We start from the raw sequence: 56494 nt of genomic DNA, 5'->3' as shown, positions 1-56494 counted from the left end.
ATTGATCGTCCAGCATACAGGCAAGAGCTTCGGCAGTGGCCTGGTGTCTCTCCTTGACCGCATTTGCCCCGCTAAAGTCGTGGCTGCCGAGGATAACATGACGCTGCAAACGGGCCGTGTCTACATTGCGGCCGGGCAACCGCGTCACATGGGGATCACCCCACGCAAACCGCATCGGATCAGGATGAAGGAGGGGCCGAATATTTCTGGCCACACACCGTCTGTTGACGCACTTTTTTCGTCCGCAGTGCCCTGTGCCAAAGATGTTGTTGCCGCAATTTTAACCGGTATGGGGCAGGATGGTGCCAAGGGCATGCTGGAGTTGCGCAAAGCAGGTGCAACAACCGTTGCTCAGGATGAAAAGACCGCGGTGGTCTACGGTATGCCCAGGGTCGCTTGGGAAATCGGCGCCGCCCAAAAACAAGTGCCTTTGGCCCGAATGGCCGGAGCAATTCTGCAAGCCTGCAAGACCTAAGATCTGGAAGGAAGCCGCTTTGTCGACTGTTTTTCAAAATACGAACACTGTCACCGTCTTACAAGGTGACTACAAGGTCACAACGGATTCTAAGGTCGTGTTCTCGACCGTTCTGGGCTCCTGTATTGCGGCGTGTATCTATGACGATCAGAACGGGGTCGGTGGCATGAATCACTTCTTGCTGGCGTCCTCCTCCGGTGCCGGCGGGGTCAGTGCCCGCTATGGTGTGCATGCGATGGAACTTCTGATTAACGGGGTTATGAAGAAGGGCGCCTTGCGCAGCAACCTGAAAGCAAAGGTTTTTGGCGGAGCGAAGATGTCGGCGAACCTGTCCGACATCGGGGCGAACAATGCCGATTTTGTACAGCGTTTCCTGCGTGATGAAGGCATTCCCGTGGTGTCCTCCTCGGTTGGCGGTACCTCCGCCCGGCGCGTCCGCTTTCACGCATGTTCAGGGGCGGCACAGCAAACCCATGTCGCGGATGACCGTCGCTTGGGTGAAGAAGAACAGGCAGCGGTTGCTCGGACCCGCGTTCCGGCGCGCAAACCGGCAGCTGTCGACAACGTCACGCTGTTCTGATCCCGATCTGGCGAGGGCGCAAAGGCGGTTCGCGGCCAGCAGATCCCGGACCGTTTGGCCGGGGATTGGTCGACGACAGGTGCTCTCCAATGCCTTCGAACAGAATCTCCTTCCGCGTCAGCACTGGGACGATCTCTGCCTTTCGGCCGTGAAACCTCGGCTCGGGTCAATAGGTCCGGATCAGAACGGTTTGCAGTATCGGACAGATCTCGAGGGTCTGAATCTGTCCCGTTTCGAAAAACCTCCACACTGAGCCTTGTATCCGAGCGGAGCCTGACCCTAGTTTGATCGGGCAGCACCAATGGCGCCCGGAATCAATGTACAACACGTTTGGAAACGCACTTCGGAGGTTGGCGGTCAGGCTGGTAGTGGTCTGCGCCCTGCTGGTTCCCTCCTATCTGCACGCTGAACCCCTGCGTATCTTTGCGGCCGCCAGCCTCAAGTCCGCCTTGGATCAGGTTGTCGCTCTCTATGCAGAGGACACGGGCCAGGCCGTAACGGTTTCCTACGGAGGCTCCTCGGTCATCGCGCGACAGATTCAGCAGGGCGCGCCGGCAGATATATTCTTCTCGGCCAATTTGGCCTGGATGGATTTGCTGTCGAAAAAAGGCCTGATTGCCCCTGACACACAGGCAAATCTGCTGGGGAACACATTGGTGGTGATTGCGGCCCCGGGAGAGTCGGAACTGGAGCGTTTGCAGGATTTGCCGCGTGAACTGCGGGGGCGGCGGCTGTCCATGGCTCAGATTGATGCTGTGCCAGCAGGGATCTATGGGGCAAATGCGCTCCGGTCGGCGGGGATATGGGAAGAGGTTTCGACGCGCGTGGCCCAATCCGCCAATGTCCGCGCCGCGCTTGCCCTGGTTGCGGCCGGGGCGGTGCCGTTTGGAATTGTTTACCGCACGGATGCCTTCGCTGAACCGCGTGTCACGGTGGCTTACTCCATCCCGCCAGAGCTTCATGCGCCGATCATCTACCCGGTGGCGGCAGTGCGGCAGTCTGAGGCGTCGAGCGCCTTTCTGGATCATCTCACGTCCAAATCGGCGATCGCCTTGTTTGCCAAACAGGGGTTTGTTCCTCTGATTGGTGAGTGATGGCTAATATGCTGACATCATTTGGGCCGGAAGAATGGAGCGCGGTGCGCCTGTCCGTCAAAGTGGCACTCTGGGCAACGCTGGTGAGTTTGCCGTTCGGCGTGGCAACGGCTTATGTGCTGGCGCGCTTCCGGTTTCCGGGAAAGCAATTGCTGAACGGCCTGGTGCACTTGCCGTTGATCATGCCGCCTGTGGTAACTGGCTACCTGCTGTTGCTGGGGTTTGGTCCGACGGGGCCATTCGGACGTGTGTTGGAGTCGCTTGGCATGGGGGTTGCCTTTCGCTGGACTGGCGCTTCCTTGGCTGCCGGCATCATGGGCTTTCCGCTTATGGTCAGATCCTTGCGCCTCTCCTTCGAGTTGGTAGATCCCGGGCTGGAGCGCGCAGCCGCCACCTTGGGGGCATCCGCGCCCTGGATCTTTCTCACCGTGACCCTGCCACTGGCGTTCCCCGGTCTGATTGCCGGCGCAATCCTGGCCTTTGCCAAGGCAATGGGTGAGTTTGGTGCGACCATCACGTTCGTGGCCAATATTCCGGGTGAAACCCAGACATTGCCCTCCGCCATCTATGCTTTCTTGCAAGTGCCGGGCGGGGAGGGCGCCGCCATACGATTGGTCGTGATCTCGATACTGATTTCATTTCTCGCGCTGCTGCTCTCAGAGCTCCTTGGGCGCAGGCTCCGTAAGACGGGCACACCCTCATGAGTTTTGAAATTGACATTACGCTACGCCAAGGGGCGTTTCAGCTGGAGGCAGCGTTTTCCGCGCCGCAGGGCCTGACTGCATTGTTTGGGCGCTCCGGCTCTGGCAAGACGACGATCGTGAATGCCGTTGCCGGTCTGATCCGTCCGGAGCGTGGCCATATTCGTGTCGGTGATCGCGTATTGTATGATGCTTCCCGGGGGGTCGCGCTTGCCACCCGGCGGCGGCGGATCGGCTACATCTTTCAGGATGCGCGGCTGTTTCCGCACCTGTCGGTGCGCCGAAACCTCTATTACGGATACCGTCTTCTTCCCCTTCGTCGGCGCCCCTCGGAGCCGGCCCATATCGTCGACATTCTCGGGCTTGAGGCGTTGCTCGACCGATTTCCAGCGCAGCTCTCCGGAGGAGAGAAGCAGCGGGTGGCAATCGGACGGGCCTTGCTCGCGGCGCCCGAGCTGTTATTGGCAGACGAGCCGCTGACCGGCCTCGACACACCGCGGAAGCTGGAAATTCTGCCCTATTTCGAGCGCATTCGGGATGAGCTGAAGATCCCGGTTTTATACGTCAGCCATTCCTCGGCCGAAGTCGCGCGACTGGCCACAACGGTTGTCGTACTGGACGGCGGGCGGGTCGTTCAGATCGGGCCACCAAGAGATGTTCTGTCCGATCCAAGCGTAGTGCCAACTGGTGTTCGCAATGTCGGTTCAATTCTGCATGCGCGTTTGGTGCGCCACCATGCCGACGGGCTGAGTGAATTGGATGCCGCCGGGATTCCAATCCTGGTGCCCCGTGTTACCGCCGCCTCCGGGGCGTCATTGCGGTTAAGGATCTCTGCCCATGAGGTCATTCTGGCAGACCGCTATCCCGAAGGGATGTCGGCGCTGAACATTCTGCCCGGAACTGTGGTGGCTATCCGGTCAGGGGAGGGGCCTGGCGCATTGGTGACCCTTGACACTCAGGCCGGCCCCTTGCTGGCACGCGTCACGCAACGGTCGGTGGCGGCGTTGCAGCTGGCGCCGGGAGTGCAGGCATTTGCAATCGTGAAATCCGTAGCCATTGCCCCGGAGGACATCGGGTCAGGCTAGAGTTAGCCGCAATTTTGATATTATAGATAATATATTCTTTTCATTCTTCGGCAGATCCGTTATGGGCTGAACGGCAGCGGAGACGCCAACGGCCAAGAGACGATCAGGGCGCGCAAGAATGATTGAAGTTCAAAATGTCAGTCTGACACTTGATAACAGCCCCGTTCTGAGGGACGTCAGCCTGACCCTGTCAGAGCGCCGGATTGCCATTCTGGGCAGCAATGGAAGCGGCAAAAGCACCTTTGCCCGGCTCTTGAACGGATTGCGTCTGCCGACAGAGGGGCGGGTTTTGGTCGATGGTCTCGATACAGCAAAACACGGCCGTGACATTCGTAAGAAGGTCGGGTTTGTATTTCAAAACCCTGATAACCAGATCGTTTTTCCGATTGTCGAGGAGGACGTTGCTTTTGGTCTGAAGAACCTCGGACTGCCCGCGCAAGACCGGGCGCGATTGGCCGAAGAGGTCCTTGGCAGATACGGGCTGCTATCCCGCCGGGGGCAGTCCTCGCATGTCCTGAGCGGGGGGCAAAAGCAGCTTCTGGCAATTGCCGGCGTCCTGGTGATGAACCCGGAGTATGTGGTTTTGGACGAGCCCACCACATTGCTGGACCTTCGCAACAAGTTAAAAATCGCCAATGCGATCGAGGCTTTGGAGCAGACGGCGATTGTCGTCACTCACGATCTGGATCTGGTGTCCAAATTCGACCGGGCGATCGTCTTTGAGGAGGGGCGGGTATTGGTGGATGACCAGCCTGACCGGGCAACCGTTCGATATATAAAGGCAATGCAGGATGCTTGATCTGTATGTTGAACGCGACTCTCCGCTTCACGCGTTTGCGCCGGGCTGGAAAATTCTCGCGCTTGCGATTGCCGGGTCTGTACTGTTCGCCATCGATCATATCGCGCTCTCGTTGGGCGCCCTTTGCGGTACGCTTGTCCTCTACCGTGTCGCGCGGTTGTCGGTTGCCATGGCCTGGCAGCAGGTCCGCCCGGCGTGGTGGATCTTTGGGCTGATCTTTGTCGCCCAGCTGGTTTTCAACAGCTGGCTCTTTGGCCTCTTTGTGATCCTGCGCTTTGCGGTGTTGTTGATGCTGGCTGGGCTGCTGACGCTGACAACGAAATCCAGCGATATGATCGACGGGATCGAGGCCGGACTGACACCGCTGCGTCGCTTTGGATTTCGTACCGAGGGTATCAGCCTGGCGATCTCGCTGACCCTGCGTTTCATTCCCGTGCTGACGCAGGTGGTGCAAGAGGTACGCGAAGCTCAGAAAACCCGGGGGTTGGAGCGCAATCCCTTCGCCGTCGCCATTCCCTCGATCGTGCGGACCATCAAGATTTCTGAAGAAATCTCGGATGCTATCGACGCCCGCGGGTTTTGAACGCCACCCTATCTAACGACCACACAAGGACTCCTCCCCATGAATACGAAGGATATCGTTCTCGTCGCGCTGTTTGCTGCCCTGATGGCGGCGCTTGGCGTGATCCCACAGATTACGCTGCCGCTTGGCGTGCCGATCACCGCTCAGTCCATGGGCGTGATGCTGGCAGGCGCGTTGCTGGGGGCCAAACGTGGCGGTCTGGCCATTGCGCTGTTTCTCGGGCTTGTCGCGCTTGGGCTGCCGCTGTTGGCCGGCGGGCGTGGCGGCGCGGGGGTGTTCTTCGGTGCCTCTGGCGGCTTCCTGATCGGGTTCGTCGTGGGGGCATTTGTGATCGGCTTGCTCTTTGATCGCCACAAGACCCAACCCGCGTTCCTGCTTTCTCTCATTTACATCCTGATCGGTGGCATCGGAGTTGTGTACCTGTTTGGCGTGCCATGGCTGGCTCAAATCGCCGAACTGTCGCTGGGGCAGGCGCTTGTTGGATCTGCAGCCTTCCTGCCTGGTGACTGCGTCAAAGCTGTCCTGACTGCGTTGATTGCGCGAGAGGTCCGCAAGGCCATTCCGACACTTTGATCCGCCGCAGGTTCAACTCTCGGTATATCACCGGTATAATATAACATAATCAACATTACGGGGGTGTTTGAGGCACCCCCGTTTTTCGTTGTTCCGTCGGAGCACGGTCCTTGGTGGACCGCGCTTGGTGGCAGTGCGCGCTTGACGCGCGAAGTCAGGTCAACCCGCGCACGGTTTCAAGCATGGCCGCATTGACGTCCACTCCCCGCTCTGCGGCGCGCTGTCGATGGGACTTGCGGCTGTCGCCGGGAAGCCGTGCGCCCTCCTGCGCGTGGATGGAGTCGACAAGACTGCGCATTTTGTCGGCAAAAGCGCCGCCGGAGCTTGCCTGCGGATCAATGGCGATGAACATCTGTCCAGTGCGCGGCGGGCCGCCTGCGGTGCCAGAGAACGGGCTGGCTTGGGTGCCGAGGTTGGCTCCGGTCATTGCGGCCGCCATCAGTTCCACGGTCAGGGCGATTCCGACGCCCTTGTAACCGCCCGAAGGCACCATCGACCCCTTGAGCCCGGCCTCCGGATCGGTGGTCGGCTGGCCGTCGGCGTCCAGCACCCAGCCCTCGGGCACCGGGCGGCCTTCGCGGGCGTGTTTCATGACTTCGCTCTTGGCGATGGTGCTGGCGGATTGGTCGATCAGCACCGCGACGGAGCCATCTGCATCGGGGGCGGCGATGGAGAACGGGTTGGTGCCCACCACCGGCCGCGCCCCGCCGGAGGGGGCGATCGAGGCGGGGGCGTTGGTGAATCCGATCCCAAATAGGCCAGCCTCGGCCAAACGCCGGGTGTGCACGCCAAGGACGCCGCAATTGTAAGAATTGTTCACCGCCAGCACCGCCACGCCCAACTCGCGTGCCAGTGGCACCAGCTGTTCAAATCCAAGATCGATTGCCGAATGAGCAAATCCAGTCTCGGCATCGACGCAGATCACTGCCGGGCGCGGATGTGACAGTCGCGGCGTTGCAGTGCCGTCGACCTTGCCGCAGCCGACGTGCTGGGCGTAGATCGGGATATAGGCAAGCCCGTGGGAGGCGACACCATCGGCCTCGGTCATCGCGGTGGCAACGGCCAGCGGGCGAGCGTTTTCCTCGGATGTGCCGGCCTTGACCAGGGCGCGAAAGGCAAGGTCTTCGATCTCGCTCAGGGACAGGGTTTCAGTCGCGGTCATATGCAGGTCTTTCTGTTGGGTGTCTCGAAATGGGCATTGGGTCAGGGCCCAAATGTCAGTCGTTGTCGCTAAGTCCGGCGCCGGCACCGCGCAGCCGGCTGTCGTCGGTGGCGGGGGCAAAAGTGCGGTGGGCGAAGGTCGAAAGTCGCTGCCAGCTTTCGGCCGACACATCGGCGCGCAGCACCGGCTCGCGGCGTCCGGTCATCTGGGCGGGGGCGGTACAGACCATCTGATCCGCCATTCTGGCCCGCAACACCGTCGTATCGCCTTGCACGCAGAGCTGGCGTCCGTCGGTGGCCAGCCGCGCCCCGGCCCATTCCGCTGCCACCGGATGACCCAGGCGTTGTGCTGCGCCGCCCATGAAGGGCACCGCCAGAAGCGGGAAGCAAATGTTCTCCATCGCGATGGTGCCGCGCTCCATCAGCCGCATCGCGCAGTCGCTGAGCGATGCACCTGCGATCAGCGGGCTCATGCGCCGCGCGGGGGCATGCCAGACGGGCGCGCGCAGGGACACGGGCGAGACGTCGATGGGCGGGATGCGGTCGTTCATTTCCAGAAGATCCGCCAGCAGGTCGGTGCCGGGAAAGCCGAAGGCCGACAGCCAGCGGGTACCCTTGGCCGCCTCTTCCGCAAGGCCCCACGACAGGCCAGCGCCCCGTGCGGCGCGTTTGCTCATGGCTTCGATTTCATTGAGGGAGTGGCTCATGCCTGGACCTCCGGCAAGGTGGGATACACCCAGAAATCTGCGGTCTCCGGTGACAGCTCGCTGGGAAGCGGGGCGTTGCCATACATGCAGATGCGCACCCAGCGGTCGGAGCGCGGATCGAATTTGGTCGCGCCGAAGAACGCCAGCTTGCAGCGCAGCATGTCGATGGGAAGCACCCGGTCGGAAATCGTGTTGTCGCGGATCTCGGCATAGGGCGCGCGGCCCACGATCTGGACCCGGCGCAAGACATGACGGTGCTCCGGGTGGCGCAGGATGAATTCGGCCACTTGCGCGTCGTCCGGCCAGTGTTTCAGCGCCGCATGCAGCAGGGCGGCATCGCGACCGGGGGCGAGCGGCTGCTCGTATTCCTCGATCGGTTCCTCGAACCGTTCACCAAGACGCGGTTCCAGCTTTTCCTCGGACACGTACCAGGCGCGCGCCTTGTTGCCCGGCGCGGCCCAGTCGGTGTCGATGGCCCATCTGTAGACCCGGTCCAGCAAGTTGCGCAGATCACCGATCGACATGGCGCCCGCGATGCGGAAAGTGGCCGTGTTGTCGGCCGACATGGTGCCGGCCAGATCATCGACCAGTGTCCCGTAGGGTTCCAGCATCAGCGAGGCGATCCATTCCTGCCCTTCAAGGGACAAGGTTTCCTCGGCCCAGCGGTAGAGCGTATCCCATGGGGCGGGCGCTGACAGATCCGCCTGCTCCAGGTAGCCGCGCAGCTGGTCGAGATCTCCGCGCAGCGCCTGTAGCTTGTCCACCTGAACCGGGTGTTCGGAGTGCCAGTTGTCGACCAGCCGCGCTGCGCGGTCGAACAGGTCGCGAAACAGGGCAATGTCCCCGGGGCTGGCCTGATCGAGGCCGCGCACCCGGCTGAGGGCGGTTTCCCGTGCGGCGATCCAGTTGTTGAACAGCACCGGGTGGTTGAGCAGGAAGGGGGCCATGCCAAGCCCGGTGGAATTGCCGATCCCCATCGAACGCGCAAGTTCGGGCGCGAGGGTCGCGGCGGTCTTGCCCGACCGCGCGGCGCGGCAGTCCGCCATATGTTGCACAAGGTCGGTGACGAACCAGCGGGTCAGGTAGACCGAGAGCATCTCGGCCTGAAACGGGACCCGGAATTCGGGGCGGTCGGCGATCATCTCGCGATCCGCCGCGCCCAGCTTGCCGGAGCCGTAGACCGCGGTGGTGCGCATCAGATAGCCGACGGCGTCGATCTGCGTCGCGTCGGGCTGCTGTCCGGCGGCCAGCGCGGTGACCACATGCTCCCACAGCCGCACCGAGCGGTTGGCGCGAGAGACCGAAAGCTCGCTGCCGGTGACGCGGCCTGCTTCCTGCAGGGGGATATTCTGTGCCAGCCGCGCGATGTCCTCGGGCGTCGGGATGCCGTCAAACAGGGTGAAGGTCGCGTCCCAGGCGTCGGCGATCACCCTGTCGGAGCGTTTCTCCGGCGGCAGGTCATGGGCAAAGGCCACCAGCGAATAGGCGCGCTCCGGCGTGTGGGCGGTATAGACCGCGTGGCCTTCGCCGCTGGCATCGATCTCGAAGGCGGTCTGTTCGAACCGCCAGCCGTCGCGGGCCATGCGGCGGGTCAGGATCCGCATGAAGGACAGGCGGGACTGGTGGATGGAGCCGAGGCGCGCAAGACGCATTACCAGATCAGGATCGCGGGCGGGAACGTCGGTCATTCGGTGGGGCCTTGTGCAGGGGTCTGTGGTGGTGGGGTCCATGTGTCGTGGTGAGGCCGGGTCTGGCCGGTTGGGGCCCGGGCACAGGGGTGCGCCCGGGCGAAGGCTCAGCTGTCCTTGCCTTTAGCTAGGGTGATGCGCAGCGCATCCCAGAGCGAGGGCAGCAGCAGCAGCGAGACCGGCACCGCTGTCACCACGATGAAGCTCTGCAATTTGGAGACGCCGCCAGCGCCGACCGAAATCAGGATCACCGCCATCACGCCCATGGCAATGCCCCAGAACACCCGGATGGCCGCGGGGGGCGTGTCATCGTGGCTCATGGTGGCGGAAATTACATAGCTCATGGAATCGCCGGTGGTGGCAACAAAGATCGTGGTCAGGATCAGAAACAGGATCGAAATCACAAAGCCCATCGGCAGGTTGGTGGTGATCGCCAGCAGCGCGGCGGGCAGGTTGAACCCTTCGAAGGCGGCTGAGATGGTGCCGGGCTCGGCCAGTTCCATTGCGATACCGGTGCCGCCGACGATGGTGAACCAGAAATTGGTCACGATCGGTGCAATCACCGAGAGCATGAGGATGATCGACCGGATCGAACGCCCTCGGGACACCCGGGCGATGAACATCGCCATCAGCGGACCATAGCCCATGAACCAGCCCCAGAAGAACACCGTCCACCAGCCGAGCCAGCCGGGATCGCCGAACAGGCCAGCCTCGCCGCGGAACAGGGCCATCTGGAAGAAATTGCCGACATAGGTGCCAAACCCCGAAAAGAACGAGCCGAAGATGAACGTGGTCGGCCCCGCGACCAGCACGAACAGCAGCAACAGCGCGGCCAGCACCACGTTGATCTTTGACAAGACCTGGATGCCGCGGGACAGACCGGTCATGGCAGAGATCGTATAGATCGCCACCAGCCCCGCAATCACGGCAAACTGGGTGGCAAACACATCGGGCAGACCGAACAGTGCTGCCAGACCGTAGCTGACTTGCAGGCCCAGGAACCCGATCGGCCCGACGGTGCCCGCAACCACCGCAATGATCGAACAGGCATCGGCGATCAGCCCGATGGGGCCGTGGATCGCCTTGTCGCCGAACACCGGATAAAGCAGCGTGCGCGGCGCCAGCGGCAGGCCCTTTTCATAGTGGTAATGCATCAGCATCACCGTGGTCAGCGAGCCGAGGATGGCCCAGGCGAGAAACCCCCAGTGCATGAAGCTCTGGGCGATGGCCGGGTTGACGGCGGCCGCGGTCGCACCTTCGGCACCAAAGAGCGGCGGTGAATAGAGGAAATGGGCAATCGGCTCTCCCGCCGCCCAGAAGACTCCCCCGCCCGCAAGCAGGGTGCACATGATCATCGACCCCCACTGGAAGGTGGTGAATTCCGGTGCCGCAAGCCCGCCCATGATCGCCCGCCCGCCGGGCAGAACGCAAAGTACCAGCCCGATCAGGAAGGTCGCCAGCAGCAGCACCTGCCAATACAGACCAAAGTAGGTGGCCGCGATGTTGAACCCCCAGTCGACCGCTGCCGAGAGCGCGTCGAGATTGATCAGCGCCGCCAGGCAGAACAGCGCGATAAAGCCTCCGGAGATCAGGAACAGCGGCACGTTCACGCGGCTGTCCTTCTTGATGTCGTTTTGTGTTGCGTCGGACATAAGTCCCTCCCGTTGTCCACCCGCGCCGCGTTTGCCGCGCCGGCAAGTTGTCCGCTTCGGCCGGTTATGTTGTTGCTTTGGGGCCGAAATTTTCAGAAAAGAAACGATACCAGTTGCCGCCCATGATGCCGGCCACCTCGGCCTCGCTCAGGCCGGTGGCGCGCAGGCCGCGCTCGATATTGGGAAAGTCGCGGTTGTCGCGGAACCATTCGGGCATGGCCGGGAAACCCGGCGCGGATTTTGACCCCTCGCCATAGTCGATCTCCTTGGTCCAGCGGCCCACGCGCATCCATTCCACCACGCTGTCGGGCTGGTCCTGGCACAGATCGGTGCCGATCCCGAGATGCGCCGCGCCGAACCGTTCGGCGGTGCGGGCCACCATGTCGCAGAAGTCCTGCAAGCTGCATTCCGATTTGCCCTTCAGGTGATGCGGGTAGACCGAAAAGCCAAACATGCCACCGTTTTCCGTGACCGCACGGATGACGTCCTCGCGCTTGTTGCGCAGGGCTGGGGCCCAGGCGTGCGGGTTGGCATGGGTGATCGCGATAGGCCGGTCGGAATGGTCTGCCGCCGCGATGGTGGAGCGATCGCCGGAATGGCTCATGTCCACCACCAGGCCGACCCGGTTCATCTCGCGCACCACCTGCTTGCCCATGCGGGTCAGCCCGGTGTCCTCGTCCTCGTAACAGCCCGAGGCCAGCAGCGACTGGTTGTTGTAGGTCAGCTGCATGAAGCGGGCGCCCAGGGTGTGCACGATCTCCACCAGGCCGATGTCATCCTCGATCGGACTGGGGTTCTGAAACCCGAAAAACACGGCCGTGCGCCCGGTGGCGCGGGCGGTGTCGATATCGGCGGCTGACTGCCCCTTGAGGATCAGATCCGGAAATTGCTCGAACCAGCGGTTCCATTTCTCAAAGTTCAGCACCGTTTCGCGGAAATTCTCGTGGTAGGCGATGGTGACATGGACCGCGTCCACGCCACCCTCGCGCAGCTGCCGAAAGATCTTTTCCGACCAGTTGGCATATTGCAGGCCGTCGATCCGCATCACACCGGCCCGGCGCTGATGTAGGCGGTCTTGACCGTGGTGTAGAACTCCGCCGCGGCCTTGCCCTGTTCGCGCGGTCCGTAAGAGCTGTCACCGCGCCCACCGAAGGGCACGTGGTAGTCGGTGCCCGCCGTCGGCAGGTTCACGGTGACCACGCCGGTGCGCGCATTGCGGCGGAAATGGGTGGCGCGAGCGAGCGAGCGGGTCACGATGCCCGATGTCAGGCCGAAGTTGGTGTCGTTCACCACCGACAGTGCCTCGTCATAGCTGGCGACCTTGATGACCGATGTCAGCGGCGCGAACATCTCTTCGCGGTTGATGCGCATCTGGTTGGTGGTGTTCAGGAACACCCCCGGCGACATGTAGAAGCCTTCGGTGGCCATCTCCAACCGCTGACCGCCGCAGGCCAGTTCCGCGCCCTCGGAGCGGCCCAGATCCACATAGGCGAGGTTTTCGGCCAGTTGCTGCGCACTGACCACCGGGCCCATCTGGGTGCCGGCCTCCAGCGCATGGCCGACCGTCATCGCTTGGGTGCCGGCCACCAGTTTCTCGACAAAGGCATCATGCACGGCCTCATGCACCACAAGGCGCGAGGACGCGGTGCATTTCTGACCGGTGCCGCCGAACGCGCCGCCAAGGGCCAGCGTCACCGCCAGGTCCAGATCGGCGTCGTCCATCACCGCCAGCGCGTTCTTGGAGCCCATCTCCATCTGTACCTTGGTCAGGTTCTGGATTGCCGCGGCCGCGATGCCCTTGCCCACCGGCACCGAGCCGGTAAAGGAAATCGCGTCGATCTGCGGGCTCTCGACAAGCCGCTGGCCGATGCTGCGGCCAGCGCCCATGACGAGGCTAAACAGCCCCCGGGGAATATCCTGACGCGCGATTATCTCGGTCAGGGCCACGGCAGAGGCCGGGGTCACATTGGCCGGTTTCCACACCACGGCATTGCCGTAGCACAGCGCCGGCGCGATCTTCCACGCGGCGGTGGCGGTGGGGAAATTCCACGGGCTGATGATCGCCACGGTGCCGACGGGTTCGCGGCGCACGTCAATTTCCACACCTGCACGAACGGAGTCGGCATTCTCGCCCAGCTGGCGCAGGCATTCGGCGGCGTAGTAGGTAAAGAACTGACCGGCGCGATAGATCTCGCCCCTGCCCTCGGCCAGCGGTTTGCCTTCTTCGCGCGACAGCAGCGTGCCGAGTTCTTCGGCCCGGGTCATCAGCTCGGTGCCGATCGCCATCAGCACCGCCTGTTTGCGTTCCATCCCGTAGGCGGCCCATTCCTGTTGTGCGCTGCGGGCCTGCGCCAGCGTCGCGTCCAGTTGTTCGCCGCTGGCCTGGGCAAACAGCCCCACCAGATCGGAGAGGTCGGAGGGGTTGCGGTTCTCGATCTCGCCTTCGCCGGCCTGCCATTCGCCTGCAATCAGGTTCTTTTGAATCTCTGTCATGGGTGTCTTGCCTCGTCAGGAGTCCGTTTTCCCCGGTATGGACTCGCCGAATTCCTTCAGGCAAACTTAAAGTTCTTAAGTAAATTTCAGATTTGCTGAAATACAGGAGCAACACCATGCTCAAGATTGAGACTTTGCGCGCTTATGTGACTGTGGCCCGCAGCGGCAACCTGAGCGACGCAGCAGAGGTGCTGGGCCGAACCCCCTCGGCCCTGTCAATGATGCTGAAACAGCTGGAGGCGCATCTGGGCGAACCGCTGTTCGAGACGGACCGGAAGAACCGGCTGACGGCCCTGGGAGCTTTTGTGCTGGAGCAGGCGGAGCAGGAAGTTCAGCATTTCGACACCACCGTGCGCGCCATCGAGGGATATGCCCGCGCCGTCTACGGGCGGGTGCGGATCGCCACCGTGCCTTCGGTTGCGGGCACCATCATTCCGCAGGTGTTTTCACGCTACATCAACGACTTCGGCGAGGTGGACATCGAGGTCCGCGACATGGATTCCAGCTCCATCCGGCATGAGCTGTCGCGCAATCGTATCGACATTGGCATTGCCACCAAGGGCGAACATGACGCAGGGCTGCACAGCGAATTGCTGTTGTCGGACGAGTTCGGCGTGATCTGCGCGCCTGAGCATCCACTGGCGCAGCAGGAGGGGCCAGTGAGTTGGGCAGAGCTGGCCGGGCATCGCCTGATTGCCAATAGCCTCTCTGTCGGGATCGAAGCGGTCACAGCGCGGGACCTGCACGCGCAGGCGCTGCTGACGGCGCAGAACCTGACCTCGATCTTTGGCATGCTGCGCGCGAACATCGGCGTCACATTGCTGCCGGAAATGGCCACATCGGCCGCCGCCGCAGGGGAGCTGGTGTTTCGTCCGCTGGCGGATGTGACGGCGCGGCGCGAAATTCACCTGCTGCGCAAGGCCGATTCGACTCTCTCGCCCGCGGCGCGCTTGCTGGAAGAGCGCATCAAGGAGACGGTGGCAAACTTGCAGGTCGGATCGGAGGCCGTGCTCGCTGCTGCGCGCCTGTCGGACGCGTCCCGAAACATGCGCTGAAACATGCCCCGACCGCATATCGCGCAGCCGGGGCGTACCCAGGAACTCGTTACAAAACGCTGAGCCCGCCAAGGGCTTGCTCGATGGCGATCCTCCGCTGGTCACCTGGGTATGCGTCCTGAATGAAGTCAGCGTGCCTATCGGATCTCGTTGCCACCTCAGACCATCATCCGGCGTGGGTCGCTCAACAGACCTGCAAAATAGGACAGGAACCGCGCCGCATCCGCACCGTTGATGACCCGGTGATCGTAGCTCAGATCCAATGGCACCATCGGCACCGGGCGCGGAGTGTCGCCGTCCCAGACGGTCACGGTTTCGGTGCGGGTGATGCCAAGGATCGCCAGCTCCGGCGGGTTCACAATCGGCGTAAAGCCAATGCCACCGATGCCACCCAGATTGGAGATCGACATCGACGCGCCGCCCATCTCGTCCGGGCCGATCTTGCGGTTCTGCGCACGGCTGGCGAGATCACGGATCTCTGCCCCGATCTGCAACAGCCCCTTTTTGTCGGCGTCGCGGATCACCGGCACCATCAGCCCATGCGCGGTATCGACGGCGATACCGATATGAACATAACCCTTCAGGATCAGGGTCTTGCCATCCGCGCTGAGCGAGGCGTTGAAGCGGGGAAACTCCCGCAGCGCACGCGCCAGCGCCTTGACGTGAAACGCCAGCGCCGTGAGCTTGACGCCCTGCGCCTGTGTCTCGGCCTTGAGGTCCCGGCGCAGCGCCTCGATCGCGGTCATATCGGCGCGGTCGTGATGCGTCACCTGCGGGATCAGCGCATTGGCCGCCGCAAGATTGGCCGCCGCGATCTGGCCAAAGCGGCTCATGGGTTTTTGCGTGATGGGACCATAGGCGCTGTGATCGACCTCCCAATACGAGGTATCGCCCGCCCGAGCGGCGGATTTTTCGCGCTCCAGATCCTCGCGCGCGATGGTCTGACGGCCCAGATTTGCGGCCAGTTGTTCAATATCCACGCCCTTTTTGCGCGCCAATGCGCGGATCGATGGGGATGCGATGACGTCTGACATAAGCGCCCCCTACCAGCTGGCCGAAATATACTGGGTTTCCATAAATTCGAGCATCCCCTCATGCCCGCCTTCACGGCCCAGACCGGATTGTTTGACCCCACCAAAGGGAGCCGCCGGGTCGCTCACCAGCCCGCGATTGAGCCCCACCATGCCGTAGTCCAGCCGCTCGCAGACCTGTAGCGCGCGCTTCATGTCCTCTGAGAACACATAGGCCACCAGACCGTATTCGGTGTCATTGGCGCGGCGGATCACGTCGTCTTGGTCGGAGAACGTCTGGATCGCCGCCACTGGGCCAAAGATCTCGTCATGTACGCAGTCGGCGGTCTCCGGCACATTCGAGAGCACCGTCGGCGGATAGAAGAACCCCTGCCCCTCGGGCTGGGTGCCGCCAATCTCGATCTTGGCACCCTTGGCCACCGCGTCAGCCACGAACTCTGCCACCTTGTCGCGGGTGTCCGCGTTCACCAGCGGGCCGACGTCGACGCTTGGGTCGGTGCCATCGCCGACCGTGAGCGCGCCCATGGCGGCCGAGAACCTTCGGGTGAATTCCTCCGCCACGGCCTCATGCACATAGATGCGGTTGGCGGCGGTACAGGCCTCGCCCAGATTGCGCATCTTGGCGAGCATCGCCCCCTCGACAGCCACATCCAGATCGGCATCGTCGAACACGATCAGGGGCGCGTTGCCGCCCAGCTCCATCGCCGGTTTCAGCACCTGATCGGCGGCAGCGTGCAACAGTTTGCGCCCCACCCCGGTGGAGCCGGTAAAGGACACCACCCGCACGCGCGGATCATGCAGCATGTGATCCACCAGCGCGCCTGTGCGCTTGGAGGGCAGCACATTCACTAGCCCCGGCGGCACGCCTGCCTCTTCGAGCAAGGGCATCAGGGCCAGCATCGTCAGCGGCGTCTCGGAGGCAGGTTTGATAATCACCGCGCAGCCCGCCGCCAAGGCGGGCGCGATCTTGCGGGTGCCCATGGCGGCGGGGTAGTTCCAAGGCGTGACCAGCACTGCGAGCCCCGCCGGTTTGTGCTGCACCATGATGCGCGCACCCGAGGCGGGCGCATGGGTGAGCATCCCGTCGGCGCGCACGGCTTCCTCGGCAAACCAGCGGAAAAACTCTGCCGCATAGGTGGCCTCGCCCATGGCATCGGCGCGGGCCTTGCCGTTTTCCAATGTGATGTAATGGGCAAATTCCTCCAGCCGCGCGCTCATCAGCTCCCAAGCTTTGCGCAGCACCTCGGAGCGCTGGCGCGGGGTGCGCGCCGCCCAGTCCTTCATCGCGGCTTCGGCGGCATCCAATGCGGCATCGGCATCGCTGATTTCGGCGGAGGCAACGGAGGCGATCACCTCTTCGGTGGCGGGGTTCACCACGTCAAACCGTGCCTTTTCCGCGCCGGGCACCCATGTGCCGTTGATATAAAGATCGGTGAATTCCATGACAGTCTCCATGGCTCAGAGTAGGTGGCGGACGGGTTGTTCCATCCGCGCTGCAAAATTGGAAAGAAGGGTGACGGCCTCGCGCGCCGAGAGGCTGCGGGCGGCGCATTCCAGCGTCACCAGCAGCCCGGACCCGTCCGCGCAGAGCGTCAGCGTGGGGCAGTTCTCGGGGCCAAGTTCCACACCGCTGATCCGGCTCAGTCGCAGATCGCGCAGGCAGAGATCCGGGGGGCTGTTGGGATCGATCTCGGTGACATCCCCCAAGGGGCCCAGCGGCACCTGATAGAGGCGCTGCGCGCTCAGGGTCTCCACCGCGACAATGGCCGCACGTCCAAGGCTCGCCCCGGCAAAGCCGGCAAGCAATGCCGCCGCGTCGCCAAGGCCCGCAGTCTCTTGCGCCCAACCGGCAAATTCGGAGAACCCTTCGCTGGCGAGATCTGCGGTCAAGCGGCGGGCGCTGGCGGCGGCAGGTTCGTGTGCCTTGGTGGGCAGGGTGCGCAGGACCTCAAGATCAGCGACGTGATAGGGCTGCGGATGGCCGGCCTCTGCCAGGCGCGCAAGATCAAGGCCCTGCTCGAGCGCAAGACGCCGGGCCTTGGGGGATGCCAGAATGCGGCCATCGGCAGAGGTTGCAGGACATGTTGGCGCGGGCGCAGAGGTCGTCACGGGCGCGGGGTCGGGATCAGCGGCCTTGGTGTCTTTGGTGTCCGGGGCGACGGGCGCTGACACCGCCCCGCCGCCATTGCGGCTGCGTTGTACGGGATCTTGTGGTTTCTCCTTGGAGATCACCGCGATCACCTCGCCCACCGGGGCCTCCTCGCCCGCCTCGGCCAACAGAGCCGCCACAAAGCCATCCTGCCCGGCCTCAACCTCGACGGTGGATTTGTCGGTCTCCACCTCAAACAGCACGTCGCCAGCCGCGACCTCATCACCGGGCGCCTTATGCCAGGCGACGATCAAACCGCTGTCTTGCGCCATGCCGAGCGCGGGCATTATGACGCCATGGCCATCAGGCGTGTCACCCGCCGGGGCGGTGGATGTGGGGGGCGTCTCTGCCGCCTCGGCAGAGGCGCCGATCATGGCGATCACCTCGCCCACGGGCACATCGGCGCCCGCCTCGTGACGCACCTGCCCCAGAACCCCATCGGCCTGTGCCTCGACTTCCACCGTGGCCTTGTCGGTCTCTACCTCAAAGAGCACGTCGCCAGCGGCGACCTTGTCGCCCGGGCTTTTGTGCCAGGCGACGATCTGGCCACTCTCCTGCGCCATGCCGAGCGCGGGCATGATCACCTCATGCGGCATGGATCATCTCCCCCGACATCAGCTTGCGCGCCTTCTCGACCACGGCCTCCGGGGTGGGCACGGTGAGGTCCTCGAGCGCGGGCGTGAAGGGCACCGGCACATCCATCGCCCCCATGCGCAGCACAGGCGCGTCCAGATGATAAAAGGCCTTCTCGTTGATCCGCCCGGCAATTTCGCCGGTGACACCATAGCTCTGATGGCCCTCGTCGACGACGATCACCCGCGAGGTCTTCTTGGCGGAGTTGATCAGCGTGTCCTCATCAAGCGGCACAATAGTGCGCGGGTCGATCACCTCGGCGCTGATGCCCTCCTTGGCGAGGATCTCGGCGGCGGCCTCGCAGACCTGCACCATGGATGACGTACCGATCAGGGTGATGTCGGCGCCCTCTCGCAGGATGTTGGCCTCACCAAAGGGGATCAGATATTCCTCTTCGGGCACCGGGGCCTTGTCGTTGTACATCAGCTTGTCTTCGAAGATCACAACCGGGTTGTTGTCGCGGATCGCGGTCTTCATCAGCCCCTTGGCCTCATAGGCGGAAGAGGGCATGGCCACCTTCAGCCCCGGAATATGCGCCACCAGCGCGTGCAGCGATTGCGAGTGCTGCGCCGCCGAGCGCCGGGTTGCGCCCAGATTGGTGCGCAGGACCAGAGGCGCGCTCATCTTGCCGCCGGACATGTAATGGGTCTTGGCAGCCTGATTGCAGAGCTGATCCATGATCAGATAGATGAAATCGCCAAACATCAGGTCCACAACGGGGCGGGTGCCGGTCATCGCCGCGCCAACGGCAAGCCCCATAAAACCGGGTTCTGCGATGGGGGTGTCGACCACGCGATCGGTGCCGAACTCCTCGACCAGACCGCTCAGCACCTTAAAGGGTGTGCCCGCCTCGGCGACATCCTCGCCAATGATGAACACGGTCTCATCGCGGCGCATTTCCTCGGCCAGCGCCTCGTTGACCGCTTGGGATAGGGTAATCTCTCGCATGTCGCTCTCCTCAGGCCAGCGCGTGTTTGACATCGGTGAAGACGTGCATGTCGACCTCGGACTCGTCGGGGTATCTGGCCTCCAGCGCGTAAGTCACCGCCGCTTCGGCATCCTTGCGCACCGCGTCATTCAGGGCCTCGATCTCGTCTTCGGTGGCGATCCCCTGATCGACCAGCCAGCCGCGGAATTTGATGATCGGATCGCGGTTTTCCTTCCAATCCTTCTCTTCTTCCTTGGAGCGGTAATATTCGCGGTTGATGTCGCCGACGTGGTGGCCGTGATAGCGATAGGTCATCAGCTCCATGAAAAACGGCCCCTCGCCTTTGCGGGCGCGGGCGACCAGCTGTTCGGTCAGCTCATTGACTGCGAGCACATCCTGGCCATCGACCTGATGCGCCTCGATGCCAAAGGCCTCGGCGCGGGCGGTGATGGAGCCAGCCGCGATTTCATCGGTGCGGGTGTATTCCGAGTAGCCGTTGTTTTCGCAGGCATAAATCACCGGCAGCTTCCACAGCGCGGCCATGTTCATGACCTCATACATCAGCCCCTGCGCGGTGGCGCCATCGCCAAAGAAACAGACCGTCACATCGTCTTTGCCCAAGAGTTTCGCGGTAAAGGCCGACCCCGTCGCGATCCCCATGGAGCCGCCGACAATCGCGTTGGCACCGAGGTTGCCGTTGGACTGATCCGCGATATGCATGCTGCCACCCTTGCCACGGCAATAGCCCTCTTCCTTGCCCAGAAGCTCGCAGAACATCTCCTTGAACGCGGCCCCCTTGGCGACGCAATGGCCGTGGCCCCGGTGGGTCGAGGTGATCTTGTCGGTGATCTTCAGCGCCTCGCAGATGCCAACGGCCACGGCTTCTTCACCGGAGTACATATGCGTCAGCCCCGGCATTTTGGCCGAGAGGTACAGTTGGTTGGCGTTGTCCTCAAACGTGCGGATGCGGACCATCTGGCGATACATGCGCAGATAGTCTTCGGTGTTCGATGCTGTCTTGGCGGGACTCATGGGATCTCTCTTTAGAAAAAGTGCCCGGACCCGCAGGCCCGAGCAGTCTTCGGGGGAGGTTAGTAACGGTTGGCGATCGGCAGCTCTTCGGCCGGGAACAGCGAAATCACCTCGCAGCCGGTGTCTGTCACCACCACCTCTTCTTCGATCCGCGCGGCGGAATAGCCGTCGCTGGCCGGGCAATAGGTTTCCAGAGCAAAGACCATGCCGGTCTGGATCTCCATCGGGTTATCGAGGCTGACCGCGCGCGAAATGATGGGCCGTTCGTGCAGCGCCAGACCCAGCCCGTGGCCGAATTGCAGGCCAAAGGCCGACAGCTCATCCGGAAAGCCAAACTCCTCGGCCTTGGGCCAGAGCTTGGCGACCTGATCGGTGGTCACGCCCGGCTTAATCGCTTGAATTGATGCATCAATCCATTCGCGCGCCTTGACGTAGGCATCGACCTGCGCAGGCGTCGATTTGCCGATGTTGAAGGTCCGGTAATAGCAGGTGCGATAGCCCTGATAGCTTTGCAGGATATCAAAGAACGCCTGATCGCCGGGGCGGAACATGCGGTCGGTGAAGTTATGCGGATGCGGGTTGCAGCGCTCGCCCGAAATGGCGTTGATCGCCTCCACATCGTCCGAACCCCACTCGTAGAGGAGCTTGTTGGACATGGCGACAATCTCGTTTTCGCGCACGCCGGGTTTCAGCTCCTCGTAGATCATGTGGTAGACGCCATCGACCATGCTTGCGGCCTGCGTCAAAAGCTGGATCTCGTCCCAATTCTTGATCTCGCGCGCCGAGAGCATGATCTGCTGGCCATCCACCACATTCAGACCGGCCTCTTTCAGGGCCTCAAACATGGCGGTTTCGGCATAATCCACACCCACCGGCATGTCTTTCATGCCCGCATCCTCGATGAGGCCCGCGATGTCTTCGGCGTATTTCTTCATCAGGCCAAAGCTCGGCGGGATGGTGCCGCGCATGCCGACAACGCCCGCGTGACAGTGATCCGGCACCAGCCAGTCGGAGTATTTGCGGTGATGCACAGCAGCAGAGCCAAAGTCCCAGACATGCGGCGCGTCATCACCCGTGAGCAGGGCAAAGCGGCACATCTTGTCGCGCTCCCACTCGCCGATCTTGGTCGAGGTCACATAGCGGATGTTGTTGACATCAAACAGCAAAAGCGAGCCTGCGCTGCTTTTCCTCAGCGCCTCGCGAGTACGGCTCAGCCGGTAGCGGCGCAGCCGGTCGTGATCGACGCGGCGCTCAAAATCCACTTGTGTCGGGCCCCATGCGGGCAGGCGGCCCTCCCATTGCCAATTGGGCTCCAGATCTTGTGGTGTCAGGACGTTCGGGGTTAGTGCGCGAGACATAGCTCCTCCTTCGGGTATGCGCTCGCACACCCGTTTATCGCGTAATTTCAGTTTGTTAGTGTGTTACTGGATGCACCAGCCGCCATCGATGTGGATCATCTGGCCGGTCATGTAATCGCTGTCGTCCGAGACGAGGAAGGACGCGGTGCCGACGATATCCTTGGGGTAGGACACGCGTTTGATCTGCAAGGCATCGCGGGCGATGTCGTCATAAGCCTGACCTTCGCGCTCCTTGAAACCTATCTCGACCAGATCCTTGTCGAGCTGCTCCCAGAGCGGTGTCACCACCACGCCCGGCGCATAGCCGTTGACGGTGATATTATGCTCCGACAGGCCAATCGCCCCGCAATGGGTCAGCGCCAGACAGCCGTATTTCGAGGTACAATAGACGGTCACATCCACCAGCGGTTTGCGCGACGCGATGCTGCCCACGTTGATAAGCTTGTAGGGGTGATCCGCCATCGGCCCCTGCGCGATCATCTGGCGGGCGGTCTCCTGCATGCCCAGCCACATCGCCTTGGTGTTGACGTTCATAATCATGTCCCAGTTGTCCTCATCGATATCCATGAAGAACCGGGGCTTGTTGAGACCAGCGTTGAACAGGCCGACATTGATGGAGCCAAAGGCATCCACGGTCGCCTTGACGGCGGCGGTGTTGTCCGCGCGTTTGGTCACATCCATCTGAATGGCGATTGCTTTGCCGTTTCCGGCGGCGTTGATCTTGTCGGCCAGCACCTGCGCCTCACCACCGTCGAGATCACCGATACAGACATTTGCCCCCTGCGCCGCAAAGGCTTCGGCATTGGTCGCCCCCATGCCACGGGCCGCACCCGTAATCAGAATGTTTTTACCCTTCAAGCGGTTGGGGTCCATGATCTCTCCTCCTAGAGTCGCTATGTTCTTTGTGTTGCAATCAGGGCATCGGCTCGTGCCTGTGCCTGTCGCAGGGCCTCGCGCGGGGGGATGACCCCGCGCAGCATGTCGTGAAATTCCTCGCCACAGATGCGGATGATCTGGCCGATTTCCGGCACCGGCGGGCGCGGCCAGAATTGCAGCTCATCGCGCCAGGACATCGCGTCGACCGCCTCGAAGATCTGCGAGGTCCGCCGCACCTCGGGGTCAGACCCCACCGAGTACCGCGGGTTGGTCCGGCTGCCGTGCTGCACAAAGAGCTTCTGCGCCTCGGGCGAGGTAAACACCATCAGCGCCTCGACAGCGGCGGGAATGCGGTCGGGCGCCAGATTGGCCGGAATGCCCATGACGTAGCCGCCCACCGGGGCAATCGGGTTGCCGCCCGCACCTGCGGGATGCGGCAGATAGCCGGTCTGACCATAAGCGGGCGAGCTTTCGTCCAGCTCGAAATAAGGGGCCAGCAGCGTATACCCGTAGGCCATGGCGATATTGCCCGCCGCATAGGGGCGCACCCGCTCGTACCAGGACATCGACAGGATGTCGGGCGGCGAATATTGCAGCAGCTCCAGCAGGTATTCCGCCGCCAGAAGCCCCGCAGGCGTGTCGATGGTGGCCCGGTACGTCCGATCCGCCAACCCGTCGGTGTCAAACCCGCCGGCGTTGGCAGGCAAGTCCAGAACCGGCTGGCCGAAATCCGCCATGCTCATCAAGGCCGTATGCCCCAGCGCCGTGCCGCGCGCCGCATTCCACGCAATGCCATAGCGGCCATGGCGCGGGTCATGCAGCGCCCGTGCGGCGTGCAACAGCGCATCGGTAGTCGCGGGGGGCTCCAGCCCCGCCTCGGCAAAGAGGTCGCGGCGATAGAACAGCAACTCCGGCGTGGTCTGCGCGGGCACCCCATAGGCCCGCCCGCCCCAATGCGCCGCCGTCCAGCCCGCCGTGTGGAAATCCGCCGTATCCAGCCGGGCCACATCCATCACCTGATCGAGCGGCATCAGCACGTCTTTGGTGGCAAACTCCCCGATCCAGGGCAGATCGACGGCGATAATGTCGTAGCGGCTGGCGGCGCGGTCCGCATTGCGCAGGGCCTCTTCGCGCAGCCGGTCGATGGAAAACGCGCGCTGGCTGATCTGAACCCCGATCACCTGTTCAAACTGGCGTTTCAGGTTCTCCATCACCATAAAGGTCGGATCCCCATGCACCAGCACCCGCAGGCCGCCCGACACTTTCAACGGCTCGCTGCGCACCCGCATCGGCAGGATCGACTGCGCGGCGGAATAGCTGCCGCCAAAGTAGTAGTCCTTGCTCTCCTGCCCGCGATGACGCCCGCCGTAGCGGCCTTCGGCCATGCGCTGCACCCGCCCGGAGAGCTGCATCCACTGGTCCAACAGCTTGTCGCTGGGATGCATCGAGAAACTCTTGCCGGATTTGGTGCGCGGGCGCTGCTCGATAAGGCCCGCCTCCACCATTTCCTTCATCCGGCGGGTGGCGGTCGCATAGGGCACCCGGCTGGCTCCGATCAGCGACGTAGGCGTGATGGTCTTGGCCTCGAAATGCCCCTTGATCAGATGCATCGCCATGCGCAGATGGGCATTTGGCACATAAACATCGAGCGTATCTTCCAGCTCGTCGCTCAGCTCTTCGAGCAGAGACAACGCCCCAAGCGCCTCGGATTTCGCCTCAGGCGACACCGGGCCGGTCTGGTCATGTCTGGCGAAGGCATTCATCGGCGCGGTGGACCTTTTGCGATACAGAGGATTGCGGGGTTTCGTGATTTTATCCGGATTGGATGATGCGGAGTCGCTCACGGGCTTTCCTTTCGAAGATGTCCAAACTGACACACGCAGCGTAGCGCGAAGGTATCCAGATTGGATATCAAAACATCCATATTGGATATTTTTGCTAGATTTTGGATGACGCAGACTTGGCATTGTGCTCGAAGTCATCCGGTCGTCCGGGTGGTCCATTGGCGTCCGGGAGGGGCGCTCGGGACTGGAGGAAGTCTCGGGAAAAACGGGAGGAGATCAAAATATGAATATTCGAACCATGCTTGCCGCAAGCACCGCGATCCTGCTGGCGGGTGCAGCATCTGCCGACACCATGAAGATCGGCATCACCCAGAACAACGTGGGTGTGGACAGCTATCAGACCACATACGAGAAGGCCTTCATCGCCGCGGCCGATGCCAATGCGGACATTGAGGCCGTGGTTCTGGACGCAGGCGGCGACGTGGCCCGCCAGATTGCGCAGATGGAAGACCTGATCCAGCAAGAGGTCGATGCGATCATCATCTGGCCCACCAATGGCGAGGCCGTGATCCCAGCCGTGCGCAAGGCACAGAAAGCAGGCATCCCGGTGGTTGTCACCAATTCCAACATTGCCGAGGCGGGCTTCGACTTCATCAAGTCCTTCTCCGGCCCCGACAACATCACTCAGGGCGCGCGCTCGGCAGAGATCATGTGCGACAAGTTCAAGGACATGGGCATCGCGGACGAGGCTCAGGTGGTGCACATCACTGGCCAGCCCGGCTACACCACCGCCATTGAACGCGCCAAGGGGTTTGAGGACCGCCTGCCGGAGGTCTGCCCGAATGTGACCATCGTCGACACGCAGCCGGGCGACTGGAACCGCGAGAAATCGCAGCAGGTGATGGAAGCCTTCCTTGTGAAATACGACGACATCGACGGCGTCTACGCGGGCGATGACAATATGGGCGTTGGCGCTCTCAACGCCGCCAAGGCTGCGGGCCGTGACGGCATCATCTTTGTCGGGGCCACCAACTTTGCCGTGGGGTATGAGGCCATGGCAGCGGGGGATTACTGGGGGTCCATCTATCAATCGCCGGTGGATGATGCCGAGGCCGCGCTGCAAACCGCCGTCGATATCCTGTCGGGCAAGGACATCCCCTTCCTGAACTACTTCGACACGCCGAAGATCACCCAGGACAATATGGGCGAGTTCACCAAACCCGTCTTTTAAGGCACATCATGTGGGGCGCGTCTGCCGGGTGCGGGCGCCCCATATGGCATTTCCCAAAATCGAGATTTGGAAAGGGCACGCCCATGGGACGTGTATCGGATCGCGTCTGCCTTGTGACGGGGGCAGCGCAGGGCATAGGCCGCGCCATTTCTGAGGCGCTGCTGCGCGAGGGCGCTCAGGTATGTCTGGCCGACATCAACGGCGATAAGGTGGCCGAGGTGGCCCAGAGCTTTGCCGCGGATCACCCCGGTCGCGTCACCTCTGCTCCGGTGGATGTCACCAATCGCGCACAGGTGCAGGCGATGATCGCCCATACGGTTGCAACCTTTGGCCGGCTGGATGTGAAATTCAACAACGCGGGCGTCAACCGGCCGATGAATTTTCTGGACGTGACCGAGGAAAACTGGAACTTCATCATGGGCATCAACGGCTTGGGCTGTATGATCGGCATGCAGGAAGCTGCCCGTCAGATGATTGCCCAAGGTCAGGGCGGCAAGATTATCAACACCGCCTCGGTGGCCAGCCGTCAGGGTTTTGACAATGTCGCCCCCTATTGTGCCTCGAAATGGGCGGTGGTGTCGCTCACCCAATCGGGCGCACGGGATCTGGCGAAACATAACATTACCGTCACCGGCTTTGCGCCCGGTGTTGTGGCCACGGAAATGTGGGAGCAGGTTGATCAGGATCTGATGGACATCGGCGCGTCCGAGCGCCCCGGAGAGGCGATGGAGACCTTCTCGGCGGATATCCTCAAGGGACGTGTGGCCACGCCCGAGGATATCACCGGAACCACCACGTTTCTGGCCTCTCGGGACAGCGACTACATGACCGGACAGATCGTCATGATCGACGGGGGCATGACCCTCGTGTGACCGGCGACAAGGCAGGAGGAGCCGATGCCCGAGACATCACAACACGCCCAGAATCCAAGGGAGGGGATGATGGCAACACTGAGCAAAGAGCAAATCGGACGTGTCCTTGCCAAGCAAGGCATCCTGATTGCTTTCGCGATCTTTCTGGTCGCCTTTACCATCGCCAACCCCAAATTCCTGTCCGTTGATAATGTGTTCAGCGTGGTGCGTTCCTCCGCCATTCTCGGCGTGATGGCGCTTGGTGTCACCTTTGTGGTGATCAGTGGCAATCTCGATCTGTCGGTGGGGTCGATGATGTCGTTTTCCACCATCGTGGTGCTGGATCTGCACGACACGCTTGGACCATTGCTGGCGATCCCGGCGATGTTTGCGATGACGATGGCGCTGGGGGCCTTAATCGGGTTTCTGGTGGGCTATCTGCGGCTCAATTCGCTGATTGTGACGCTGGGGATGCTCTCGGCCATTCACGGGCTGACGCTGACGTACTCGGGCGGACAGAACATGGATATCGCCAATAAGGAAGGCACATGGTTCGGCGTCTTTGGGCAGGGCAGCGCCCTTGGCATTCCGGTGCCGATCCTGATCTTTGCGCTCTTGGCGGCCTTGCTGGGGCTGGTCCTCGGCAAGACCCCATTTGGCCGCAAGATCTATGCGGTGGGAGGCAATGGCACCGCTGCGACCTTCTCGGGCATCCGCCGCGCCCGGACGGTGTTCAGCTGCTATCTGATCTCTTCTGCCTGTGTGGCCACCGCCGGCCTGATGCAGGCGAGCCGCTCTCTGGGGTCGCAAAACACCGTGGGCCAGGGGCTGGAGCTTGAGGTGCTCGCCGCTGTGATCCTTGGCGGGGCGTCACTGATGGGGGGATCGGGGACGATCTTCAAAACCGTGATCGGCGTGCTGATCCTCGGGTTCATCCAGAACGGTCTGCTGCTGCTGGGTCTGCAATTCTACGTCCAGTTCGTGGTGACATGGGTCATCATCATCCTTGCTGTCTGGCTCGATATCGCGGCCAAGCGCGGCAAGCTCTGGTCGCCAATCGCATAAGAAGGGAGAGGCCCATGCAACCGGGTGCATTGTCCAAGGCGCTGAAAAATGGCGCAATCTGGGGCTTCATCGTGCTGGAGCTGATCTTCTTCAGCGTGGCGGGCGAATTTCTGTCGCTCTCCGACAAGGCCTTTATGGATTTTGAAAACATGCTGCTTTTGCTGAAGCAGTCCGCCCCCATCGGGATCATTGCGATGGGCATGACCATCGTCATGGTGAACGGTAATATCGACCTCAGTGTCGGGGCAACCTTTGCGATTGCCGCGATTGTGCTGCTGGACAGTATGACGTGGCCGATCTTTGCGGGGTTGGGCGACTGGGTGATCCCGGTGGCGTGGCTCTTGGCGCTGACGGTCGGCACGCTTCTGGGGGCGCTCAACGGGCTTATTGTGTGGAAAACCGGGGTTGATGCCTTCATCGTGACGCTGGGGTCGATGCTGGGCTATCGCGGCATCGTCTTTATGTTCAACGGCGAGAACCCGACCTCGCATCTGAACTGGACGCTGGTGGATTTTGCCGAGGCGCAATTTCTTGGTCTGCACACCGCCACATGGTTCCTGCTGGCGGTGACGCTGGCGATCTGGTTCCTGATGGCGCGCACCGTGCATGGGCGCAACGCCTATGCCATCGGCGACAACCGCGACGCCGCCGTGAACGCCGGCATCCGCGTCGGCCCGCATATGATGGTCAACTTCGCCATCATCGGCTTTCTCGCAGCGCTCTCGGCCGTGGTGTTTTATTCCGAAAGCGGCTCGGTCAATCCCAATGACGGCCAGCTATATGAACTCTGGGTGATTACGGCCGTGGTCCTTGGCGGCACCAAGATCACCGGCGGCGCGGGTTCGGTGATCGGCACCTTCGGCGGTGTCATCGCGATCCAGTTGTTGCGCAAGGGGCTGGGCCATATCGGCGCCGATACCTCCACCGTGAACCTGGTGATCGGCCTCATTCTGATTGCGGTGCTGTTTCTTGATCGTCAGCTCAACGTCAAAGGCAAAGAGGAACTGAAGGTATGAGTGATCCGGTTCTGCGTCTCGAAAACATCGTCAAAACCTTCCCCGGTGTGCGGGCGCTGGACGGGGTGTCCTTTTCGGTGATGCCGGGCGAAGTGCACGCCCTCATGGGGGAAAACGGTGCTGGAAAATCCACCCTGATGAAGGTTCTCGGCGGCATTCACCAGCCCGATGACGGCCACATCTATATGGGCGACCAAAAGGCGGTGATGGCCGGCCCCCTTGAGGCCAAGGCCAAGGGCATCGTTTTTATCCATCAGGAGCTGAGCCTCGCAGAAGAGCTCTCGGTGGCGGAAAACATCTACCTCGGGGAGCTGCCGCGCAAGAGCTTTGGCCGGGTGGACTGGCCCCGGCTTGCAGCAAACGCCAATGCGATCCTGAAAAAACTGAACGTGGGCTTTGACGCCAAGGCCCGTGTGGGCGATCTGTCGATTGCCAATCAGCAGATGGTCGAAATCGCCCGCGCGCTCACTGTGGACGCCAAGGCGGTGATCTTTGACGAACCCACCGCCTCGCTGACGGATGCGGAAAAGGTGGTGCTCTTTGACGTGATCGCGGATCTGCAACGCGAGGGCGTCGGGATCATCTATATTTCGCACCGTATGGAAGAGATCTTTAAGATCACCGACCGCATCAGCGTGCTGCGCGACGGGCAGTATCAGGGCACAGTCGAGACCGCCAACACCAATGAGGAAGCCGTCACCCAGATGATGATCGGGCGCAAGCTGGACCTCTCTCGCAACGCCGCGCATCACGAACTGGGCGATGTGGCATTGGAGGTGCGGGGCCTCAGCTGTGGCAAGCTGTTTCACGACGTGAGCTTTGAGGTGCGCCGGGGCGAGGTTCTGGGCTTTTACGGTCTGGTGGGCGCGGGTCGCACAGAGATTGCCGAGACGCTCTTTGGCCTGCGCGACCCGTCCGCCGGGCAGATCCTGCTCGATGGGCGCGAGGTGCGGATCACCTCCCCGGTGGAGGCCATCAATATGGGCATCTCTCTGGTGCCGGAGGACCGCAAAGGTCAGGGTCTCGTGCTGGGCATGAACTGTCGCGACAACATGACCCTGCCGCAGGTGGATGACCTGAAGGCCGGACCGTTTGTGGCCGAAGGCGCGGAAATCGCGATCTTTGATCAGTATCGCGATCGGCTCGACATCCGCACCCCCGGCTGGCGGCAGCAGGTGGGCAACCTGTCCGGCGGCAATCAGCAAAAGATCGTCATCGGCAAATGGCTGTCGATGCATCCCAATGTGCTGATCGTGGACGAACCCACGCGCGGTATCGACGTGGGCAGCAAATCCGAGATCCACAAACTGCTGCGGGAGTTGGCCGCACAGGGTTATGCGGTGATCGTCATCAGCTCCGAGATGCCCGAGGTGCTGCATGTCTCCGATCGGATCGTGGCGATGTATTCAGGCCGCATCATGCGCAGCTTCACCTCTGAAGAGGTCACCGAAGACAGTCTGATCCAGTCAATTTCGGGCTTGGAAGGCGGTCAGGTGGCCTGAGCGCCACGCGTTCAGGCTCCGTCAATGACGGGGGCGCTGTCACGCCGTCACCGGATAACATGTACTGATCCTGTTCATCCCGGCGCGCGCGCCGCGCTTGTCCAATTCGCTCTGATCCAAAGTGTAAGTCAGGGCATGGCCGGGCGCGGCGCCGACATGACTGTGCGCCGCTTCCGCCCCGCCTGATCGCATGTCGCTGGCACACCCGTCAGCCCGACGTGGGGCTGCGTTTATTTATTCCAATAACCCGAATTATAACTTCGATAATCGGCCAATACTCTTGTTTCGCCGGATGACATAGCTTGTCCGCAACAAGGGAAACAGCCTCATGCACCTCGATCATGTGACAATCCGGACTCGAAATCTCGCTACAACGCGGGCGTTCTTCATTGAGGTCTTCGGGCTGGAAGAACGCCCGCGCCCGCAGGAGATCCAGCGTATTCCGGGCCATTGGCTCTATGCCGGAGACGCGCCGATTGTCCATCTGATCGGATCGCGCGGCGCGAATACGGGTATCGGCCCAGAGGCGTGGGATCACGTCGCTTTCCGCCTCAACGACTATGCCCGGTTCCGCGCAAGCCTCGCGCAAAAGGGCATTCGCTACTCCACCATGGACCTGCCCGAATTGAACGAGCGCCGCCTGTTCTTCCGCGCGCCCTGCGGTCCGCTCATCGAAACCGTGTTCCGCGGGAACGCATTCCTCACAGGAGAAGACAATGACTGATTTAACAGGAACAAAGGCAATCGTGATCGGTGGCACCTCCGGGATTGGCGCGGCCGTTGCCCAAGCGCTGGCAGAGCGCGGAGCCGCGGTGACAAGCGCCAGCCGTGCCACCGGTTTGGATGTTACCGATGCGGAGGCCTTGTCGCGCTGGATCGCCGGTCAGGGGCCGTTTGATCATCTGGTGTTCACCGCCGGGTCACAGGCCCCGGGTGGCGCGGTCGACGCGCTGGATCTCGACGCGGCGCGCCGGGCCTTCGACGTCAAGTTCTGGGGCAGTATCCGCGCGGCCAAGGCGGCAGCGGCGGAGCTCCGACCTGGCGGCACCATCACCCTCACCAGCGGGTTTCTGGCGCGCCGTACGGTACCGGGTACCTTTGCCAAGACCGCCATGAATGCCGCACTGGAAGCGAGCGCCAAGATCCTGGCACGGGAGCTGGCCCCGATCCGTATCAACGTGGTCAGCCCGGGCCTGACCGATACCGATGCCTATGCCGGAATGGAAACCGCTGCTCGCAAGCAGATGCTTGAGGGTGCTGCGGCCAAACTGCCTGCGGGCCGCGTGGCGCGTCCGCAGGACGTGGCCGCCGGCTATCTCTTTGCCATTGAAACCGCCTCTGTCACCGGTGCCGTAATCGACATCGACGGCGGCGCCTTGATCAACTGAACCGGAGTATTCCGATGCCAACAGAATCTAAACTGCCGTTGCAAGTCTGGATCTTAACCCTTTCCGCCTTTGCCATCGGCACCGCCGAATTTGTTATCGCAGGGCTTCTGACTCAGGTGGCGGAGGATCTGGCGATCTCCGAAGGTCAGGCCGGGCAACTCATCACCGCCTATGCGCTGGCGATCGTGATCGGTGGCCCGGTGCTGACCCTTTGGCTGGCCCGGTTCGACAAGCGCCGGGTGTTGCTAGGGCTGATGGGGCTCTTCATCGTCGGCAACCTGCTGTCGGCCTATGCCGATGACTTCTCGACGCTGTTGTTCAGCCGCATCGTCGCCGGGTTAACCCAAGGCCCCTTCTATGGCATCGGTGCCGTCGTCGCGACCCGGTTGGTCCCGGATCGCATGGCGGGTCGCGCCGTGGGCCAGATGTTCGCCGGGTTGACGTTGGCCAATGTTCTGGGGGTGCCAGGTGGCGCCTGGATCGGCAATAGCGCCGGCTGGAACACCACGTTCCAGGTGGTGGCTGCGCTTGGTGTGGTGGCGGCTGCAGCCATTCTCGTGGCCATTCCCCGGCAACCGCGCGAGGTCCCGGCCTCTGTGCGCGGCCAGATCAGCGCCTTTGCAGATCGCAACCTGTTGGCCAGCCTCGCCTTCACTATCTTGGCCTGGACCGGTTTCATGGGGTTTTACGGCTATATCGCCCCGGTGGCCGAACAGGTGGCGGGATTTGCCCGTGCCGATGTGACCTGGGTTCTGGTCATCGTCGGGCTCGGGCTCGTGCTTGGCAATACGCTGGGTGGGCGCACCGCCGATGCAAACCTGCGTCTGTCCCTGATCGGCTGGCCGATCGCCATGATCGCAGCCCTGCTGGTGGTCGGTCTGCTGGCGCCGGTGCCATGGGCCTTTGTCCCGGCGGCCTTTGTGTTCGGGGTGATGAGCTTTGCCAATGTGCCGGCCATGCAGATGCGCGTCATGCGTCATGGCAGCGCCGCCCCCGAACTGGCCGCAACCGCGAATATTTCCGCCTTCAACATCGCCAACGCCCTGGGCGGTATCATCGGGGCCGCGGTTGTCGACAGCACTCTGGGTGCAGCCGCCATCCCCTATGCCGCAGCGCTGGTGCCCGTACTGGGCGTGCTGTTCATCCTCACGCAGGAGCGCAGATCCAAGCCCGGCACCGCCACAGGAGCCTGACCGCGCGCGCGGCTCCCTCCCCTCTTTATCACAACCGGAGACCCAAAATGACACTTCTGTTCGCCCCGACCCGGATCGGCCAACTGGACCTGCCCTCGCGCATCGCGCTGGCCCCGATGACCCGCTGCCGCACGGACCAACCGGGCAATATTCCCAATGAGATGATGGCCGACTACTACGCCCAACGTGCCAGTGCTGGCCTGATCCTGACCGAAGCCACGCAGATCAGCCAACAGGGCCAGGGCTATTCCTTTACCCCCGGCATCCACACGGATGCGCAGATGGCCGGTTGGCGCACGGTCACCGAGGCCGTTCACGCGGCCGGCGGGCGAATCTTCAGCCAGCTTTGGCACGTCGGCCGAATGAGCCACCCGATGTTCCATGCCGACGGGCTGCCGGTCGCGCCATCGGCCATTGCTCCGGAAGCGACGGTTTGGGTCGTCGATGCCCAGACCGGACAGGGGGGCATGGCGGGGTGCCCGACGCCCCGCGCGCTGGAAACGGAGGAGATCCCGGGCATTACCGCTGATTATGTCCAGGCCGCGCGCAACGCCCGTGACGCGGGTTTTGACGGGGTCGAGATCCACGCCGCCAATGGCTATCTGATCGATTCCTTCCTGCGCCGCAGTTCCAACAAGCGCGACGATGCCTATGGCGGCAGCGTGGAAAACCGCATCCGCTTTGCCGTCGATACGGTGGCGGCAGTGGCGGCCGAAATCGGGGCTGATCGCGTTGGCATTCGGATTTCGCCCTTCATCACCCAGCGCGGCATGGATGATCCCGAAGCACCGGAGACCCTGCTGGCGCTGGCGCGCGCGCTTGGCCGTATCGGGATCGCCTATATCCATATCGCCGAGGCCGATTGGGACGACGCGCCGGAGACCCCGCGCGATTTCCGTCTGGCCCTGCGGGCCGCGTTCCCCGGCGCCATCCTGGTGGCGGGCGGCTATGACAAGGAGCGGGCCGAGGCCATTCTGGCCGAGGGGCTTGCTGATGTGGTGGCCTTCGGACGTCCGTTTATTGCCAACCCGGACCTGCCGCGCCGCTATGCCGAGAACCTGCCGCTGGCCGCATTCGACGCGGAGACGCTGTTTGGCGGCGACCGGCAGGGCTACACCACCTATGCCCCCTTTAGGGACACCGCCACGGCCTGATCCTGTGGACGACGACTTGCCAGGGGGGGACACCGGCGCATTTTTCGGTCGGGGCAAATTCTGATTTCAGGAGCCGCCGATTGTTCCCCCTGGCATTCCACGCAACCGTTGAGCCGACGCAAAAACGGGAGGACGCCAATGCTGCGCATCGTCGAACAGAACTTCACCCAAGACCTGACACCGGAACAACGGCTGGAGGAGCTGGGCCTCGAGCTGCCGCCGGTGTCCGGGGCGGTCGGCGCCTATGCGCCCTGGATGCAGGTTGGCAACGTCATCTACACCTCCGGGCAATTGCCCTGGGTCGACGGGGATCTGAAATACACCGGCAAGATGGGTGCGGAGCTGACGGTGCAGGACGGGTATCAGGCTTTCCTTCTGTCGGCGCTCAATGGCCTTGCGCAACTGCGAGACGCGCTGGGATCGCTGAACCGGGTGCGGCGTATCCTGCGGGTCGAGGGCACGGCTCATACCACGCCGGACTTCACCGAACAGCCCGCCGCGCTGGATAGTGCGTCCGATCTTATCAACGCGGTGTTCGGAGAGCGGGGCCGGCACACGCGGATGATCTACTCCGACACCGCCATGTGCCTGAATTGCGCCACGCTGGTGGTGCTCTGGGCTGAAGTTGAAATCTGAACGAGGTTTCACAGACATGACACGCGCTTTGACGGTCGGCCAGATCGACCTGAGTTTTCACCAGGCAGCGGCGGCGGTGGTCTGCGCGCTGCTGACCCGTACCGGCCATCAGGTCGACCTGCGCACCGCCGCGCATGAAGACATGTTTGCCATGCAGGCCGCGGGCGAGGTTGATCTCGTGGTCTCCGCCTGGCTGCCCGCCAGCCACGGACGCTACATCGCCCCCTACGAGGACCAGTTGTTGAAGCTGTCCACGCTCTACACACCCTATTGCATCTGGGGCATTTCGGACCGTGCTCCTGCCCATATCCGCTCGGTTCGGGATCTGGCGCAGGAAGATGTGGCGCGCCTTTTCAATCGGCGCATCCAAGGTATCGGACCCGGCGCCGGGATCAGCCGGTTCTCCCGCCGGATGGTGGAGGTCTACGACCTCGACGCGCATGGGTTCCACTTTGAAAACGGCACGCTGGCAGACTGTACCGCAGCGGCGCTGGCGGCAGACGAAAGCGGTGATCTGGCAGTCGTGCCGCTTTGGCATCCGCAATGGCTGCACCGGAAGTTGCGGTTGCGCCCGCTGTCGGATCCGCTGGGCCTGCTGGGCGGACAGGATGCGGCAACGCTGGTCTTGCGGCGCGAGGCGGCACAGAGGCTGACCCCGGAAGGCCGCGCCCTGCTCGCAACGATGCAGCTTGGCAATGAAACCGTGTCGCGGTTGGACTATGCAATCTGCGTCGAGGGCCACACTCCGGAGGAAGCTGCGGAGGCTTGGCTATCCGAAAACGCTGCCCAGTGGCAGGATTGGATCAAGCCGATGTAACCAGGGGCCGGTTCAGCCCGGAGTGCGAAAGGTCACCACCAGGGCATCAATCAGCGCCCGGACGCGCCGGGGCTGACTCCGCGAGGCGGGCCAGACCATTTGCAACCCCAGCGCTGGCACCTCGTATTCTCGCAGCAAGGGCACCAGTCGCCCCGCATCCAGATCCGCTTTCACATCCCATTGTGACTTGCGCACGATGCCACAGCCCTTCAGGGCCCATTGCCGGATCAGATCACCATCGTTGGCGATACGATTGCCGCGTACCGTGATCGCCTGGCGTTTGCCGTCGATTTCGAATGGCCAGGTTTGATCCGTATCGGTGCCAAAGCGCATCAGCAGACAATTGTGGTGTTCGAGGTCGTTCGGGTGCCGCGGCGTGCCTGCCTGGTGCAGATACTCCGGTGCAGCACAGACGATCCGGGCACTGTCGGCCAGACGTTTCACGATCAGGCTGCTGTCGGCCAGATCGCCATAGCGCAGCGCCAGGTCAAGCCCCATCGCCGCCATGTCGACATATCCGTCGCTGAGATGCAGATCGACCGACACTTCGGGATGCTGCTCCAGAAAGCGGTCGATGATCGGGGCCAGCCGGTTGCGCCCCAGATCCGACGGCGCGCTGAGCCGGATCGGCCCGGCGATCCGGTCCACACCCAGACGCACGCGGGATTCCAGCTCTTCGGCTTCTGCCAGCAGGCGCTGCGCACCGGCGATCAGTTCGCGCCCTTCCTCTGTAAGGCTGATGGAGCGGGTCGTGCGGTTCAGAAGCCGGGCGCCGTAGTGGTTTTCCAGCGCTGCAAGGCGTTCGGATACCGTGGCGGGCGACAGGCCCATTTCTCGCCCGCCCGCCGCCATGCCACCCTTTTCCACGATGCGCAGGAACAGCGCGAGATTGTCGAGCAGCATGGGCTTCCGTCTCCAAGTTGGTTTGGCGGAACTGTCTCAATTCCGCCGTTGCCGCGCAAGGTCGCCGATCCGGGGCCGTCGCCTGTGCAGGCCTCGCGCGGCAGGATCAGGATTTGAACTCCACGGTCACAAAGACCAGTGGAGTGGTGCCGGTATTTTCCAGGTCGTGAACAAAGAACTCTCCCGCCCTGAGTTGGAAGTGCCGGGTATCGCCTGCCGTGTAGACCGTGTCCCGCACGCTTCCGTCATGATAGTGCGAGCGCGATTTTCCCGGGCCGGTGACGGTCCAGAAATAGGTTTCCTCATGTCGATGGAACGGCGCGCGCTCCCCGGGCTCGAGGTGCAGGTGCCAGATTCGCAGTGTCTCGGTTTCCGACACCAAATGCGACCCGACCCGGCAATTGGTCCAGTTTTCGGTGATTTCCTGCTGCAGCGTTTCGGGCCAGGCGTCGAAGCGGTCAGAGCGAGATTTATCCAGCATGATAGCCTCCTGTAAGTGATCAAATGAGTAATAGAATCGTCACATATCACCATTTCAGTATAAAAATAAAGATTGACCTACGTCTTGATGTCATTTTATTGATCGAATGATCGATAAGATCCAAGGGAGGAAACGTGATGACATCCAATCTGACTCGCCGTCGGTTTTTCAGGACGGCAACTCTGGGGAGCGCCGGTGCAGCGCTGGCAGCGCCGGCGCTGGCGCAGGGCGGGACTGAGTTGAAGATGCTGACCTGCTGGCCCAAGAACTTTCCGGGTCTCGGCACCAGCGCAGAGCGGTTTGCACAGCGCGTCGCCGCGGCCAGCGACGGCAAGCTGCGTATCAAGGTTTACGGCGCCGGCGAGATCGTCGCCCCTTTCGAGGTGCTCGACGCGGTTGCCGCCGGTGCGGGCGATCTGACCCATGACACCTCCTATTATTGGTTCGGCAAGGACCCGGCCTTTGTCTTCTTTGCGGTGGTGCCCTTTGGCCTGACTGCGGATGAACACTTCACCTGGCTCAAATTCGGCGGTGGTCAGGAGCTGTGGGACGAACTGGGGGCCGCGCATGGGGTGAAGCCGCTGGCGAACCTCAACACCGGCGCCCAGATGGGCGGCTGGTTCAAATCCCCGATCAACAGCGCCGCTGACCTGCAAGGGCTGCGGGTGCGCTATCCCGGTCTCGGCGGCCAGATGCTGTCGCGCCTTGGGGCAACGCCGGTCAATATCCCCGGCGGGGAGTTGTTCACCGCGCTGCAATCGGGAACCATCGACGGGTTGGAGTGGATCGCCCCGTGGAACGACCTCGCCTTCGGCTTTCACCGCACGGCACAGCACTATTATTACCCGGGTTTCCATGAAATGGGGCACACGCTGTCGTCTTATGTGAACGCCGATGTCTGGTCGGGGCTCAGCAGCAGCGAACAGGCGATCATGCAGTCGGCGGCGGATGCGGAATATGTCACCTCGCTGGCGGAGTACAACGCCCGCAACCTCGATGCGCTGACCACCCTGGTCGACGATCACGACGTTCAGCTGCACGAATGGCCCATCGACATCCTGGTGGAGATGAAGCGCATGGCGCCCGAGGTGCTGGCCGAAAGCGCTGCCAAGAGCCCGATGGCCACCAAGGTGCACGAGAACTGGCTTGCCTTCCGCGAGACCCAGCGCCGGTGGGGCGACATCGGCGATTATGCCAACGCGCGGCTCAAACAGGGCTGAGCGCCCCCGAACAACTGGCCCGTCCACCCATTTGTGGCCAGTTGATCCGGTCCGGTGACCCAACCTCTGTTACCGGGCCGGATCGCAATTCTCCAGGAGGTGCCCCGTGCAGCGGCCCCGTTCGGGCCGGGTGGGAGGCGTCGGGAAGACGGAAATGGAAAACACCTACACACATATGAAGGGCTCCGGCCCGCTGGCCCGGGGCATCGACTTGATAGGGCAGGTCAGCCGTTGGCTGGCGGTGGCCATGGTGCTGTTGCAATTCGCGGTGGTCGTGGCGCGCTACCTGTTCGATGCCGGTGCGGTGATGGCGCAGGAGGCGATCCTCTATCTCTTTGGCACCATGTTCATGCTGGCGATGGCGGATACGCTCGCCTCGGACCGGCATGTGCGGGTCGACATGATCTATCACGGGCTGTCCCCGCGTTGGCGGCGCAGGATCGATGCGGCGGGTGTCCTGCTGTTCCTGCTGCCGTTGTGCATGTTCATGCTGTGGACCTCGAAGGACTATGTGCTCAGCAGCTGGGCCGCGCGCGAAGCCTCGCGCGAGGCGGCGGGGTTGCCCGGGGTCTTTGTCTTCAAGACGGTGATCCCGGTGGCGCTGACCCTGGTGATCCTGCAAGCGCTGGCGGTGCTTTTCCGCTGCCTGCGTCCCGGGGGACGAGCTGATGGCTGACGTGCACACGCTTTATCTGATCGCACTCTTCGCCGGGCTGCTGATCTGCCTGATGTCGGGGTTTCCGGTGGCCTTCGTGCTGGGCGGGGTGTCGCTGCTGCTGGCCGGGCTTGGCGTGCTGCTGCAGCATTTTGATGCGTCCTTCCTGTCGGCGATCCCGCAGCGGATCTACGCGGCGATGACCAATGATGTGCTGCTTGCGGTGCCGTTGTTCGTGTTCATGGGGGCCATGCTGGAACGCAGCGGCATTGCCTCCGAACTGCTGGACGGGATTGGTCGTCTGTTTGGCCGACGCCGCGGCGGGCTTGGCTTTGCGATCACCCTCGTGGGGGCGCTGCTGGCGGCCTCCACCGGTATCGTCGGCGCCACGGTGGCCACCATGGCGCTGTTGTCGCTGCCGGTGATGATGACCTGGGGGTATTCGCCGCGGCTGGCGGCCGGGTCGATCTGCGCGGCCGGCACTTTGGGTCAGATCATCCCGCCCTCGCTGGTGCTGGTGTTGCTGGCGGACACGATTTCCTCGGCCTATCAGAAGGCGCAGCTGGCGATGGGAAACTTCTCGCCCGATACCGTGTCGATCTCCGATCTGTTTGCCGGCGCGATGGGGCCCGGCCTTTTGATGGTCGTGGTGTTCCTGCTCTATCAAATCGCCATGGCGCTGCTGAGCCCGGCAAGCAGCCCGGCCCCGCCAGAGCGCGCGGCGGAGGAAATGACCATCACGGCCCGGGTACTGCTGGCCCGACTGGTGCCGCCGCTGGCGCTGATCCTCGGCGTGCTCGGCTCCATCCTCGGCGGCGTGGCCACACCAACCGAATCCGCTTCGATCGGGGCAGCGGGGGCGGTCCTTCTGGCGGGCTTTGGTCCCAGCCATCGCCGCCACGCCAATTCGGCGCTGCTGATCTTGGGACTGATCGTGGCGGTGAAACAGGGGCTCCTGCCCGGCCTCGACCTGCCGCTCCAGACGGAACGCTACATCATCGCGGTGCCCGCACTGGTGGTTGGCGGCTATTTTGCCCTGGCCCTCGTCCGGTGCCTGCGCGCAGGCGCGCTCTCCAGCGCCGCCACCGAGACTGTGCGGCTGAGCGCAATGGTCTTTATGATCCTGATCGGGGCGGCGATGCTGTCGTTGGTGTTCCGAGGCTTTGGCGGCGACGAGGCGGTGCAGGCGCTGATCTCCGGTGTGCCCGGCGGGCCATATGCGGCCCTGGCGGTGGTGCTGGCGGTGATGTTCCTGCTCGGGTTCATCCTCGACTTCATCGAGATCATCTTTGTCATTGTGCCCACCATCGCGCCGGTGCTGCTGATGGCGGGACTGGATCCGATCTGGCTGGCGATCCTGATTTCGCTGAACCTGCAAACCTCATTTCTGACGCCGCCGTTTGGATTTGCGCTGTTCTATTTCCGCTCTGCGGCGCCGCCCGAGATCGCCACCCGCGACATCTATGCCGGGGTGTTGCCGTTCATCGGCTTGCAGGTGCTGGTTCTGATCGTCGTGGCGTTGCTGCCGGGCATTTCCACTTGGCTACCCTATGCGCTAAGGTAAGCGACGGTGCCCGCCCGCTGCGCCGGATCACACGCAGTGGGCGGGCCGCGCTCCGACAAGATTTCCACCAGACCGCAAGGGCTCAATGACACAAGATCCCGCCGCCCCGCCTGCTGCCAAGAAGAAACGCACGCGCCTGTCACCGCAGGACCGCGAACATCTGATCCTGACCGGGGCCATCGAATATGTCGCCGACCACGGCTTTGCCTTTTCCACCCGGGAACTGGCGCGCCATCTCAACGTCAGTCAGAGCCTGCTTTATCGCTATTTCGCAACCAAGGAAGAGATCGTCGAGAAGATCTATGACAGGGTCTATGTCGGGCGCTGGAACCCGGAATGGGACGAGATCCTGCGCGACCGCAGCCTGCCGCTGTCCGACCGGCTGGAGCGCTACCTGGTGGATTACGCAAAGGTGGTTCTGCAAAAGGACTGGGTGCGGATCTTCCTCTTGTCCGCCTTTGACGATCCGGTGATCTCGCAGCGGTATACCGCGATGCTGCGGCGCCGGATCTTCGAGCCTTTGCTGCAAGAGCAACTCGCCCACATGGGACGGGGCGATCTGGTCCGGCCAGAGGATCATGAAATGGCGATGGAGCTGATCTGGGGGTTTCACGCCAGCATTTTCTACCTCGGGGTGCGGCAATGGGTCTACAAGGTGCCCAGCCAGGTGGAGATACAATCGCTAATCCGCTGCCGGGTGCGCAGCTTCCTGTTGGGGTTTGAGGATTTTCTGCACAACGCGGAAGCTGGCTAAATCTTATTTAACCCGCAGTGGCATCACCGGAAGTGTATTATCCGTGTTGTTCGTTGAATGTCGCGGAGCACTTTGCGCGGGTGATTGGGCTGGATTCCCGCCTGCGATAATGAGACACAGAGGCTCTGATGGCAGGTGATGCAGAAAGGCCGACGCGTGGCTGAAACCAAGATACCCTTCAACCGCCCCTCTTTTGTAGGCCGCGAACTGCATTGGGTGACCGAGGCCATCAACCGTGGCCAGCTGTCCGGCGATGGCCATTTCACCCGTCTCTGCCACCAGCAGATCGAAGCCGCCACGGGGGCCGGCGCCGCGCTGCTGACCCATTCCTGCACCGCGGCGCTGGAAATGGCGGCGCTGCTGTGCGACCTGGCGCCGGGGGACGAGGTCATCATGCCCTCCTTCACCTTTGTGTCCACCGCCAATGCGGTGGTGTTGCGCGGCGCGGTGCCGGTGTTTGTCGACATCGACCCCCGCAGCCTCAATATCGACCCTGCCCGGGTCAGCGCCGCCATCACGCCCCGCACGCGCGCCATCTTTGCGGTGCATTACGCCGGATTTCCCGCCGATATGGATGCGCTGGCAGAGATTGCCCGGGCGCATGACCTGATGCTGGTGGAGGATGCGGCCCAGGCCTATGGGTCCACCTACAAGGGGCGGCAGGCGGGCACCCTGGGCGACATGGGCGCTTTCAGCTTTCACGAGACCAAGAACATCATCAGCGGCGAAGGCGGCGCGCTCACCCTGAACCGTCCGGACCTGGTGGAGCGCGCCGAGATCATCCGCGAGAAGGGCACCAACCGCTCCCGTTTCCTGCGCGGTCAGGTGGACAAATACACCTGGGTCGACCTGGGCTCCTCGTTCCTGCCGGGCGAATTGATTGCCGCCTTCCTGCATGGGCAGTTGGAACTCCAGGACGAGATCCGCCAGCGCCGCTGCGCCCAGTTCGATCATTACATGGCTGCTTTTGCCGATCTGGAGGCCCGGGGCCAACTGCGCCGCCCCGCGATCCCGGAGCACACCACCGGCAATGGCCACATGTTCTACCTGCTGCTGCCGGATCAGGCCCGCCGCGATGCGCTGATTGCCGCCCTCAGGGCGCGCGGCATCATTGCGCCATTCCACTATGTGCCGCTGCATTCAGCCCCCGCTGGCCAAACCTACGGGCGCACCGCCGATCCACTCCCGGTGACCGACCGGACCTCCGCCTGCCTGCTGCGACTGCCGCTGTTCTACACGCTCGGCGACGACATCGACGCGGTGATCGCGGCGGTGCATGACTTTTTTGCGGAGGCGCGCTGACCGATGGCCTATCTGACCCAGGACGCTCTGGAAAACATGGGCTTTGCCGCGCTGGGGCGCAATGTGCGGATCAGCGACAAGGCCTCTCTGTACGAGCCGGAAAAGATGTCGCTGGGCGATCACACCCGCATCGATGACTTCTGCGTGGTCTCGGGGCGGGTGGTAACCGGGCGCAATGTGCATATCGCGCCGCTCTGCCTGGTCGCCGGGGGATCACCGGGCATCACCTTCGGCGACTTCTCGGGCCTGGCCTACGGGGTCAAGGTGTTTTCGCAATCCGACGATTATTCCGGCGCAACGCTGACCAATCCGACGGTTCCCGCCGCCTACAAGGCGGAGCACAAGGCACCGGTGTCGCTGGGACGCCACGTGATTGTCGGCGCCAATGCGGTGATTGCGCCGGGGGTCGAGCTGGGCGAAGGCGCGGCGGTCGGCGCGGGGGCGGTGGTGCTGCGGTCCTGTGCGCCCTGGACCATCCTCACCGGGGTGCCGGCGCGGCCCGGCAAGACCCGCGCATGCGATCTGCTGGCGCAGGAGCAGGCGCTGTTGCAAGCCGAAGCCGAGGCGGAAGACGCCGCCGCCAAGCCCCGGCCGTCGCCTCCCACTTCCTGACCCCTCCCTTGCTGCCAAGGCCCCTACCCTATGCCTGAAACGCCCCGCGCCAACTACCTGATCTACGCCCCGGCGTATGACCCCGACAGCGGCGGGTCGATCTTCCTGCATCAACTGGCCCATGCGCTGACCACCCTGGGCGAGGATGCTGCGCTCTGGCCCTGGTGGGAGACGCCCAGGCCACCGCTGCGCAAGTGCCTGCGCCGGATGCTGGGCAAGCCCATGCGGCTGCCGCAGGACCCGACCCTGCGCACCCGGGTGGCCCGACCCGCGGATCTGCGCTCCGAGACCGTGGTGGTCTACCCCGAAGTCACGCTCGGCAATCCGCTCGGCGCGGCGCATGTGGCGCGGTGGCTCCTCTACAAGCCGGGACTGAAGGACCCCTATGACTTTGGCCCCGGGGAGATGTTCTTTCGCGCGGGCGAGATGTCTGACCTGCCAAAGATCACCGGCGGCGCTCAGGACCTGTTCCTGTGGCGGCGCAATCCGGTCTATCGCAACGAAAACCGTCCCGACCGCAAGGGCGCCTGCTACATGCTGCGCAAGGGCCATGAAAAGCCGCGCATTCCGGAGACCGAGGACGCGATCTGTGTCGACGGTCTCTCGCATGAAGAAACCGCGGCCGTCTTCAACCGGTGCGACACGTTCTACAGCTACGACGAGGCCACCTTCTATTCGCAATATGCAGCCATCTGCGGCTGCGACAGCGTCATCGTGCCGGGCTATTTCGCGGATCGCGCCGACTGGGTGGCCGCGCATCCGATCGGTCGGGTGGGTGTCGCCTACGGGCTGGACGACCTCGCCCATGCCCGCGCCACCCGTGACCAGGTGGCACCGCTTCTGGATGCGCAGGAACAGGCCGGGCTGGAAACGGTCAAGGCCTTTGTCACCCGCACCCAGGCGCGCCACAGCAGCGCCTGACCGGCGGCCGAAACCCCCTGCCCTCCTGACCGCCAGGATCTGCGCCTAGGATCCGAGCACGGCGTCTATCCGGGCTTTGGTCTGTGGCATCCGGTCCAGGCTGGCTGCGATGCGCGCGCGCCACTTGGGACCGCGTTCCAGCGCATCCGCATAGGCGTCATGCAATTCATCCGGGCGGTCCTCCGCCAGCGCCGCAATCAGGAACGCCGCCTGACGTCGGTCCTTTTCCGCCTTCAGCGCATCCGCCGCCGTGCGCCGCTCCGCGACGATCAGCTTGTGAATGGCAAACCGCTCTGGCTGCGGGATCTGCACCAGCACGCCGCTGCGGTAGGTAATCGCCGCCCGGATCGGATCGGCGATGAGGTAATTCAGATGATGCAGCCCCTGCGCATCCACCCCCAGCGCCGGCAACGGGCGCAGGCTCTCATCCTCGCCAAAGGCCGGTGTCAGGAACTCGACCAGCGCATCCCCCCGCGTCTGTTTCCAGCGCCAGCTGCGCCCGGCCTGTAGGCTGGGCTGCGGGGCAAAGCTGAAATCCCGGAACACCTGTTCCAGCGGTGGGGCGGCAATATCCTCCAGCGCCAACGACAGACGCGAAAAACTGGCCACGTCGATGTCATCGGTCTGCGCCGCCATATCGGTGCCGAACCGCAGCCCAAGCTCACCTTCATAAAGCCGAAAGGCATGGGTGCCGACGATCGTGCCACCCAGCCGGAACACCCCCGATTTCGCCAGCGCCGCCAGCAGGCTCCCCGTCGCCGCATCCAGCCCCAGAAACCCCTCTGCCCGCAGCAGGCGCACCAGCCGCGTTCGGTTGCGTCGGCGGGTGTCTTGCTGGGCCTTCAACGCCTCATGCCGATCCAGCCGCGCGCGCAGCTCCGCGCTGTCCTCGCCGATATAGCGTTTCTTCACGTCGGAACCGATGCGGTAGCTGTCATACCAATAGCTGCGCCCGTTGCGCAGCACTTTGGTCGGCGTGCCCCGGATCTCCGACACCGCATCGTCTTGCAGTGACCGCAGCAGGTCGTGATAGGCCGCATGGGCAAGCGCAGAATGGCGATCCAGCATGGGCTCCCCGCGTGTTCAACAAAACTTTATTCTGTTGAGCATAGCGCATGTTCAACAAAAAGATAGTCCGTTGAACATCACCTGTTCTTTAGCACCAAACGGGCATCCCCTGTGCACATGCTGGCGTCCGCAGCTGGCGTCCAGGCTCACTCCGCGAACATATCTTGATAGCGCTCCCGCAGAATATTCTTCTGGACCTTGCCCATGGTGTTGCGCGGCAATTCGTCCAGCACCAGCAACCGGCGTGGGTGTTTGAAGCGCGCGAGTGCCTGCCCTGCCGTTTCCGCGATCCCCTCCAGATCGGGGGCTTTGCCCGGTTCGGGCACGATGAGGCCCAGGACGGTCTCCCCGAAATCAGGATGCGGCACACCGATCACCGCGCTCTCCAGAACGCCCGGCTGCTGATCCAGCACCAGCTCGATTTCCTTGGGGTAGATATTGTAGCCGCCCGAGATAATCAGATCCTTGTTGCGTCCGACGATATGGACATAGCCGTCCTCATCCACGCGCCCCAGATCACCGGTGATAAAGAACCCGTCGGCGCGCAGTTCGGCCGCTGTTTTCTCGGGCATCTGCCAATAGCCCTTGAACACATTTGGCCCGCGCACTTCGATCAGGCCCACCTCCCCTTGTGGCAGCGTATCACCACTTTCGGGGTCGGTGATCTTCAGGTCGACCCCGGGCAAGGGAAAACCCACGGTCCCTGCCCGGCGCTCGCCCGCATAGGGGTTGGAGGTGTTCATGTTGGTTTCGGTCATACCGTAGCGCTCCAGGATCCGATGACCGGTTCGCGCCTCGAATCGCGCATGGGTGTCGGCCAGCAGCGGCGCCGAGCCGGAGACAAACAGCCGCATCCGCACGGCCAAGTCACGCGTGAACCGCTCATCCCCCAGCAATCGGGTATAGAAGGTGGGCACCCCCATCATCGTGGTGGCCTGCGGCAAGTGCGTCAGCACCAGGTCGAGATCGAACTTCGGCAGGAAGATCATGCTTCCGCCCGCCACCAAGGTGATGTTCGTGGCGACGAACAAGCCATGGGTGTGAAAGATCGGCAGCGCGTGCAGAAGCACGTCATTTGCGGTGAACTGCCATTCCCGGACCAGAGTCTCGGCATTGGACAACAGGTTGTTTTGGGTCAGCATCGCCCCCTTGGAGCGCCCGGTCGTCCCGGAGGTATAAAGAAAGGCTGCCAGGTCCTCAGCGTCGCGGGCAACGGTGGCAAAGGATGTCGGCATACCCACTGCCTGATCCATCAAGGTGCCGGTGCCATCGGCGTTTAGCGTCGCCAGCGCAGCGCCGAGTTGCCGGGCAATCGGCAGCAGCGTCGCCTCGTTGCGGCGGTCACAGACCACCACCGATGCGCCGCTGTTCTCGATGAAATAGCTGAGTTCCTCGGCGGTATAGGCGGTGTTCAGCGGCAGGAAGATCAACCCGGCCTGTACGCAGGCGGCATAGAGTGCCAATGCCTCGGGGGACTTCTCGACCTGCGCCGCCACCCGGTCTCCCGGTTTCAGGCCCGAGTGTGTCAGCACATGTGCGATTTGTGCGGCCCTGCCAAGGAAATCCTGATGGCTTATCACCGCCCCGGTTTGCAAATGCAGAAAAGGCGTGGACTTGCCGGCGTGGATGCCGAACAGGCGGTCATATAACGGGTTTGCCATGGTGCGCTGCCTTTCCTGAACCTGCCCGCTGGCGATGGTGGCCGCGAGGGGATGCTCATTGCATGTGTCGTCGACCGCATGCGGCACAAACGTTGCGGGCAGACGCTTTGCCGACGGGGTCATATTGCGGCTTCCAATACCAGATGGGGCAACCAGCTGACCAGTCTCGGAAATCGATCTGGCAGGAACAGTTCAATCGGTGAAGGGCCAGGGGCCGGAAAAGGCGCCGATCGGTATTACATCGGATACGAAACTTGGACTGGGCGTCTCGACCCACCGGTGCACCGTAATTGCGCCGGGTTCCAGAACCAATTGCGGGTCGCGGGCAGCGTGGTGGTCGGTCAACACTGCGTGGCAGGTCGCGGGGCCGATCTGACAGGTGATACGACCGATTTGACCGACGACAGCCCGATGGACATGGCCCGACATCATCCGAACGAGGCCGGGATAGGCCTCCAGTCGCGCCATCAATTGCGCACCGTCATGCAGGTTATCGGTATCCATCGCGGGAATCCCGGCATGTATCCAAGGGTGATGCGTGGCGACAATGACCGGTTTATCGCCCAAATCATCCAGCGCCGTATCAAGAAACGCCAACCCATCGGAGCCGAGCGCTCCATGGCGCGCGCCCTCCTGCAGGGTGTCGAGACCGACAATGGCGAAGGGCCCGAGTTCGCGCACCCAGTGGATAGGCCCCTGCGATGGCATCCACGCTGCGTCGGGAAAGGCTGCGCGCATCGGTTCGCGCTTGTCATGGTTGCCAGGCACCGCCAGCCAGGGCCGTTCCAATTCAGCCATGATGGAGGTGAAACGGGCGTATTCCTCAGGCGAGCCGTGATCCGTCAGGTCGCCGGTCACGATGACGCAGTCGATCCCGTCCAGACTGGGGAGCTTTGCATTGATTGTCGCAACCGCGCGGCGCAGGGCCTCGGCCGTATCCGAACGCCCACAAGCAAGCGCACCCGGGGAAACGATGTGGGTGTCGGTGATCTGGATGAAACCGGTCATCAGGCAGCCCCTGCCTTCGGTAGGATCAAGAGCGCTTCGGTCGGGATCGACAGACGGACGTCCTCCCCGGGTCTGGGTGCGGACAGGCCGGTGTGCAAGGCAAAGAGCGGTGCCTCGGTCGCTCCGGTCAGCGCGATGCGGTAATGCGTGCCAAGAAAGGTCACGGCTTCGACGCGGGCGGTCACCGGCCCCTGCGGCGCGATCCGCACATCCTCGGCGCGCACCAATACCTCCTGCCCGTCGGCGGGTTTCGGCAAGTCGATCACCCCACCCGGCAGGTGCAATCGGCTGGCCTCGATCCGTCCACCGAGTGGCATCGCATCGCCGACAAAGCGCGCCACAAAGCCGGTGGCGGGGTTGCGATATAGCGCCTCGGGCGTGCCGATCTGCGCCACTGCGCCCTGGCTCATGACCGCGACGCGGTCGGCAATGGCCATGGCCTCATCCTGATCGTGGGTGACAAAGATCGCGGTTATGCCGAACTGGCGCAGCAGGATCGCCAATTCGTCCCGCAACTGGCCGCGCAGGGCGGCATCCAGCGCCGACAGGGGCTCGTCCAGCAGCAGCACCCGCGGACGGGGGGCCATTGCGCGCGCCAGAGCCACGCGCTGACGCTGACCGCCCGACAACGCGGTGATCGCACGGTCGGCATAGGCCTCCAGGCGACACAGGGCGATGACCTCATCCACCCGCGCGTCGATGTCTGCGCGCGACATTTTCTGCATCTTGAGGCCGTAGCCGATGTTGCCGCGCACCGACATGTTGGGAAACAATGCATAGGACTGAAACACCATGCCAATCTTGCGCGTTTCAACGGACTGATGGGTTACCTCCTCGCCGTCGAAAATGATCGACGCGCCAGGATCGGGCGTTTCCAGCCCGGCAATGATGCGCAACAGCGTGGATTTTCCGCAGCCGGACGGACCGAGCAGCGACAGGATCTCGCCCTTGGCAATCTCCAGGTCGGTGGGCAACAGCGCCCGTGTGCCGCCGGGAAAGGTCTTGGCGATATTGGTTAGTGTCAGTGTCATTGCATGATCCTTTGAGCGCGTGCGCTGGCCCATTGCATGGCCATCAGAAGCGGCACGATCATCACGAAGAAGACCAGCGTGTAGGCCGACGCCACTTCGAGCCGCATCGAGGCGTAGCTGTCAGCCAGGCCCACAGGCAGGGTTTTTAGATAGGGTACGTGCAGCATCCATGTCAGGTTGAACTCGCCGATCGACAGGGTGACCACGGTGAGTGCCCCGGCAAGGATGCCGGGCATCGCATTCGGCACAACGATGTCAATGAAACGCCGCGTAGGCCCCGCGCCAAGGCTGGCAGCCCCTTCCTCCAGCGTCTTGAGGTCAATGGCCGCCAGCACGGACAGGACCGAGCGCACCATGAACGGCAGCGTGTAGAGGACGTGACCGACAAGGATAAACAGCCAGCTGGTGCGAAAGTCGGTCCAACCGCCATAAAGCTGCAAAAGCGCCAGGGCCAAGGCCAGCCCCGGAATGGCCAGGGGCAGCGAAATAAACTCTTCCAGCATGCGCGAGGCGCGGCCGGGATTGCGCGCCAGAGCATAGGCGGCAGGCACGCCCAGGACCAGAGTGACGATCAGGCACGCCAGTGCGAGCCCGACCGACAAGAAGATGCTACCGGAATAGAGCATCCAGACCTCGCCGATCCATTTCAGCGTCAACCCCGAGGACAACCCGCGGAAGTAGTTCACTGTCAGCCCGGCGAGAACCGATTGGATGATCGGGATCAGGAGAAACGCGCAAGTCAGCAGGGTGACCAATAATGGTATGATTTTGGTGAAGGATTTCATCGTCCTACCCTCCTGCCGCAACGTTTGTGCCCGACAGGCTTCGCGCGATCAGCAGCAGCGCCCAGGTCACCAGCCCCAGCACCACGGACAGAGCAGATGCCATGGCGATATTCGCTGACAGCGTGAATTCGGTATAGATCACCATCGGCAGCACATCGATGTCGGTGGCCAGCGTGAAGGCCGTGCCGAAGGCGCCCATGGCTGTGGCAAATGCGATCGCTCCGGCGGCGATCAACGCAGGCGCCAGCGCCGGCAGCAAAACGTCAATGACAATACGCAACGGCGGCGCGCCCAGGGTCCGGGCCGATTCCTCCAGCGCCGGGTCGATCTTTTCCGCTGCGGCCATGACCGTCAGCAATACGCGCGGGATCGAGAAATAGAGATAGCCCAGAAACAAGCCCGTGATTGAATAGGCAAAGGTCCAATGACCGGGCAGGATCTGGTTCACCCACCCTTGCCGTCCGCCCAGCAGAATGATCATGAACCCCACGACAACGCCGGGAAAGGCCAGCGGCAAAGTCAGGATCGACAGAAGCGTATTGCGGCCCAGGAACCGGTTGCGCACCAAGAACAGCCCAGCGGTGGTGGAAATCGCCAGCGCCGCCACGGTGACGGCGAGCGACACCACAACGGTCTGCCCCAGCGTCGACAGGTACCGTGGAGTTTGCAGAATCTGCAGGTAGATGGCCCAGCCCGCGTCACCCTCGCCCGCAGCGAGGACCAGGCGACCCAGCGGGATTGCCAGAAAGGCCAGAGTGAAAATCGCCAGCGGCAGCAGGCACAGCGTCAGGAAATGGCGTTGGATCATCAGCGGCTCCGATGCAAGAGACGGCCGGGCAGGACCACTGTCCGCCCGGCCTGAAGAGCGACGTTACTTGACCTCGTTCAGATACCGCTCGCCAAACGCGGCCTGCGCCTTTTCCATCTCGGCGTAATCCACCGCGACGGCGCGTTCGTACTCGGCGGCGGGCAAAAATTTGGCCGCCACCTCGGCAGGCAGATCTACCGGCCGCGCGGGCTGCAGATAGGCGTTGGTCCAGATCGCCTGCCCCTCATCCGACAGGATGAAATCCAGCACCTTCTTGCCGGCATCGGGGTTCGGGGCGTCGGCGACGAGGCTCATGACATAGGGCACCCGAACCGAGCCTTCGCAGGGCAATACAAACTCGAAATTGCCGTCTTCCTCGTACTTCCCGCGATAGGCATTGAAGTCGTAGTCAAACAGGATCGGGATCTCGCCCGATACCACCCGCGCGAAAGAGGTCTGTTTGGGTACGATCGGATCGTTTTCGGCCAGCGCGTTGAAATAGGCGATCGCTGGATCGAAATTTTCGAGATCACCGCCGTTGGCCAGGTTCACGGATACCGCACCGGCATAACCGACAAAGGCCGACGACGGGTCGAGATAGCCGACCATGCCACGATATTCCGGCTTGGTCAGATCGGCCCAGCATTGCGGCACCGGCGCACCGCCCAAGGCATCGACATTCACAAACAGGCCCAGCGTGCCATAGTGAACAGCAAACCAGCGGCCTTCGGGGTCCTTGAGGCCTTCGGGGATATCATCGAAGCCTGCGGGCTGGTACGGCTGGGCGACGCCCTCATTCCCGGCCTTGATACCGGTGGTCACACCATAATAGGCAACGTCGGCAACTGGGCTTGCACGTTCCGCCAGCAATTGGCTCAGGGTCTGGCCGGAGTTCTTGTTGTCATGCGGCATCTGGATGTCGAGGCGGTCATCGATGGCCTCCAGCATCGAGGCCCAGTCCGCCCATTGTGGCGGGCAATTGTAGCAGACAGCATCCTCCGCAGAGGCCGGTGCAGCGATCGCGGTTGCGAAGGCCGCGGCAAGAACAGTATGTTTCATGGGTTCATCCTTGTTTGAGATCGGTCTTGAGCGAGTGAACAGACGGCGGCCAGGCGGCAACCTGGTCGTCGTCACGGCTTTCCGTCCGGGGGCGCGCAAGCGTGGCCCCGGCACGGAAATCGAATGGCAACGGGGGTCGCTGCGCGCAGCCCCCACCTTGCATCATGTCCAGTAGAGTCTGCGCGGCCTGGCGCCCCATGGCCTCCGGTGCCGTCTCGATCGTCGCCAGAGGCACGTCCAATAACCGCCCGACGTCGATTCCGTCGAAGCCGACAACCGACAGGTCCCTCGGGACGCTTTTCCCCACCAGGCGGGCGGCCTTTTGCACGGCGATGGCCAAAAAGTCGTTTGAAGCGAAGATCGCCGTCAGCCCGCCAAGCGAGGAGAGAACCTCGGCCAGAATATCAGGCGTATTCGCCTCGGCTTCGTCGAGTTCGATCAGGGCGGGATCCGGCAGGCCCCGTGCCCTGCACTCGGCATGAAATCCCGCATAGCGGTTGCGGGACCGGTCCGAGCTGGAGAACCGCAGTGACAGAAAGGCCGTGCGCTGGTGGCCAAGATCGGCAAAGCGTCGCGCGACCTCTCGCGCGGCCTCGAAATTGTCCACATGAGCGGTCACGAATCCGTCGAGCGGATCGTGGAACATCAATGACACCGGCACGCCCCGGTCACGCGCCTGGTTCAGGGCCACGCTGCGTTCGGGGGCGACCATGGTCACGATCAGCCCGTCAACTTCCTTGGCGACGAGGGTCGCGATGGCCTCGTTGTCGGCATCACCGTCATAATTCGAACTAGCAATCAGCAGCTGATAGCCTGCGTCCGACAACACCTCCTGCGCGCCTTGCACCGCCTCTGCAAAGACCGGATTGGTCAGCGAGGGAACCAGGCAGCCGATCGTCATGCTGCGCCCGCCCTGCAACGCGCGTCCGATGGCGCTGAACGAAAACCCCAGATCGCGCGCTGCGGTCTCAACCCGCGCACGCACCTCAGCACTGGCCGGACCGGATTTGTTCAGAACCCGACTTGCCGTTGCGATCCCGCAGCCAGCGGCGCGCGCGACGTCCTTGATGGTCACTCTTTGCTTCTGGTCCATTTTTTCAGACTCGATTGGAAACGTTTCCATATCGATAAAGAGGATTCTTTTCAGGAATATGACAAAGGCCGGGGCCGCATGCTGGGTCATTTGACACTTCCGCTGCGCGCTGACGGTGGCCGCTCTGAATAGGGGCTACGCGCGTGGAGGATGCGGTTGCGCAGCTTGCGGGATCGCGGCAACAAAAAGGCTGCCCCGGTCAATACCGGAGCAGCCTCTCTGTTTTAGGTCCGCGTCAGTTTATTTGGCAGCCTGGTGCGCACCGGTGGGTGCCTGTTCGCCGGTCTCTTCTGCCTTGGGCGTAAAGAAACCCGTCCATGCGTAGAAGATGCCAAACACCGGCGCCAGCCAGCAGGCAAAGGACAGCGGGATATAGAGAAGGTTCTCCATCTTGCCCTCCGAGATCCCCAGCGCCAGCGCCGAGATCACAAAGGCACCGCCCGCGTTCCATGGGATCAGCGGCGAAATGATGGTGCCGCCTTCTTCGGTGGCGCGGGCAAGGTTCAGACGCGAATAGCCGACGCGGTCATAGACCGGTTTGAACATCCGACCCGGCAGCGCAATCGACAGATAGGGGTCGCCTGCCACGGTGTTGGTTGCCATCGACGACAGGATCGCCGAGGTCTGCACGCCCGCGATGGATTTGACCCGCTTGGTCAGCAGCTCAATGATCGCGGCCAGACAGCCTGTGCGCTCCAGCGCGCCACCAAAACCAAGCGCAATCAGGATCAACGAGATGGTCCACATCATCGACTGAATGCCGCCCCGGTTCATCAGCGCGTCCATCGCCTCCACCCCGGTTTCAACAGAGTAGCCGTAGTTGGCATAGGTAAAGACGTCATGCACCGATGCGCCCTGCACAAAGATCGCAATCAACGACGCCACCACGACACCAATGAACAGCGTCGGAATTGCGGGCATCTTCAACATCGCAAGCCCGATCACCAAAAGCGCGGGCAACAAGAGCCAGGGCGTGATGTCAAAAGAGCCATCCAGCGCGGTCTTAAAGCTCTCGATCCGTTCAAAGGACGGCTCCCCTTCGCCAAGGTTGAAGCCCATCACCGTATAGATCGCCAGCGCAATCAGCATGGCCGGAACCGTGGTCGGCAGCATGTTGCGGATGTGGTCAAACAGCTGCGTATCGGTCACGGCGGGCGCAAGGTTGGTGGTGTCCGACAGGGGCGAGATTTTATCGCCAAAGAAGGCCCCCGAAACCACCGCGCCTGCGGTCCAATATGCAGGAATGCCAAAGCCTTCGCCAATGCCCATGAGCGCCAGACCCACGGTGCCCACGGTGCCCCAGCTTGTCCCAAGCGCCAATGAGACGATGGAACACAGGATCATGCCCGCAGCCAGAAACAGCTGCGGCGACAGCAGCGACAGCCCGTAATAGATCAATGTCGGAACCGTACCCGAGGCGATCCATGTGCCGACGATCATGCCGACAAGGATCAGAACCGAGACGGCGGGAAAGGAGACCGCGATCACATGGAATGCGCCTTTCTCGATCTCATCCCAGCTCAGACCTTCGATCAGGCCCACCACGGCCGTCAGTGCGATACCAATGGCCAGCGGGATATGCGGGGTGAAATCCCCAAAATAAAAGATCTGCACCCCAAGGATGCCGAGCGTCAGCACAATCGGCAGCAGCGCCAGACCGATTGATGGACGAACGTCCGTTTTTTGTAATGGCATGAAACATGTCCTCTCTGTTGGGTGGCGAACCGTGACCTGGCCTCAATGAGGGCATCACTGAGCACAGCGGGGTCCGGCGCCGGTTGTCGTCTCTTTGGGATCAGCTGGTGGATCTGTAGGCGAGTATTGCGGCCGACAGATCCTCGATCGCGGTACCGACCCCTTTGAAAAGGGTGATTTCCTCTGGCGACTGGCGCGGGGACAAATCCCCTTCGCACAGGTCCTTGAGCGTAGCGCGAATGTCGCTTTCGACGAGCACGCCGGTTTCCAGCGGGGTCTTGATGTCGCCGCTTTCCACCAGCGCATCCATCGTGTCCACATAGACCGTGGCACGGGTCAGCACCGCGTCGTCCGCTTCGCGCATGGTTGGAGTAAAGCTGCCGATCAGGTCGATGTGCTGGCCGGGGTGCAGCCACGCACCCTGCAGCACCGGCGTCTGCGACAGGGTCGCGCAAGAGATCACATCGGCCTCCGCTGCAGCGGCCTCGACGCTTTCGGTGACCTCGGCGGCAATGCCCATCTCGTTCAGATTTGCCACCGTGCGTGCCGCATTTTCCGGCATGATGTCATAGACCAACGTGCGCGTCATCGGCAGCACCTCGCGGTAGGCCTGCGCCAGATTAAAGCCCACGCGCCCGGCGCCAATGATCAGATGCGTGGCGCTCTCGGGGCGGGCCAGCCGCCGTGCCGCCAGCGCCGAGGCCGCCGCGGTGCGCCGCGCTGTCAGCTCGCCGCCATCTGCCAGCAGCAGATGCGCGCCGGTTTCGCGGTCAAACAACACATAGCTCGACGATAGCGCCGCGCGGCCGCGTTTGCTGTTGCCGGGCACCACATTGACCAGTTTGATGCCGCCAAAGCCCTCCGCACGCCATGCTGGCATCAGCAGCAGCACATCGTCTACTTCTCCGGCGTTTTCCAGGTAGTGGTGATGGCGCAGCGGCGCTTCATATGCGCCGCAAAATCCCTGATCCAATGCAACAATCAATTCCGCATAAGGCAGCGCGGCGCGGGTCTGTTCCTGGTCGAGAATTTTCATTGAACGATCCTAACTGTGAAGAGGAGGCAGCGCCGGGCGGATAACGCCCGTGCCTAGGCGGCGATCAGCCAGCGGGCTGTCTCGGAAACGCCGTATGAGGGAGATTGAGCGCCATGCAGCCGCTCGGCGAGGAGCTGTCCTGCGCCCGCCGCCATGGTCCAGCCAAGCTGGCCATGACCGGCGTTGAGCCAGACATTACTGTGGGTGCGCAAACGGCCCAGATAAGGCCGCCCGCTGGGGGTGGTGGGGCGCAGACCGGCCCAATGTGTGACCGCATCCAGCTCGACCGCGCGGCCAAAGTGGCGCGCCACATAGTTATCCAGATACGCCGCGCGCTCCGGGTTGGGGTTGCTGTCGTGACCCGCAAATTCGGCAATGGCGGTGACGCGCAGGTAAGATCCCAGCCGGGTGACTGCGATCAGATTGGTTTCATCGACCAGCGGGCGGGCTGGCATATACGCACCATCCCGTATCGGGTAGGTCGCCGAATAGCCTTTGACCGGGTAGATCAGCGGGCGCACGCCTAACTGTTTGCCGAGCGCGACCGTGCCAACACCTGCCGCGATCACCACCTGATCGCAGGGCACTGGCCCGTTTGTGGTCTGCACCGCCGACACGCGCCCCTGTGCACGCTCGAACCCGGTGACCGTTGCGCCATGGTGGAGCGTGACCTGCCGGTTCTGCTCCAGCCACTGCGCCAGCGCTCTGGTGAACCGGCGGCAATCGCCCTTACTGTCGACCGAGGACAACAGCCCGCCTTTCAGCCTGTCGCCATACACCTTCAGCGCCGGGTCCCATTGGGTCAGTTCTTCGGCGCTCATGGGGGAGAAGCCTTCGAGATGATCCGACGCCATGCGCGCGGCAAAGGCGCTCTCTTCCCCATAAAGATAATAGGCCCCGTCATGCCCCTGCTCAAAAGCAAGCCCGGTGGCTTGCTCCAAGGCCTGCAACTCTTGCCGCCCATGGCGGGCCAGCCACGCCATCGCGCCGGAATTTTCCCGATGCGCCCGCGGCGAGCACTGACACAAGAACGCCAGCCCCCAGCGCCACAGCTGCGGGTCCATCAGCTTGCTGATCTTCACGCTCGGGGTACGGCCCAGCAGAGCATGTATCATTTGCGCAGGCGCGGCAGGCCCGGCCCAGCTCTCGGCATGACCGACTGCAATGATCCCCGCATTGGCAAAGCTGCAGCCCTCGGCAGGGGCCTTTGCGCGCTCGATCACGGTCACGTGGTGGCCGCGTTCCGCGAGGTGGTAGGCGGTGGCCATCCCAACCACCCCCGCTCCGATCACGGCAATTCGCTGGCCACGCTTCTGCTGGTCATGCATACTTTCATCCAAATAGCTCGGGCACATGGCCTATGGGCAATTTTTTGGTAAAATAAGAAAAATCATGTCGCAAACAACAAAAAAAGACTCTCCCTTTGTCACTGATGCACAAACAGCATTGCTGGATGACAGTGAAAAGCAGCAGATCCGGCTAGAACTCGGCAAGCGTGTCAAAGGCTTACGCAGTTCGGCCGAGATGACACTGGAACAAGCGGCAGAG

General features: G+C 62.7%; 55 protein-coding genes (2 of these 55 only partly in view). 28 read left to right on the top strand and 27 right to left on the bottom strand.

Going from position 1 to position 56494, the window contains the following annotated elements; all coding sequences use genetic code 11:
- From ACXAF5_RS19615 to ACXAF5_RS19580, 8 genes are all read left to right on the top strand, one after another.
- Window positions 1-475: the 3' portion of a CheB methylesterase domain-containing protein gene (locus ACXAF5_RS19615; RefSeq protein WP_239324391.1), read on the top strand. The gene continues 461 nt to the left of window position 1, outside the view; only the last 475 of its 936 coding nucleotides appear in the window; its start codon lies off the left edge, out of view; the stop codon is at window positions 473-475.
- Window positions 476-494: 19 nt separating this feature from the next.
- Complete coding sequence (locus ACXAF5_RS19610; RefSeq protein ID WP_239324350.1) at window positions 495-1055, top strand: chemotaxis protein CheD; 561 nt, start codon at window positions 495-497, stop codon at window positions 1053-1055.
- Window positions 1056-1405: 350 nt separating this feature from the next.
- Window positions 1406-2149, top strand: coding sequence for a molybdate ABC transporter substrate-binding protein (gene modA, locus ACXAF5_RS19605; RefSeq protein WP_474947937.1), 744 nt, complete (start codon window positions 1406-1408; stop codon window positions 2147-2149).
- Window positions 2150-2157: 8 nt separating this feature from the next.
- The gene (modB, locus tag ACXAF5_RS19600) at window positions 2158-2853 is read left to right on the top strand and encodes a molybdate ABC transporter permease subunit (protein ID WP_474947954.1); all 696 of its coding nucleotides are present in this window, start codon (window positions 2158-2160) and stop codon (window positions 2851-2853) included.
- Window positions 2850-3935, top strand: coding sequence for a molybdenum ABC transporter ATP-binding protein (modC, locus tag ACXAF5_RS19595; protein WP_474947936.1), 1086 nt, complete (start codon window positions 2850-2852; stop codon window positions 3933-3935). The genes modB and modC overlap by 4 nt, the downstream gene beginning before the upstream one ends.
- Window positions 3936-4053: 118 nt before the next feature.
- Window positions 4054-4734, top strand: a complete 681-nt coding sequence (locus ACXAF5_RS19590; protein WP_474947935.1) for an energy-coupling factor ABC transporter ATP-binding protein — start codon at window positions 4054-4056, stop codon at window positions 4732-4734.
- Window positions 4727-5317: an energy-coupling factor transporter transmembrane component T family protein gene (locus ACXAF5_RS19585; RefSeq protein WP_474947934.1), complete on the top strand. Its 591-nt coding sequence runs from the start codon at window positions 4727-4729 to the stop codon at window positions 5315-5317. Before ACXAF5_RS19590 ends, ACXAF5_RS19585 begins: the two co-directional genes overlap by 8 nt.
- Window positions 5318-5356: 39 nt before the next feature.
- Complete coding sequence (locus tag ACXAF5_RS19580) at window positions 5357-5890, top strand: biotin transporter BioY (protein ID WP_474947933.1); 534 nt, start codon at window positions 5357-5359, stop codon at window positions 5888-5890.
- Window positions 5891-6044: 154 nt separating this feature from the next.
- On the opposite strand, the gene ACXAF5_RS19575 is transcribed toward ACXAF5_RS19580, so the two are convergent.
- The 6 genes from ACXAF5_RS19575 to ACXAF5_RS19550 form a co-directional block, all read right to left on the bottom strand.
- Window positions 6045-7052 (bottom strand): Ldh family oxidoreductase, encoded by a 1008-nt coding sequence (locus ACXAF5_RS19575; protein ID WP_474947932.1) that lies wholly within the window; start codon window positions 7050-7052, stop codon window positions 6045-6047.
- A gap of 55 nt (window positions 7053-7107) precedes the next feature.
- Window positions 7108-7758 carry a DUF3726 domain-containing protein gene (locus ACXAF5_RS19570; RefSeq protein WP_474947931.1) on the bottom strand — a complete coding sequence of 217 codons (651 nt, stop codon included), beginning with the start codon at window positions 7756-7758 and terminating at the stop codon, window positions 7108-7110.
- Window positions 7755-9446 (bottom strand): hypothetical protein, encoded by a 1692-nt coding sequence (locus tag ACXAF5_RS19565; RefSeq protein ID WP_474947930.1) that lies wholly within the window; start codon window positions 9444-9446, stop codon window positions 7755-7757. The genes ACXAF5_RS19570 and ACXAF5_RS19565 overlap by 4 nt, the downstream gene beginning before the upstream one ends.
- 107 nt (window positions 9447-9553) lie before the next feature.
- Window positions 9554-11098 (bottom strand): BCCT family transporter, encoded by a 1545-nt coding sequence (locus ACXAF5_RS19560; RefSeq protein WP_474947929.1) that lies wholly within the window; start codon window positions 11096-11098, stop codon window positions 9554-9556.
- A gap of 64 nt (window positions 11099-11162) precedes the next feature.
- On the bottom strand, window positions 11163-12143 hold the full coding sequence (locus ACXAF5_RS19555) for a membrane dipeptidase (RefSeq protein ID WP_474947928.1): 981 nt from the start codon (window positions 12141-12143) through the stop codon (window positions 11163-11165).
- Window positions 12143-13591 (bottom strand): aldehyde dehydrogenase family protein, encoded by a 1449-nt coding sequence (locus ACXAF5_RS19550; protein ID WP_474947927.1) that lies wholly within the window; start codon window positions 13589-13591, stop codon window positions 12143-12145. The genes ACXAF5_RS19555 and ACXAF5_RS19550 overlap by 1 nt, the downstream gene beginning before the upstream one ends.
- A gap of 116 nt (window positions 13592-13707) precedes the next feature.
- Between ACXAF5_RS19550 and ACXAF5_RS19545 the strand changes: the two genes are divergently transcribed.
- Complete coding sequence (locus ACXAF5_RS19545) at window positions 13708-14646, top strand: LysR family transcriptional regulator (RefSeq protein ID WP_474947926.1); 939 nt, start codon at window positions 13708-13710, stop codon at window positions 14644-14646.
- A gap of 158 nt (window positions 14647-14804) precedes the next feature.
- Here ACXAF5_RS19545 and ACXAF5_RS19540 read toward each other — a convergent pair whose 3' ends face one another.
- The 8 genes from ACXAF5_RS19540 to ACXAF5_RS19505 form a co-directional block, all read right to left on the bottom strand.
- Window positions 14805-15680, bottom strand: a complete 876-nt coding sequence (locus ACXAF5_RS19540; RefSeq protein ID WP_474947925.1) for a 2-oxo acid dehydrogenase subunit E2 — start codon at window positions 15678-15680, stop codon at window positions 14805-14807.
- 9 nt (window positions 15681-15689) lie between these two features.
- Window positions 15690-17120, bottom strand: coding sequence for an NAD-dependent succinate-semialdehyde dehydrogenase (locus ACXAF5_RS19535; protein WP_474947924.1), 1431 nt, complete (start codon window positions 17118-17120; stop codon window positions 15690-15692).
- Window positions 17121-17135: 15 nt separating this feature from the next.
- Complete coding sequence (locus ACXAF5_RS19530) at window positions 17136-18422, bottom strand: biotin/lipoyl-containing protein (protein ID WP_474947923.1); 1287 nt, start codon at window positions 18420-18422, stop codon at window positions 17136-17138.
- A complete protein-coding gene (locus ACXAF5_RS19525; protein ID WP_474947922.1) occupies window positions 18412-19407 on the bottom strand; it encodes an alpha-ketoacid dehydrogenase subunit beta in 996 nt (331 codons plus the stop codon). Before ACXAF5_RS19525 ends, ACXAF5_RS19530 begins: the two co-directional genes overlap by 11 nt.
- A 10-nt stretch (window positions 19408-19417) precedes the next feature.
- The gene (locus ACXAF5_RS19520; protein ID WP_474947921.1) at window positions 19418-20419 is read right to left on the bottom strand and encodes a thiamine pyrophosphate-dependent dehydrogenase E1 component subunit alpha; all 1002 of its coding nucleotides are present in this window, start codon (window positions 20417-20419) and stop codon (window positions 19418-19420) included.
- Window positions 20420-20478: 59 nt separating this feature from the next.
- The gene (locus ACXAF5_RS19515; protein WP_474947920.1) at window positions 20479-21777 is read right to left on the bottom strand and encodes a M24 family metallopeptidase; all 1299 of its coding nucleotides are present in this window, start codon (window positions 21775-21777) and stop codon (window positions 20479-20481) included.
- A gap of 63 nt (window positions 21778-21840) precedes the next feature.
- Window positions 21841-22650 carry an SDR family NAD(P)-dependent oxidoreductase gene (locus tag ACXAF5_RS19510; RefSeq protein ID WP_474947919.1) on the bottom strand — a complete coding sequence of 270 codons (810 nt, stop codon included), beginning with the start codon at window positions 22648-22650 and terminating at the stop codon, window positions 21841-21843.
- 20 nt (window positions 22651-22670) lie between these two features.
- Window positions 22671-24416, bottom strand: a complete 1746-nt coding sequence (locus ACXAF5_RS19505; RefSeq protein ID WP_474947918.1) for an ABC transporter substrate-binding protein — start codon at window positions 24414-24416, stop codon at window positions 22671-22673.
- A gap of 304 nt (window positions 24417-24720) precedes the next feature.
- Here ACXAF5_RS19505 and ACXAF5_RS19500 point away from each other — a divergent pair, with 304 nt between their 5' ends.
- From ACXAF5_RS19500 to ACXAF5_RS19450, 11 genes are all read left to right on the top strand, one after another.
- Complete coding sequence (locus ACXAF5_RS19500) at window positions 24721-25668, top strand: sugar ABC transporter substrate-binding protein (RefSeq protein ID WP_110365551.1); 948 nt, start codon at window positions 24721-24723, stop codon at window positions 25666-25668.
- An 83-nt stretch (window positions 25669-25751) separates the two neighbouring features.
- Entirely contained in the window at window positions 25752-26540 is a 789-nt protein-coding gene (locus ACXAF5_RS19495; protein ID WP_474947917.1) for an SDR family NAD(P)-dependent oxidoreductase, read from the top strand.
- Window positions 26541-26609: 69 nt separating this feature from the next.
- Complete coding sequence (locus ACXAF5_RS19490) at window positions 26610-27584, top strand: ABC transporter permease (protein WP_065330624.1); 975 nt, start codon at window positions 26610-26612, stop codon at window positions 27582-27584.
- A gap of 14 nt (window positions 27585-27598) precedes the next feature.
- Window positions 27599-28600 (top strand): ABC transporter permease, encoded by a 1002-nt coding sequence (locus tag ACXAF5_RS19485; protein WP_005625641.1) that lies wholly within the window; start codon window positions 27599-27601, stop codon window positions 28598-28600.
- The gene (locus ACXAF5_RS19480) at window positions 28597-30102 is read left to right on the top strand and encodes a sugar ABC transporter ATP-binding protein (protein WP_474947916.1); all 1506 of its coding nucleotides are present in this window, start codon (window positions 28597-28599) and stop codon (window positions 30100-30102) included. The genes ACXAF5_RS19485 and ACXAF5_RS19480 overlap by 4 nt, the downstream gene beginning before the upstream one ends.
- 328 nt (window positions 30103-30430) lie before the next feature.
- Window positions 30431-30826, top strand: a complete 396-nt coding sequence (locus ACXAF5_RS19475; RefSeq protein WP_474947915.1) for a VOC family protein — start codon at window positions 30431-30433, stop codon at window positions 30824-30826.
- Window positions 30819-31490: an SDR family oxidoreductase gene (locus ACXAF5_RS19470; protein ID WP_474947914.1), complete on the top strand. Its 672-nt coding sequence runs from the start codon at window positions 30819-30821 to the stop codon at window positions 31488-31490. Before ACXAF5_RS19475 ends, ACXAF5_RS19470 begins: the two co-directional genes overlap by 8 nt.
- Before the next feature lie 14 nt (window positions 31491-31504).
- Complete coding sequence (locus tag ACXAF5_RS19465; RefSeq protein WP_474947913.1) at window positions 31505-32683, top strand: MFS transporter; 1179 nt, start codon at window positions 31505-31507, stop codon at window positions 32681-32683.
- 47 nt (window positions 32684-32730) lie between these two features.
- Complete coding sequence (locus ACXAF5_RS19460; RefSeq protein WP_474947912.1) at window positions 32731-33837, top strand: alkene reductase; 1107 nt, start codon at window positions 32731-32733, stop codon at window positions 33835-33837.
- 138 nt (window positions 33838-33975) lie between these two features.
- Window positions 33976-34473 carry a RidA family protein gene (locus ACXAF5_RS19455; RefSeq protein ID WP_474947911.1) on the top strand — a complete coding sequence of 166 codons (498 nt, stop codon included), beginning with the start codon at window positions 33976-33978 and terminating at the stop codon, window positions 34471-34473.
- 16 nt (window positions 34474-34489) lie between these two features.
- Window positions 34490-35290: a glycine betaine ABC transporter substrate-binding protein gene (locus tag ACXAF5_RS19450; RefSeq protein ID WP_474947910.1), complete on the top strand. Its 801-nt coding sequence runs from the start codon at window positions 34490-34492 to the stop codon at window positions 35288-35290.
- Between the two features lie 12 nt (window positions 35291-35302).
- On the opposite strand, the gene ACXAF5_RS19445 is transcribed toward ACXAF5_RS19450, so the two are convergent.
- Together ACXAF5_RS19445 and ACXAF5_RS19440 are read right to left on the bottom strand one after the other, a co-directional pair.
- A complete protein-coding gene (locus ACXAF5_RS19445; RefSeq protein WP_474947909.1) occupies window positions 35303-36193 on the bottom strand; it encodes a LysR family transcriptional regulator in 891 nt (296 codons plus the stop codon).
- A gap of 106 nt (window positions 36194-36299) precedes the next feature.
- A complete protein-coding gene (locus tag ACXAF5_RS19440; RefSeq protein ID WP_474947908.1) occupies window positions 36300-36674 on the bottom strand; it encodes a cupin domain-containing protein in 375 nt (124 codons plus the stop codon).
- Between the two features lie 137 nt (window positions 36675-36811).
- On the opposite strand from ACXAF5_RS19440, the gene ACXAF5_RS19435 reads away from it, so the two are divergent.
- The 7 genes from ACXAF5_RS19435 (at window position 36812) to ACXAF5_RS19405 (ending at window position 43702) form a co-directional block, all read left to right on the top strand.
- A complete protein-coding gene (locus tag ACXAF5_RS19435; protein ID WP_474947907.1) occupies window positions 36812-37894 on the top strand; it encodes a TRAP transporter substrate-binding protein in 1083 nt (360 codons plus the stop codon).
- A 154-nt stretch (window positions 37895-38048) separates the two neighbouring features.
- Window positions 38049-38570 (top strand): TRAP transporter small permease subunit, encoded by a 522-nt coding sequence (locus ACXAF5_RS19430; RefSeq protein WP_474947906.1) that lies wholly within the window; start codon window positions 38049-38051, stop codon window positions 38568-38570.
- Window positions 38563-40113, top strand: a complete 1551-nt coding sequence (locus tag ACXAF5_RS19425; RefSeq protein ID WP_474947905.1) for a TRAP transporter large permease — start codon at window positions 38563-38565, stop codon at window positions 40111-40113. The genes ACXAF5_RS19430 and ACXAF5_RS19425 overlap by 8 nt, the downstream gene beginning before the upstream one ends.
- A gap of 85 nt (window positions 40114-40198) precedes the next feature.
- Window positions 40199-40867: a TetR/AcrR family transcriptional regulator gene (locus ACXAF5_RS19420; RefSeq protein ID WP_474947904.1), complete on the top strand. Its 669-nt coding sequence runs from the start codon at window positions 40199-40201 to the stop codon at window positions 40865-40867.
- A gap of 156 nt (window positions 40868-41023) precedes the next feature.
- Complete coding sequence (gene rffA, locus ACXAF5_RS19415) at window positions 41024-42169, top strand: dTDP-4-amino-4,6-dideoxygalactose transaminase (protein WP_474947903.1); 1146 nt, start codon at window positions 41024-41026, stop codon at window positions 42167-42169.
- Between the two features lie 3 nt (window positions 42170-42172).
- Entirely contained in the window at window positions 42173-42781 is a 609-nt protein-coding gene (locus ACXAF5_RS19410) for an acyltransferase (RefSeq protein WP_474947902.1), read from the top strand.
- Between the two features lie 30 nt (window positions 42782-42811).
- Window positions 42812-43702, top strand: coding sequence for a hypothetical protein (locus ACXAF5_RS19405; RefSeq protein WP_474947901.1), 891 nt, complete (start codon window positions 42812-42814; stop codon window positions 43700-43702).
- 45 nt (window positions 43703-43747) lie between these two features.
- Here the strand turns inward: ACXAF5_RS19405 and ACXAF5_RS19400 are convergent, their stop codons facing one another.
- The 11 genes from ACXAF5_RS19400 to ACXAF5_RS19350 form a co-directional block, all read right to left on the bottom strand.
- On the bottom strand, window positions 43748-44770 hold the full coding sequence (locus ACXAF5_RS19400) for a nucleotidyltransferase family protein (protein WP_474947900.1): 1023 nt from the start codon (window positions 44768-44770) through the stop codon (window positions 43748-43750).
- A 146-nt stretch (window positions 44771-44916) separates the two neighbouring features.
- On the bottom strand, window positions 44917-46431 hold the full coding sequence (locus ACXAF5_RS19395) for a malonate--CoA ligase (protein ID WP_474947953.1): 1515 nt from the start codon (window positions 46429-46431) through the stop codon (window positions 44917-44919).
- A 192-nt stretch (window positions 46432-46623) separates the two neighbouring features.
- Window positions 46624-47439: a phosphodiesterase gene (locus ACXAF5_RS19390; RefSeq protein WP_474947899.1), complete on the bottom strand. Its 816-nt coding sequence runs from the start codon at window positions 47437-47439 to the stop codon at window positions 46624-46626.
- A complete protein-coding gene (locus ACXAF5_RS19385; protein WP_474947898.1) occupies window positions 47439-48470 on the bottom strand; it encodes an ABC transporter ATP-binding protein in 1032 nt (343 codons plus the stop codon). The genes ACXAF5_RS19390 and ACXAF5_RS19385 overlap by 1 nt, the downstream gene beginning before the upstream one ends.
- Window positions 48467-49255, bottom strand: coding sequence for an ABC transporter permease (locus tag ACXAF5_RS19380; protein ID WP_474947897.1), 789 nt, complete (start codon window positions 49253-49255; stop codon window positions 48467-48469). The genes ACXAF5_RS19385 and ACXAF5_RS19380 overlap by 4 nt, the downstream gene beginning before the upstream one ends.
- A gap of 4 nt (window positions 49256-49259) precedes the next feature.
- Complete coding sequence (locus ACXAF5_RS19375) at window positions 49260-50063, bottom strand: ABC transporter permease (RefSeq protein WP_474947896.1); 804 nt, start codon at window positions 50061-50063, stop codon at window positions 49260-49262.
- Window positions 50064-50126: 63 nt separating this feature from the next.
- Window positions 50127-51122: an ABC transporter substrate-binding protein gene (locus tag ACXAF5_RS19370; RefSeq protein ID WP_474947895.1), complete on the bottom strand. Its 996-nt coding sequence runs from the start codon at window positions 51120-51122 to the stop codon at window positions 50127-50129.
- Window positions 51123-51126: 4 nt separating this feature from the next.
- Entirely contained in the window at window positions 51127-52197 is a 1071-nt protein-coding gene (locus tag ACXAF5_RS19365; protein WP_474947894.1) for a LacI family DNA-binding transcriptional regulator, read from the bottom strand.
- Window positions 52198-52455: 258 nt separating this feature from the next.
- Window positions 52456-53910: a Na+/H+ antiporter NhaC gene (gene nhaC / locus ACXAF5_RS19360; RefSeq protein WP_474947893.1), complete on the bottom strand. Its 1455-nt coding sequence runs from the start codon at window positions 53908-53910 to the stop codon at window positions 52456-52458.
- A gap of 100 nt (window positions 53911-54010) precedes the next feature.
- Window positions 54011-54946 carry a bifunctional Delta(1)-pyrroline-2-carboxylate/Delta(1)-piperideine-2-carboxylate reductase gene (gene lhpI / locus ACXAF5_RS19355; RefSeq protein ID WP_474947892.1) on the bottom strand — a complete coding sequence of 312 codons (936 nt, stop codon included), beginning with the start codon at window positions 54944-54946 and terminating at the stop codon, window positions 54011-54013.
- A gap of 53 nt (window positions 54947-54999) precedes the next feature.
- Window positions 55000-56274 carry an FAD-dependent oxidoreductase gene (locus ACXAF5_RS19350; RefSeq protein WP_474947891.1) on the bottom strand — a complete coding sequence of 425 codons (1275 nt, stop codon included), beginning with the start codon at window positions 56272-56274 and terminating at the stop codon, window positions 55000-55002.
- Between the two features lie 25 nt (window positions 56275-56299).
- Between ACXAF5_RS19350 and ACXAF5_RS19345 the strand changes: the two genes are divergently transcribed.
- Window positions 56300-56494, top strand: partial view of a helix-turn-helix domain-containing protein gene (locus tag ACXAF5_RS19345; RefSeq protein ID WP_474947890.1) — the beginning only. It continues 495 nt past the right edge of the window; only the first 195 of its 690 coding nucleotides appear in the window; the start codon lies at window positions 56300-56302; the stop codon falls past the right edge of the window.

The organism is Epibacterium sp. ABV4_022 (genome assembly GCF_056159345.1).
The sequence above is the reverse complement of the archived record's forward strand: the minus strand, read 5'-3'. Positions and strand labels throughout refer to the sequence as shown.

Excerpts from the sequence above, each read along its gene's own strand:
- modB (WP_474947954.1), top strand. The coding sequence starts at position 2,158 with ATGCTGACATCATTTGGGCCGGAAGAATGGAGCGCGGTGCGCCTGTCC.
- modC (WP_474947936.1), top strand. The coding sequence starts at position 2,850 with ATGAGTTTTGAAATTGACATTACGCTACGCCAAGGGGCGTTTCAGCTG.
- ACXAF5_RS19590 (WP_474947935.1), top strand. The coding sequence starts at position 4,054 with ATGATTGAAGTTCAAAATGTCAGTCTGACACTTGATAACAGCCCCGTT.
- ACXAF5_RS19585 (WP_474947934.1), top strand. The coding sequence starts at position 4,727 with ATGCTTGATCTGTATGTTGAACGCGACTCTCCGCTTCACGCGTTTGCG.
- ACXAF5_RS19580 (WP_474947933.1), top strand. The coding sequence starts at position 5,357 with ATGAATACGAAGGATATCGTTCTCGTCGCGCTGTTTGCTGCCCTGATG.
- ACXAF5_RS19575 (WP_474947932.1), bottom strand. The coding sequence starts at position 7,052 with ATGACCGCGACTGAAACCCTGTCCCTGAGCGAGATCGAAGACCTTGCC.
- ACXAF5_RS19570 (WP_474947931.1), bottom strand. The coding sequence starts at position 7,758 with ATGAGCCACTCCCTCAATGAAATCGAAGCCATGAGCAAACGCGCCGCA.
- ACXAF5_RS19565 (WP_474947930.1), bottom strand. The coding sequence starts at position 9,446 with ATGACCGACGTTCCCGCCCGCGATCCTGATCTGGTAATGCGTCTTGCG.
- ACXAF5_RS19560 (WP_474947929.1), bottom strand. The coding sequence starts at position 11,098 with ATGTCCGACGCAACACAAAACGACATCAAGAAGGACAGCCGCGTGAAC.
- ACXAF5_RS19555 (WP_474947928.1), bottom strand. The coding sequence starts at position 12,143 with ATGCGGATCGACGGCCTGCAATATGCCAACTGGTCGGAAAAGATCTTT.
- ACXAF5_RS19550 (WP_474947927.1), bottom strand. The coding sequence starts at position 13,591 with ATGACAGAGATTCAAAAGAACCTGATTGCAGGCGAATGGCAGGCCGGC.
- ACXAF5_RS19545 (WP_474947926.1), top strand. The coding sequence starts at position 13,708 with ATGCTCAAGATTGAGACTTTGCGCGCTTATGTGACTGTGGCCCGCAGC.
- ACXAF5_RS19540 (WP_474947925.1), bottom strand. The coding sequence starts at position 15,680 with ATGTCAGACGTCATCGCATCCCCATCGATCCGCGCATTGGCGCGCAAA.
- ACXAF5_RS19535 (WP_474947924.1), bottom strand. The coding sequence starts at position 17,120 with ATGGAATTCACCGATCTTTATATCAACGGCACATGGGTGCCCGGCGCG.
- ACXAF5_RS19530 (WP_474947923.1), bottom strand. The coding sequence starts at position 18,422 with ATGCCGCATGAGGTGATCATGCCCGCGCTCGGCATGGCGCAGGAGAGT.
- ACXAF5_RS19525 (WP_474947922.1), bottom strand. The coding sequence starts at position 19,407 with ATGCGAGAGATTACCCTATCCCAAGCGGTCAACGAGGCGCTGGCCGAG.
- ACXAF5_RS19520 (WP_474947921.1), bottom strand. The coding sequence starts at position 20,419 with ATGAGTCCCGCCAAGACAGCATCGAACACCGAAGACTATCTGCGCATG.
- ACXAF5_RS19515 (WP_474947920.1), bottom strand. The coding sequence starts at position 21,777 with ATGTCTCGCGCACTAACCCCGAACGTCCTGACACCACAAGATCTGGAG.
- ACXAF5_RS19510 (WP_474947919.1), bottom strand. The coding sequence starts at position 22,650 with ATGGACCCCAACCGCTTGAAGGGTAAAAACATTCTGATTACGGGTGCG.
- ACXAF5_RS19505 (WP_474947918.1), bottom strand. The coding sequence starts at position 24,416 with ATGAATGCCTTCGCCAGACATGACCAGACCGGCCCGGTGTCGCCTGAG.
- ACXAF5_RS19500 (WP_110365551.1), top strand. The coding sequence starts at position 24,721 with ATGAATATTCGAACCATGCTTGCCGCAAGCACCGCGATCCTGCTGGCG.
- ACXAF5_RS19495 (WP_474947917.1), top strand. The coding sequence starts at position 25,752 with ATGGGACGTGTATCGGATCGCGTCTGCCTTGTGACGGGGGCAGCGCAG.
- ACXAF5_RS19490 (WP_065330624.1), top strand. The coding sequence starts at position 26,610 with ATGGCAACACTGAGCAAAGAGCAAATCGGACGTGTCCTTGCCAAGCAA.
- ACXAF5_RS19485 (WP_005625641.1), top strand. The coding sequence starts at position 27,599 with ATGCAACCGGGTGCATTGTCCAAGGCGCTGAAAAATGGCGCAATCTGG.
- ACXAF5_RS19480 (WP_474947916.1), top strand. The coding sequence starts at position 28,597 with ATGAGTGATCCGGTTCTGCGTCTCGAAAACATCGTCAAAACCTTCCCC.
- ACXAF5_RS19475 (WP_474947915.1), top strand. The coding sequence starts at position 30,431 with ATGCACCTCGATCATGTGACAATCCGGACTCGAAATCTCGCTACAACG.
- ACXAF5_RS19470 (WP_474947914.1), top strand. The coding sequence starts at position 30,819 with ATGACTGATTTAACAGGAACAAAGGCAATCGTGATCGGTGGCACCTCC.
- ACXAF5_RS19465 (WP_474947913.1), top strand. The coding sequence starts at position 31,505 with ATGCCAACAGAATCTAAACTGCCGTTGCAAGTCTGGATCTTAACCCTT.
- ACXAF5_RS19460 (WP_474947912.1), top strand. The coding sequence starts at position 32,731 with ATGACACTTCTGTTCGCCCCGACCCGGATCGGCCAACTGGACCTGCCC.
- ACXAF5_RS19455 (WP_474947911.1), top strand. The coding sequence starts at position 33,976 with ATGCTGCGCATCGTCGAACAGAACTTCACCCAAGACCTGACACCGGAA.
- ACXAF5_RS19450 (WP_474947910.1), top strand. The coding sequence starts at position 34,490 with ATGACACGCGCTTTGACGGTCGGCCAGATCGACCTGAGTTTTCACCAG.
- ACXAF5_RS19445 (WP_474947909.1), bottom strand. The coding sequence starts at position 36,193 with ATGCTGCTCGACAATCTCGCGCTGTTCCTGCGCATCGTGGAAAAGGGT.
- ACXAF5_RS19440 (WP_474947908.1), bottom strand. The coding sequence starts at position 36,674 with ATGCTGGATAAATCTCGCTCTGACCGCTTCGACGCCTGGCCCGAAACG.
- ACXAF5_RS19435 (WP_474947907.1), top strand. The coding sequence starts at position 36,812 with ATGACATCCAATCTGACTCGCCGTCGGTTTTTCAGGACGGCAACTCTG.
- ACXAF5_RS19430 (WP_474947906.1), top strand. The coding sequence starts at position 38,049 with ATGGAAAACACCTACACACATATGAAGGGCTCCGGCCCGCTGGCCCGG.
- ACXAF5_RS19425 (WP_474947905.1), top strand. The coding sequence starts at position 38,563 with ATGGCTGACGTGCACACGCTTTATCTGATCGCACTCTTCGCCGGGCTG.
- ACXAF5_RS19420 (WP_474947904.1), top strand. The coding sequence starts at position 40,199 with ATGACACAAGATCCCGCCGCCCCGCCTGCTGCCAAGAAGAAACGCACG.
- ACXAF5_RS19410 (WP_474947902.1), top strand. The coding sequence starts at position 42,173 with ATGGCCTATCTGACCCAGGACGCTCTGGAAAACATGGGCTTTGCCGCG.
- ACXAF5_RS19405 (WP_474947901.1), top strand. The coding sequence starts at position 42,812 with ATGCCTGAAACGCCCCGCGCCAACTACCTGATCTACGCCCCGGCGTAT.
- ACXAF5_RS19400 (WP_474947900.1), bottom strand. The coding sequence starts at position 44,770 with ATGCTGGATCGCCATTCTGCGCTTGCCCATGCGGCCTATCACGACCTG.
- ACXAF5_RS19395 (WP_474947953.1), bottom strand. The coding sequence starts at position 46,431 with ATGGCAAACCCGTTATATGACCGCCTGTTCGGCATCCACGCCGGCAAG.
- ACXAF5_RS19390 (WP_474947899.1), bottom strand. The coding sequence starts at position 47,439 with ATGACCGGTTTCATCCAGATCACCGACACCCACATCGTTTCCCCGGGT.
- ACXAF5_RS19385 (WP_474947898.1), bottom strand. The coding sequence starts at position 48,470 with ATGACACTGACACTAACCAATATCGCCAAGACCTTTCCCGGCGGCACA.
- ACXAF5_RS19380 (WP_474947897.1), bottom strand. The coding sequence starts at position 49,255 with ATGAAATCCTTCACCAAAATCATACCATTATTGGTCACCCTGCTGACT.
- ACXAF5_RS19375 (WP_474947896.1), bottom strand. The coding sequence starts at position 50,063 with ATGATCCAACGCCATTTCCTGACGCTGTGCCTGCTGCCGCTGGCGATT.
- ACXAF5_RS19370 (WP_474947895.1), bottom strand. The coding sequence starts at position 51,122 with ATGAAACATACTGTTCTTGCCGCGGCCTTCGCAACCGCGATCGCTGCA.
- nhaC (WP_474947893.1), bottom strand. The coding sequence starts at position 53,910 with ATGCCATTACAAAAAACGGACGTTCGTCCATCAATCGGTCTGGCGCTG.
- lhpI (WP_474947892.1), bottom strand. The coding sequence starts at position 54,946 with ATGAAAATTCTCGACCAGGAACAGACCCGCGCCGCGCTGCCTTATGCG.
- ACXAF5_RS19350 (WP_474947891.1), bottom strand. The coding sequence starts at position 56,274 with ATGCATGACCAGCAGAAGCGTGGCCAGCGAATTGCCGTGATCGGAGCG.